Genomic DNA, 57671 nt, shown 5'->3' on the forward strand with positions numbered 1-57671 from the left:
GCCGGTGTAATCGCTGGCCGTCTGGGTGGCGCTGCTGCCGGCGTCGGGGGCCGCCCCGCAACCGGTCAACAGGAGTGCAGCCGCGCCCGCGGTGGCAACACCGGCCATGGAACCGCGCTTGAGGGTGACACGCAGAGAGTTCTTCAATGTTCCTCCAGGAAGAAAGAGTAAGCGCCACGACGGAGCTCAATGAGTGTCTGTTGGCGGTGTTGCCGCTGCAACGCTGTTTTCACTGATGGAATTCGCAGCACTGCGCCGAGGCGCACTGATGCAAGCTACTTTAGTGTCCTGCGCCACGTGCAGATAGCACACCATTGCGCAATTCCCCGGATTGTTGAGAACTTGTTACCAGGCGGTAGCCCCGTGCCGGCCGCGGGCCAGCGGCGCTAGACCCGGACGAGCATCTTGCCGGTGTTGGCGCCGTCGAGCAGGTCAATGAATGCCTGCGGCGCATTCTCCAGCCCGTCCACCACGGTCTCGTCGTACCGGACCGTGCCGTCCGCCAGCCAGGCCGCCATCTGCTGGGCGAATTCAGCGGAATGCTGCCGCTGTCCGCTCACGAGGAAGCCGCGGAGGGTCAGCTGCTTGCCGATGGCGACGGCCAGGTTGCGGGGGGCAGCCGGGGCGACGGTGGCGTTGTACTGCGAAATGGCGCCGCACATGGCCACCCGTCCGCCCACGTTCAGGACCGAGAGCGCCGCCTCGAGGTGATCCCCGCCGACGTTGTCGAAGTAGACGTCGATCCCGTTCTTCCCGGCTGCCTCCTGCAGCAGCTCACGGACCGGGCCGTCGTGGTAGTTGAATGCGGCGTCGAAGCCGAGCTCCAGCAGCCGCGCCACCTTCTCGGCACTGCCGGCGCTGCCGATCACCCGCGCGGCTCCCCTGGCCTTGGCGATCTGGCCCACCAGGGAACCCACGGCCCCGGCTGCTCCGGAGACGAAGACCGCGTCGCCCGGCGTGAACTCGGCGACCTTCAACAACCCGGCGTATGCGGTGAGACCGGTCATGCCGAGGGCTCCGAGGAACGCGGAAGCCGGGGCAAGGTCCGTGCGGGCCGGCGTGGTGGCGGCGGCGTCCACGACGGCGTACTCCCGCCAGCCGAGCTGGTGCACGACAGTGTCCCCCACCGCCCGGACCTCGGCCCGGGAGGCGATAATCTCGCCGACGGCGCCGCCGCTGAGCGCCGCGTCCAGGGCGAACGGCGCGGAATAGGACTTGACGTCGTTCATCCGGCCCCGCATGTACGGGTCGACCGAGATGTAGCGGTTGCGGACCAGCACCTGGCCGTCCTGCAGGGCCGGCAGCGGGGTCTCCGCGAGCCGGAAGTTCTCCGGCACCGGGCGGCCGTGCGGCCGGGACGCCAGCTGGATCTCGCGCGTGGTCGTGGGGAGCTGCGTAGTGGCGAGCTGCGTGGTGGGTACGCCCTGGGTGCTCATGCTGTGACCTCCAGAATGCTGATGTCGACGGTCATGTTTCCGCGGGTGGCGTTGGAGTCCGGGCAGATCCGGTGCGCCCTCGCCACGAGGGCCTCGGCATTGAGTTTGCCGTCCTGGCTGCGGGCGCTGCCGTCACGGTTCTCACCGGAGGCGAGTGCCTCTGCTGTGTAGAGCGTCTTCAAGGGGTTCCGTTCTGTTGGAGGCGAGTGCTAAGCGGGTTCGCCGGAAACCTGCCGAGGCGCCGTAAACTTCCGGCGAATGGGCGCGCTTCCCGCGCTTTCGACGTCGGACACGTCGGCGGGAAGGGGTCAGCGGGAGGCGTGCAGCGCGGCGGTAAGCCGGCCGAGCGTGTCCCGGAGCTGGTCAAGTTCTGCGGGCGAGAGCCCGGCGGCGTCCGCGAGCTGTTGCGGTATGCCGGTGGCCCTGGCGCTCAGGGCCGCGCCGGGGTCGGTCAGGAAGACCTCCACCCGGCGCTCGTCCTCCGCGGACCGGCGCCGTTCCACGAGGCCCAGGGCCTCGAGCCGCTTGAGCAGGGGCGAGAGGGTGCCCGAGTCGAGGCCCAGCTCCGCCCCCAGCTCCCGGACGCTGCGCGGCTGCTCTTCCCAGAGCACCAGCATCACGAGGTACTGCGGGTAGGTCAGCCCGAGCTCCTCGAGCAGGGGCCGGTACACCGCGGTGGCTGCCCGCGACGCAGAGTACATCGCAAAGCAGACCTGCCGGTTGAGGCGGAGGTCGTCGGGTCTCGGGGCGGGGAGGCTCGGCTCGATGGTCACAGCCCAACCGTAGTTCACAATTGAATTGTGCACAACCGAACAGTCACCGACCGAAGAATGCATGACCGAACACTGCATGACCGAACTGGCGGCGCAGCGAACTCCAAATAGCGGAGGAATCGTTCCTAGAGGTCGCGGATGGTTCGCAGCGCCGCGGCGGTGAGGACCTGGATGCCGAGGCCGAGGGCGCGCTCGTCCAGGATGTAGTCGCCGCGGTGGAGGTCGTATTCCTCGCCTCCGGGGGTTTTGGTGCCCAGCCGCATCATGGCGCCGGGGGTTTCTGCGAGGAACCAGGCGAAGTCCTCGCCGCCCATCGACTGCGGCGTCAGGACGACGGCGCCCTCGCCGATCTCGGCGCGGGCCGCGGCCTCGATGAGGGCGGTCTCGTGTTCGGAGTTCACCACCGGGGGCACCCCCCGGGTGTGTTCGAGGTGGACGTCCACGCCGTAGGGCGCCGCGATCTCCTGCACCACCTCGTCGAGGATCTGTCCGGCGCTATGCCAGGCGTCGCGGTCCAGGCAGCGCATGGTGCCCGCCATGTAGCCGCTGGCCGGGATCGCGTTTGGAGCGGAGCCGGCCGAAATATGGCCCCAGACCACGGATACGCCGCTGCGGACATCCACCCGGCGGGACAGCACCGCGGGGACGTTGACCGCGATCTGGGCCAGGGCAAAGACGAGGTCCTCGGTCAGATGCGGGCGGGAGGTGTGGCCGCCGCGCCCGGTCAGTTCGATCTTGATCGTGTCCGAGGCCGAGGTGATGGCGCCGATGCGGGTGCCGATCTTGCCGACGTTGATCCGGGGGTCGCAGTGCAGGGCCAGGATGCGGGGAACGCCCTCCAGCACGCCCTGCTCGATGCAGGCGTGCGCACCGCCGGGCATGGTCTCTTCGGCGGGTTGGAAGATGATCCGGACGGTGCCCCCCAGCGGGGACTCCTCATGCATGCGCTGCAGGATTAGGGCGATGCCGAGCATGGTGGTGGTGTGCACGTCGTGCCCGCAGGCGTGCGTCACGCCGTGGTTCTTGGATGCGAACTCGAGCCCGGTCTCCTCGATGATCGGGAGGGCGTCGATGTCGCCGCGGAGGGCGGTGGCGATGGGCCCCTCGCCGACGTCCACGGTCAGGCCGGTACCCTCCAGGCGACGGGGCTTGAGCCCGGCGGCCTCGAGTCGCTTGGCGAGCTTGTCAGTGGTGCGGAACTCCTTGAAGGACAGTTCCGGGTGCGCATGCAGGTCACGTCGGAAGGCGATCAGCTCCGGCAGGAGGGGCTCCAGCCACGGCTCCACGAGCGTGGTGGGTTCAGCTTCAGTAGTGTAATTGCGCACCCGATAACTCTATCGAGCGGGTAACAATTAGCGGCATTGGGTACGGCGCGTTACGGGTTCCCGAACAATCGTGGCCCCCAGTCCTGGCCCCGCCGCCAGTCCTGGCCGGCCTGCAGCGACTGGCCCGGCGGGCAGCGACTGGCCGGCCGGAAGCTACAGGACGTCGGTGTCGCCGCTGGCTTTGAGGGCGTCGACGGCCTGCTTGACCCGCTGGGAGTGCTCCTTGGTGGTGACCAGCAGGGCATCCGGGGTGTCCACGATCACGACATCCTTGATGCCGATCAGGGCGATCACGCGTTTGGTGTCGGAGACGACGACGCCGCTGGCGTTTTCGGTGAAGACGCGGGCGCCCTCGCCGATCACGGTGACGTCCTTGACTTCCTTGGCGCTGTTGAGCCGCCCCACCGAGGCGAAGTCCCCGACGTCGTCCCAGCGGAAGGCACCGGGCACGACGGCGACGTCACCGGCGGCGGCGGCCGGTTCGGCGACGGCGTAGTCGATGGCGATCTTGGGCAGGGTGGGCCAGACGCGGGCCGTGACCTCGTCCCGCTGCGGGGTGTCCCAGGACTTGGCGATTTCCTGGAGCCCGACGAAGAGTTCGGGCTGGTTGGCCTCGAGGTGCTTGAGCATCAGGGACACGGGGGCCACGAACATGCCGGCGTTCCACACGTACTCGCCGCTGTCCACGTACTCCTGGGCCACCTCTTCGCTGGGCTTCTCGACGAACTCGACGACGGCCTGGGCGGTGGGGGCAGCCGGCACGCCGAGGGCTTCGCCGGCACGGATGTATCCGAACCCGGTGGAGGGATGCGTGGGCTTGATGCCGATCGTGACGATCTTGCCGGCCGCCGCGGTGTGGATGGCCTCTCGGACGGCCGCCTGGAACAGGTTGTCCGGGCTGATCACGTGGTCCGCGGCGAAGGAACCCATGATGGTGTCTGGGTCCCGCTCGTGCAGAATGGCCGCGGCAAGGCCGATCGCAGCGCCTGAATCCTTCGGCTCGCTCTCCAGCACCAGGTCGGCGTCCTGCACCTCCGGCAGCTGGCGGCAGACCGCGGCGCGGTGGGCGGTCCCGGTGACGACGAGCACGCGCTTGCCCGCCAGGGGCTGGAGCCGGTCGTAGGTGGCGCGCAGCAAGGTGCTGCCCGAACCCGTGAGGTCGTGCAGGAATTTCGGGGCTGCCGCCCGCGACAAGGGCCAGAGGCGGGTCCCCACTCCGCCGGCCGGGATCACCGCAATGAAACGGCGCAGTACGGCATCCTGCACTGGGTCCTGGGACGGGTCCTGGCTTGTCACTTTGTCTGTAGTCATCAGGGCTACTTTAGCCGAATACGGTCCCGCCGCCCCGGAGCAGGGCACAGGACACGGCTTGGGGCACGCGCAGGACTCCGCCTTCCGGCCACACCGCCCGCTCCAGCGGCCGGCCGGCAACCGCCCGGCGCCCGGCGGCAAATGTGGCGTTTGTCTCAAAAGGGCCCGAAAACCGCGCCGGGGCCCGTCACCTGCCGGGTGCTGAATTGAATAAGCTGTGAGCGAAGCCTAGATTTAGGCTTGAGCTTACGAGTGCTCTCGCAGCAGGCGTTCCCCCCGCGTGGATCCCATGCCAGCGCCGCTGTGTTGCAGGGAGGTTTATTCAGTGCCGACAAAACCAGCTGGCACCTTGTACCGCGGCCGTGAAGGCATGTGGTCCTGGGTTGGACATCGCATTACCGGTGTAGTGATCTTTTTCTTCTTGTTGGTCCACGTGCTGGACACCTCATTGGTGCGTGTGTCCCCCGAGGCCTACACCGCCGTGATCGGTGCCTACAAGAACCCCCTGATGGCCCTGGGTGAAACGGGCCTTGTCGCAGCGATCGTGTTCCACGCCTTCAACGGCCTGCGGATCATCGCCGTCGACTTCTGGAAGAAGGGCGCCAAGTACCAGCGCCAGATGCTGTGGGCGGTGCTCATTCTCTGGGCCGTCGTCATGGTGGGCTTCTCCATCCGCCACCTTTCCCTCGCCCTTGGAGGTCACTAGCCATGGATGCAACTGAGATTCAAAGCCCACGAGCGGCCAAGATCGGCGCCGGCCGCGTTGCCCCGCAATACAATCGCAGCGGCCCTTCCAAGGGTAACTTCGAGATGTTCGCCTGGCCTCTTCATGCGGCTGTCCGGCGTCGTCCTCGTGGTCCTGATCTTCGGCCACCTGACCGTCAACCTGCTGGTGGGCGAGGGCATCCACGCCATCGACTTCGGCTTCGTGGCCGGCAAGTGGGCCGACCCGTTCTGGCAGACCTGGGACCTGGCCATGCTGTGGCTGGCCATGCTGCACGGCACCAACGGTGTCCGCACCATCATCAACGACTACGCCGAAAAGGACGCCACGCGTTTCTGGCTCAAGCTCGTCCTGTACGCGGCCACCACCGTCATCATCGTCCTGGGCACCCTGGTCATCTTCACCTTTGACCCGTGCCCCGTGGTCAACGGCGTCCAGCTGCCGGGCGGCTTCTGCCCCGCACCGTAGCGGAGGCGCTGCCGTTCCGTGCCGTGCCCTGCGGGCACAGGCTACGGTCCGTCAAGGCAACCCATCCTTGCCTGCCGGGTGCAGGTACGGGATTTCACGAGACTTCACCGGGCAGGCTCCGCCGGCCGGTGGTTGATAGCGAATTTTGAGAGAAAGAGCGTCTGGTATGCAGGTCCATAAGTACGACGTCGTCATCGTCGGTGCCGGTGGCGCCGGGATGCGCGCGGCGATTGAATCAGGTCAGCGCGCCCGAACGGCAGTATTGACCAAGCTGTACCCCACCCGCTCCCACACCGGTGCGGCGCAGGGGGGCATGTGTGCGGCCCTGGCCAACGTCGAGGAAGACAACTGGGAGTGGCACACCTTTGACACCATCAAGGGCGGCGACTACCTCGTTGACCAGGATGCAGCCGAGGTCATGGCGAAGGAAGCGATCGACGCCGTCCTGGACCTCGAAAAGATGGGCCTGCCGTTCAACCGCACGCCCGAGGGCCGCATTGACCAGCGCCGTTTCGGTGGCCACACCCGCGATCACGGCAAGGCTCCGGTCCGCCGCGCCTGCTACGCCGCCGACCGCACCGGCCACATGATCCTGCAGACCCTGTACCAGAACTGCGTCAAGCACAACGTCGAGTTCTACAACGAGTACTACGTGCTGGACCTGCTGACCGTCGAGGAAGACGCGGTCCGCGAGGACGGCACCCCGTACAAGCAGAAGCGCGTTGCCGGCGTCGTCTCCTACGACCTCGCCTCCGGCGAGCTGCACGTCTTCCAGGCCAAGTCCGTGGTGTTCGCCTCCGGCGGCGCCGGCAAGGTCTTCAAGACCACCTCCAACGCCCACACGCTCACCGGTGACGGCATGGGCATCGCGTTCCGCCGCGGCATCCCCCTGGAGGACATGGAGTTCTTCCAGTTCCACCCGACAGGCCTCGCCGGCCTGGGCATCCTGCTGTCCGAGGCCGCCCGCGGCGAAGGCGCGATCCTGCGCAACTCCGAGGGTGAGCGCTTCATGGAGCGTTACGCCCCGACCATCAAGGACCTCGCACCCCGCGACATCGTGGCCCGCTCCATGGCCAACGAGGTGCGTGAGGGACGCGGCTGCGGCCCGAACAAGGACTACGTCCTCCTCGACCTGACCCACCTGGAGCCGGCGCACATCGACGCCAAGCTCCCGGACATCACCGAGTTCGCCCGCACCTACCTCGGCGTGGAACCGTACACGGAGCCGGTTCCGGTCTTCCCGACGGCGCATTACGCCATGGGCGGCATCCCCACCAACATCAGCGCCGAGGTGCTCCAGGACAACGACACCGTGGTCCCGGGCCTCTACGCCGCCGGTGAGGTCGCCTGCGTCTCCGTGCACGGCTCCAACCGCCTCGGCACCAACTCGCTGCTGGACATCAACGTCTTCGGCAAGCGCGCCGGCATTGCCGCCGCGGAATACGCCAGGACCGCGGACTTCGTGGAACTGCCGGCAGATCCCGAGGCCTACACGCTGGACCTGCTGAACCACGTCCGCACGGCTGACGGCACCGAGAAGGTCGCCGCGATCCGCAAGGAACTGCAGGACACCATGGACGCCAACATGCAGGTGTTCCGCACCGCGGAGACGCTGGACCAGGTCCTGCGGGACATCGCGTCCTTCGAGGAGCGCTACCAGCGCATCAGCGTCCAGGACAAGGGCAAGCGCTTCAACCTGGACCTGCTCGAGGCCGTGGAACTGGGCTTCCTGCTGGAGCTCGCCAAGGTCATGACCGTAGCGGCCCTGCACCGCGAGGAATCCCGCGGCGGACACTTCCGCGAGGACTTCCCCGAGCGCGACGACGAAAAATTCATGAAGCACTCGATGGCGTACAAGGATATCCAAGCACCGGCGGACGGGGCTGCGGGGACCGCAAAAACAACAGCCGGCATCCGGCTTGCCACCAAACCGGTGGTCTTTACGCGTTACGAGCCGATGGTGAGGAAGTACTAAGATGACCGCTGAACTTGCTGAGCCAGCCTCCAGGATCGAACTGCCCGCGCACGTCGGCGGCGGCGGGGACATCCCGTCCTTCGACGTCACCCTGCGGGTGCGCCGCTACAATCCCGAGGTCTCCGAGGACGCCACCTGGGATGACTTCAAGGTCACCATGTACGGCACCGACCGCGTCCTTGATGCCCTGCACAAGATCAAGTGGGAAATCGACGGCAGCGTCTCCTTCCGCCGGTCCTGCGCCCACGGCGTCTGCGGTTCCGATGCCATGCGCATCAACGGCCGCAACCGCCTCGCCTGCAAGACCCTGCTGAAGGACCTGGACACGTCCAAGCCCATCACGGTCGAGCCGATCAAGGGCCTGCCGGTGGAGAAGGACCTGATCGTGGACATGGAGCCGTTCTTCCAGTCCTTCCGCGAAGTCATGCCCTTCCTGATCAACCGCGGCCACGAGCCCACCAAGGAACGCCTGCAGTCCGCCGAGGACCGCGAGCGATTCGATGACACCACCAAGTGCATCCTCTGCGCCGCGTGCACCTCGTCCTGCCCGGTGTTCTGGACCGACGGCCAGTACTTCGGCCCGGCCGCGATCGTCAACGCGCACCGCTTCATCTTCGATTCCCGCGATGACGCCGGCGACATGCGCCTGGAGATCCTCAACGACAAGGAAGGCGTGTGGCGCTGCCGCACCACCTTCAACTGCACCGAAGCCTGCCCCCGCGGCATCCAGGTCACGCAGGCAATCGCCGAGGTCAAGCAGGCCATCCTGTCCCGTAAGATCTAGCAACCGCTTTAGCTGCCGACGACGGCGCCGTTTCCCAACAGGGCCCACCGACACAGGGTCCCCTGCCCGAGCTTGCGAGGGTAGGGAAGGTTGGGGGATGGCGCCGTCGTCGTCTATCCACTCAACGAAAGGGTCGCCATGTCCCGCTCTGAAAAAGTCTCGTTCCGGGGTTCCACCGGCGAGCTGCTCTCCGGCATCGTGGACGTCCCGGAGGGGCCGGTGAAGGGCTGGGGCGTGTTCTCGCACGGCTTCACGCTGGGCAAGGACAGTCCCTCCGCGTCGCGGATGTGCAAGGCGCTGGCGGACAACGGCGTGGGCATGCTCCGCTTCGACAACCTGGGGCTCGGCGAATCCGCCGGGCTGTGGTCCGAGGGCTCCTTCAGCCACAAGGTGGCCGACACCGTGAAGGCCGCCGAATTCATGCGGGAAGCAGGCCGGGCCGCCTCCCTGCTCGTGGGCCACTCCTTCGGCGGAGCGGCCGTGCTGGCTGCGGCGGGAGAGATTCCGGAGCTCGACGCCGTCGCAACCGTGGGCGCACCGTTCTCGCCCAAGCACGTGGCCCACGTCTTTGACGCCGCTTTGGACCGGATCCTCAGCGAAGGCAGCGCCGAAGTGGACCTGGGCGGCAAGCGGGTCGAGATCCGCCGGCATTTCGTGGAAGACCTGGAACACGCCGACCTGACGGACTGCATCCGCCGTCTGCACCGTCCGCTGATGGTGCTGCACTCCCCTACGGACAACACCGTCGGGATTGAGAACGCCAGCGCCATCTTCCAGACCGCGCGGCACCCGCGCAGCTTCGTCTCGCTCGAAGGCAGCGACCATCTCCTGACGGGCAAGGGCCAGGCGGCGCGTGCCGCGAAGATTATTTCGGCGTGGGCCGATCAATACCTCGACGCCTGAACCCGACCACAGGCATCCGCCGGTGCGGGGACGGCTCCACCGGAGTCTTCCCCGGCTGCACCTGGCGGGGACCCCAGCCGGTGGTCCTGTTGCCAGGCAAGGCCTTGAGGTCCTCCTCCCGGAGCGCCGCCCAGGCGGCGGCGATCAGGTACACCTGGCTGACCAGGTTGAACCAGATGAGCAGGCCGATGATGATGGCGAAGGGCGCCAGGATGGGGTTCCGCCCCGCACCGGCGAGCAGTTCCGCGCTGAAGATCTGCAGCATGCCGGTGCCCAGCGCGGCCAGGATGGTCCCCTCCAGCAGCGAACGCCGGGCCAGCTTCGCTCCCGCTGCCAGCCGGAACATGATCAGCGCCGTCGCCCAGGCCAGCAGCAGCGGCACGGCGATCTTGACGGAGGTGGTCAGGGGCCCTGCCACCAAGGGATCGAGGCTCAGCTGCTCGGCCACCCAGCCCGCGGCGATACCGAAGACCAGCGACGCGCCGGCGCTGATCACGAGCGCGACGCCCAGCAACAGCAGGGTCCCGACGTCGTGGACTTTGAGCAGGATCGGGTTGATCTTCCGTGGGCCGAGCCCCATGACGCCGCGTATGCCGTCGCGCACGCCACCAATCCAGCCCAGCGAGGTCACCACGGTCACCACGGCCGCAATCGAGGCGGCCCAGCCCAGCCCGTCGGGGTTCAGGAGGTCCTGGGGATCCACCAGCCCCTCGCCGCCGTCGACCTTCAGCAGGCCGGGCGCGCTCGTGGCCACGCTGCTGACCACGCGCTCGAGCAGGGCCGGCTGTCCGCGTAGTGCGAGCCCGGCCAGGGCGAAGCCGGTGGCCAGCAGACCGGTGATGGAGAAGAACATCCGGAAGCCGATGCCGGCACTCATCAACGGGCCGTGCTGGCGCCCGTAGTGCTGGAAGGTGCGGATGGGGCGGAAGGTGCTGAGCCGGGCAAGCAACCACTGCACCATCGGCAGCAGCGATGCCGGTCCCCCGCTGCCGGAGCGGCGCGCCTTGCCCCAGTCGACTTTCTTCCGGAGGACTTCCAACTTCAGCCGGGCCAGATCGGTGGGAGGGGGCGGCTCAGCGGGCGTGTGCTGCGCCGTCCGGGCCTCTGCCGCCGTTCCGTCCGGTCCCAAAGTCAAGCTCTTCCCGTAGCTGCCAAATGCCATTGTCGTCGTGCTCGTAAAGTCCCATGCTAGCCACCGGGAACGTGGCCCGGTAATCCTTGAGCACCGTTTCGGCCTCATCGAGGCTCTCCGGGGCAACGTCGTGGGCGACCGTGACGTGCGGGTGGTAGGCAAACGCCAGTTCGCGTTCCAGGGGGCCGGTCTGGAGCTGCTCGTGCAGGCTGACACACTGGCCGAAGCCGTCGTCGACCTTGAGGAAGACCACCGGAGACACCGGCCGGAAGGATCCGGTGCCGGCGATCGTCACCGTGAACGGCTCCTGCCTGCTCGCGACCTCCCGCACATGGCTGCGCGTCGCCTCCCAGTCCTGGGTCATGGTGGTGGTCACGAGCGTGATGTGGGCCGGGATCACGCCGGCCATGGGGTCACCGAATGAGGCCCGCCAGCGCTGGAGTTCCTCGGCGACCTCCAGCGGGAACCCTAGGATCACTCCGACGCTGATGCCTTCGCTGCTGGACTGTCCGTTGCCGGAGGGGGACCTGCCGGCTTGCGGGGCGTCTGCCGCCGTGACTTTGCTGACGGAGGACATCGGCCTAGCGGACTCCGTTGGTTCCGGCGTAGGGCAGGAAGCCCACCTTGGCGTAAACGTCCCGGAGCGTGACGGCGGCGATCTCACGGGCCTTGTCGGCGCCATGGGCCAGCAGGCGGTCAAGCTCCGCAGGGTCGTTCAGGAGTTCGCTGGCCCGGTCCCGGATCGGGGTGAGGCGCTCTGCGACCACCTCGGCGAGGTCCACCTTGAGGTGGCCGTACATCTTGCCCTGGTATGCGCCGACGAGGGAATCGACGCTCTGCCCGGTGATGCCCGAGTAGATGGTCAGCAGGTTGGAGACCCCGGGCTTGGCCTCGCGGTCGAAGCGGATCTCGGTTTCCGCGTCCGTCACGGCGGACTTGATCCGCTTGGCGATGACCTTGGGGTCGTCCAGCAGGTTGATCAGGCCGGCCGGCGACTCCGCCGACTTGGACATTTTGGCGGTGGGGTTCTGCAGGTCGTAGATCTTGGCCGACTCCCTCTGGATGAAGGGCGCGGGAACGTTGAAGGTCTGGCCGAAGCGGGAGTTGAAGCGCTGGGCCAGGTCGCGGCTGAGTTCCACGTGCTGGCGCTGGTCCTCGCCCACCGGCACGCCGTGCGGCTGGTACAGGAGGATATCCGCGGCCTGCAGGACCGGGTAGGTGAAGAGGCCCACGCTGGCCTGGTCGGAGCCCTGCTTGAGGGCCTTGTCCTTGAACTGGGTCATCCGGGAGGCCTCGCCGAAGCCCGTGATGCAGTTCAGGACCCAGGCCAGCTGCGCGTGCTCCGGGACCTGGGACTGGACGAAGAGCGTGCACTTGTCCACGTCCACGCCGCCGGCGATGTACTGGGCGGCCGTGACACGGGTGCGGTGGGCCAGCTCCGCCGGGTCCTGCGGGACCGTGATGGCGTGCAGGTCCGGGATGAAGAAGATCGCGTCATACTCCTCCTGCATCCGGACCCAGTTCACCAGGGCCCCGAGGTAGTTGCCCAAGTGCAGGGAGTCGGCCGAAGGCTGCATTCCGGAGAGGATCCGGTGCCGGGCACCGGTGGCCGTGGCGGCCGGAGCGGCGGGCACGACGGCGGCGTCGGTGGGAGTTTCGGCGTCGCGCTCGGCGCCGGCAGTCGCGGTGGAAGGAGAGGTCATGTCGGAGAAGCCTTAAGACTAGAGCCGGTAGTCCACTACCAGCGGGGCGTGGTCGGAGAAGCGGGTGTCCCAGGACGGCGCCCGGTCAACAACGGCTGACACTGCGGCAGCAGCGAGATCGGGCGTGGCCATGTGGTAATCAATGCGCCAGCCGGTGTCGTTGTCGAAGGCCTGTCCCCGTTGCGACCACCAAGTGTAGGGGCCGTCGACGTTACCCGCCAGGCCCCTGTGAACATCCTTCCAGCCGATATCCTCGCCGAAGAAGCGGTCGAAGTACGCCCGTTCCTCCGGAAGGAAGCCGGCACGTTTGACGTTGCCCTTCCAGTTTCGGATATCAAGTTCCGTGTGCCCCACGTTGAGGTCCCCGACGACGAGGGCGTGGTCGCTGTGCTTGGCCAGCTCGGGCAACCGGCCGGTCATGACGTCCAGGAACCGGAACTTGTCGTCCTGTTTGGGGGTGCCGGCCTCACCGGAGTGCACGTAGGCGCTGGCCACGGTCAGCCGGGACGCTTCCCCTGCGGCGTTCCGTACCGTGTAGTCGGCCTCGACCCAGCGGCCTGCAGTGGCGAAGTAGTCCTCCCCGATCCCGACCCTGGTGGCGAGGGGCTCGGCGCGGGAGGCGATGGCGACGCCGGCCCGGCCCTTGGCCTCGGCCTCGGCGTGCAGGATGTACCAGCCTTCGCCGAGCAGTTCGTGGACGATCGCGTCAGGGGCGCGGACTTCCTGGAGGCAGAGGATGTCCACTGCGCGGGGCTCAAGCCATTCCGCCATGCCCTTCTTGTAGGCGGCGCGAAGGCCGTTGACGTTGACTGATGCGATGCGAAGGTGGTCCTTCTCCAATGCCGAGCTCACCCGCTCCACTCTAGTCGATGATGGTTCCGCGGACGGGCTCGTCGCTTCCGCCGGAGGACTTGATCATGTCGCGCGCGTTGGTGGCGGTGATCTCGATGGTTTCCAGGGCCCGGCGGATCGTGTCCTGGTCCGACGCGGCGCCCTTGGCGCGCTCCTGCTCCACGACGCGGACCTGCACCTGGACGATCTTGAAGGAGTGGTCCAGTTTCAGGTCGCGCACCTCATCGGCCTGGCGTCGTTCGCCCACGAGGCGGGTGCCGCCGTGGTCAACGCTGCCCGACGACGGCGCCCGGCCGGTCGCTGCGTTGAAGGCGTTCTGCGCTTCGTTGAGTTTCGCGGTGGCCTTCTTCGCGGCTTTCTGGATACTGAAGACGACAAACGATGCCAGGGCAAGCCAGAAGGCGGCGATGATCGCCACGACCCAGCCCACGACGTCGTTCTGGTTCGCCGCAAAGATCACCGCGACGAGGAACGCGATGATGAACACGGTCATGCCCAGACCGCCGATCCGGAACATCGAAAACTTGCCCGTGGCGGCGTTGTACGCGGACGGCTTGGAAGACGCGGAGTTGCCCAGAGATCGCATTCCCCCATTATCGCAAACCCGGGACGCGCCCCGGGCCGCTTCCACCCCGGGCGAACGACCCCCGGCGGGGGCCCATCCCAACTAGCTCGCAGCAGGGGCCGTTTTGGGCGCACTAAGCGGCCCCTGCTGCCAGTCAGTTGGGCGCGGACCGGCTACTTGAGGAACAGCGAGCGCAGCCGTCCGGTGGTGAGCAACACGCCGAGGACGATCATCCCGACGTAGTAGCCGATGTGCAGGACGGTGGCCGGGCTGAACACGCCCACGCTGATTTGGCGGAGCAGTTCCACCCCGTGCCACAGCGGCATGGCCTGGATCAGCCACTGGATGTATTCCGGGTACACGCTGAGCGGGTAGAAGGTGGCGCTGAACAGGAACATCGGCAGCATGACGAAGCTGATCCAGTCCATCTGCTGGAAGGTTTTCAGAAAGCTGGTGATACCCATGCCGAAGCTCGCGAAGCCGAACGCGATCAGCACCGACGCGGGGATCATCAGGATGGCCCACGGGGTGGTGATGAGCCCCATGACACCCATCACGGCGGTGAAGCCGGTGGCATAGAGCAGCCCGCGCAGCAGGGCCAGGAAGATCTCTCCCATGGCGACGTCGAGTGGGCCGAGCGAGGTATAGAGCATGCCCTGGTAGAGCCTGGCGAAGTTCATCTTGAAGAACACGTTCCAGGTGGAGTCGTAGACGGCGCCGTTCATGGCGGACACGGCCAGCAATGCCGGGGCGATGTAGGCGGCGTAGGAGATGTCCTGGCCGCCCGGTCCCTGCACAGAGCCCACGATCGCGCCCAGCCCTACGCCCATCGAGGTCAGGTACAGCACGGGTTCGAAGAACCCCGAGAGCATCACCATCCAGTTGGTGCTCTTGGTCGCCATCAATCCGCGCGCGACGACGGCGCGGACGTTACGGGAGTAAAGCGGCCCGAAGTGCCGGCGGCGGGCGGCTTCGGCGACGCTGTGACCTCCCGGGCTTCCGGGGCCGCCTGGGCCGCCGCCGCCTCCGGTCCCGCCGCGACCGCCGGAGGCCAGGATGCTCATGCGCCCATCCTTCGGACGAACTGCCGCTTGCAAAGGATCCAGCCAAGCACGGCGAGGCCCAGCAGGAAAAGGACGTGGGCGAGGGTGAGCAGGGGGATCTCCTGGTAGCCGTAGCTGAACACCCGGCCCAGCTCGGTGCCGTGCCAGATCGGCGAGATCCAGCCGATCCAGCGCACGGCCAGGGGCAGGGTGTCCAGCGGGAAGAACGTGCCGGAGAACAGGAACAGCGGCATGACGATGAGCCGCATCACCATGGCGAACTGGCCCTTGTCCTCGGTGATCGAGGCCGCGTAGGCCATCAGCGGCAGGCCGAAGGACAGCCCGGCAAGGGTCGCGACAACGATCGAGACCCACCCCCAGCCGCTTGGGGCGGCACCGAACAGCGCCACCACCCCGAAGTAGATGGCGGATTGCAGCACCAGGCGCAGGGTGACCGCGATGATCTGGCCGCCCGCGATCTGCCCCGGCGTCAGCGGTGAGGCGTGCGGGCCGTAATAGACCCGGCGCCATTTGAAGCCGTCCATCACGGGGAAGCTGAACTCGCTCGCCGCCGTCATCACCGCCGCCGAAATCAGCAGCGCCGGGGCGATGAACGCCAGGTAGCTGACGCCGCCAAAGGCCGCCGTGCTGTTCGTGTCCACGAGCGTGGCGAGGCCCACGCCCATCGCGAAGAGGTACGCGACCGGCTGCCCGACGCCGTACAGGACGATGCTCCAGCCGTAGCCCTTCATGACCCGCAGGACCTGCTCGGCGTAGTAGAAGGCGCCCCACTTCCGCGCCCGGGCCGCCGAAACCGCCGGGGAGTGGGCGCGCGCAGGCGTGGCCTCGGTGCCTGCCGGACTGGCTGCTGCCCCGGCAGGGGCCGCCGCAGGCAACGCTTCTTTTTCAGTCAACGAGGCTCCTGCCGGTCAGACGCAGGAAGACGTCCTCCAGCGAGGAGCGGCGCACCAGCGACGTGACGGGCCGCAGTCCCCGCGCCGATACCTGCTCGAGGGCAGCCTCGCCGTCGGCGGCATAGATAAGGACCCGGTCCGGCAGGGTCTCGACCCGCTCCCCGATGCCCGCGAGTTCGGCGCCGATGGTTGAGTTGCGCTCCGAGCCGAAGCGGAGCTCAAGGACCTCGCGCGTGGAGTATTCGCGGATCAGGCTGGCGGGCGAGCCCTCGGCCATGATCTTGCCCTTGTCTACCACTATCAAGCGGTCGCAGAGCTGCTCGGCCTCGTCCATGTAGTGAGTGGTCAGGATGAGGGTGACGCCCTGCTCCTTGAGCCGGAACAACCGGTCCCACAGGATATGACGGGCCTGCGGGTCCAGTCCGGTGGTGGGCTCGTCCAGCAGCAGGATCCTGGGCTCGTTGATGAGCGAACGCGCGATCGTGAGCCGGCGCTTCATCCCGCCGGAGAGCGCGTCCACCTTGGACTTGGCCTTGTCCGTGAGCTGGGCGAACTCCAGCAGCTCGTCGGCCTTGGGCTTCAGGTAGCTCATCGGCAGCCCGAAGTAGCGCCCGTAGACCAGCAGGTTGTCCCTGACCTTGAGCTCTTCGTCGAGGTTGTCCTGCTGCGGGACGACGCCCAGGTGCGCCCGGACCTCCGGGCCGTGCAAGTCGGGGTCCAGGCCCATAATGCTGAGGCTGCCGGAGGTGCGCTGGGACACCGCGCCAATCATCTTCATGGTGGTGGACTTGCCGGCGCCGTTGGGGCCGAGCAGCCCGAACGACTCCCCGGCGGGTACCCGGAAGGAAATTCCGTCGACGGCGGTCACCTCGCCGTAGCGTTTGCTCAGGTTTTCGGCGGTGATCACATAGTGCGGCGCGCCGGTTTTGGAGGCGCTGCCCAAGTCAGCTTCCTTCCGGGCGGAATCTTTCGAGACGAGTTCAGCCACTCGCACCACGCTAGTGGCTGCGTTCCACCCTGAGAAGAGCCGGACCGCAAATTCCGGCCGCCGCCGTTCCGTTGAAGGGCAGAAAAACGGCAGGGCGCCGGCTCCCGAAGGAGACGGCGCCCTGCCTGAGGCTAGGCGCTGGCTTCCGCCAGCTTGCGCTCGGCGGTCTCCACCACGTTGGCGAGCAGCATGGCCCGGGTCATCGGCCCCACTCCGCCGGGGTTCGGCGAGAGCCAGGCGGCGACGTCGGCCGCTGCGGGATCCACGTCTCCGGTGACCACGGCTTTGCCGGAACCGTCGTCGACGCGGCTGACGCCGACGTCGAGCACGATGGCGCCGGGCTTGAGGTCCTCCGCCTTGATCAGGTGCGGCTGGCCGGCCGCGGCGATCACGACGTCGGCCTGCCGGAGTTCGGCGGGCAGGTCCACCGTTCCGGTGTGGGCCAGGATGACGGTGGCGTTGACGTCCTTGCGGGTGAGCAGAAGCCCCACCGGCCGGCCGATGGTGACTCCGCGGCCCACCACCAGCACGCGCTTGCCCTTGAGCTCGATCCCGTGCCGGGTGAGCAGTTCAACGCAGCCCTTCGGGGTGCAGGGCAGCGGCGACTTCATCGGTCCGCTGACGTTGGCGACCAGCCGGCCGAGGTTCGTCGGGTGCAGGCCGTCGGCGTCCTTGTCCGGATCCATCGCCTCGAGGATGACGTCCTGGTCGATGTGCTTGGGCAGCGGCAGCTGGACGATGTAGCCGGTGCATTCCGGGTCCTCGTTGAGCTCCCGGACCACGGCCAGCAGCTCCTCCTGTGTGGTGTCAGCCGGCAGGTCGCGGCGGATCGAGGTGATGCCCACCTCGGCGCAGTCCTTGTGCTTGCCGCCCACGTACCAGGTGCTGCCCGGGTCGGAGCCCACCAGGATGGTGCCGAGCCCCGGGACGATCCCCTTGGCCTTGAGCGCGGCCACGCGCTCGGTCAGTTCGGCCTTGATGGTGGCGGCGGTGGCCTTGCCGTCCAGGATCCGGGCTGTCGTTGCCGCTGTTGGCGCAGTCTCTGCAGAGGTCATAGAGTCACCACTGCTCGTGCTGCGGGTACAGCGGGAAGTCGGCGGCCAGCTTGTCCACGCGGCGCTGCAGGGCCTCCACGTCCGTGGCACTGCCGGACTTGAGCGCGGTGGCGATGATGTCCGCCACTTCGGTGAACTCCTCGGCGCCGAAGCCGCGCGTGGCCAGCGCCGGGGTGCCGATGCGCAGGCCGGAGGTGACCATCGGCGGGCGGGGATCGAACGGCACCGCGTTGCGGTTGACCGTGATGCCCACGGAGTGGAGCACGTCTTCGGCCTGCTGGCCGTCGAGCTGGGAGTTGCGCAGGTCCACCAGGACCAGGTGCACGTCCGTGCCGCCGGTGAGTACCGACACGCCGGCGTCGGACACGTCCGCCTGGCTGAGGCGGTCCGCGATGATCCGGGCGCCTTCCAGGACGCGCTCCTGGCGCTCCTTGAATTCCTCGGTGCCGGCAATCTTGAACGCCACGGCCTTGGCGGCGATCACGTGCATGAGCGGGCCGCCCTGCTGGCCCGGGAAGACGTTGGAGTTGATCTTCTTGGCCCACTCCTGCTTGGCCAGGATCACGCCGGAGCGCGGGCCCGCGAGGGTCTTGTGCACGGTGGAGGTGACGACGTCGGAGTACGGCACCGGGCTCGGGTGCAGGCCGGCGGCGACGAGGCCGGCGAAGTGCGCCATGTCGGTCCAGAGCAGCGCGCCGACCTCATCCGCGATCGAGCGGAACGCCGCGAAGTCGAGGTGGCGGGGGTAGGCGGACCAGCCGGCGATGATGACCTGCGGCTTCTCGGCGATGGCCTGTTCGCGCAGCTTGTCCATGTCGATCCGGAAGTTGTCTTCCTCGACCTGGTAGGCGGCAACGTCGTAGAGCTTGCCGGAGAAGTTCAGCTTCATGCCGTGGGTCAGGTGGCCGCCGTGCGCCAGGGACAGGCCCAGGATCTTTTCGCCCGGCTTGATCATGGCGGAGAGCGCCGCGGCGTTCGCCTGGGCGCCGGAGTGCGGCTGGACGTTGGCGTACTCGGCGCCGAAGAGGTCCTTGACCCGGTCGATCGCGAGCTGCTCGGCTATGTCGACGTATTCGCAGCCGCCGTAGTAGCGGCGTCCCGGGTAGCCCTCGGCGTACTTGTTGGTCAGGACCGAGCCCTGGGCTTCCATCACGGCGCGCGGGGCGAAGTTCTCGGAGGCGATCATCTCCAGGGTGCCGCGCTGGCGGCCGAGTTCCTGGGCGAGGACGGCGGCAATTTCGGGATCGAGGTCGGCCAGCGGCTGGTTGCTCACGGCGGTCGAGGAAAGGTTAACGGAAGTAGTCACGAGGAACTCCTGGCTAGGCAACGGGCTTAAGGTCAGGTTACCGGCTGGCCCGTCGCGGCGCCCCTAGATTACGGCCCGGCAAACCGGGCACGCAGCAAGGACTGGCATCCGGTCAGGGATGCCGACGGCGGGGGCGGCAGCGGGAGCTGCCGACCGGCACAACATGACCCTCGGCCCAGGCGTACGATCCGTGGTCTTCGTGAGTGCCGCTCCCTGGTGGTTAACCACCCAACGCCAGTTGCGACCGTTCAAGCCTACCGCAGCCGGCGCCCCGCACGCAGGTAGGCTGTACGTCGTGACTGACGAGCTGACTGATTCCTACATCCTGACCCTCTCCTGCCCGGACCGGCCCGGCATCGTGCACGCCGTCGCCGGCGCCCTCCTCGTGGCGGGCTGCAATATTACCGACTCGCAGCAGTACGGCAGCCAGGGCACCGGAACGTTCTTCATGCGGGTCGAGGCCACGACGGTGTCCGCCCAGGCCGAGCTGCAGGCCGCGCTGGAGCCGGTGGCGCAGGCCTTCGGCATGCAGTGGAGCCTGAACCCGGCAGGCCGGAAGGTCCGCACCCTGCTGATGGCCAGCACCTCGGCCCACTGCCTTAACGACCTGCTCTTCCTGCAGCGCTCCGGGACCCTGCCGATCGAGATCCCGGCCATCGTCTCCAACCACAAGGACCTGGCGGGCCTGGCCGAGTTCTACGGCATCCCGTTCCACTTCATCCCGGTTACGCGGGACACGAAGGCCCGGGCCGAGGACGAGCTGCGCGCCCTGATGGCGGAGCACGACATCGAACTCACCGTCCTGGCCCGCTACATGCAGATCCTCTCCGATGAGCTCTGCACCGAGCTCACCGGCAAGGCCATCAACATCCACCACTCCTTCCTGCCGTCCTTCAAGGGCGCCAAGCCGTACCACCAGGCCCACGCCCGCGGCGTGAAGCTCATCGGCGCCACCGCGCACTACGTCACGGCGGCCCTGGACGAGGGACCGATCATCGAGCAGGAAGTCATCCGGGTGGACCACCGCCGCACCGCCGAGCAGTTCGTCCAGATGGGCCGGGACGTGGAGGGCCGGACGCTGGCCCAGGCGGTGCAGTGGCACGCCGAACACCGCGTCCTGCTGGACGGCCACCGCACGGTTGTCTTTAACTGACGTCGGTCATTTACTGGAAGCGTGGCAGCTTCGAGGCAGGATCTGCTTTCTGACTTCGTCGCGCTGCTCAAGGCTGAAGGCCGGCGCGGCGTGCTCGGCCTCAACTGCGCCTCCGGTTCGGACGGGCTGCTCTTCGTCCAGTCCGGCATCCATTTCACCGGGGTGGACCCTTCCGAGGAAAACGTCCGCTCCGCACGCGCCCGGGGGCTGGACGTTGCCGTCGCCGCGCCCGCGTCCCTGCCCTTCGCCGCCTCGGCGTTCCCCTCCGTGTGGGCCGCGGACGCCCTGGCGGGCCTGCCGCCGGAGCAGTGGGCCGGCGTCGTCCGCGAACTGGAGCGGGTGACCGCGGCGGGCGCGCCGATCGCCGTCGTGCTCCCCGATCCCGGCCAGGGCTTCACGATCCTCCGCTCCCCCGCCTGATAGCTCAACGGGCCGGCCGGGTGTCCTAGGCTGGGGGCATGGCTCCCCTCTACGCATTCGCCGGCGACACCCCGGCCGTCCACGACTCCGCCTTCATCGCGCCGACGGCCTCGGTGATCGGCAAGGCCACGCTGGCGGAAAACTCCAGCGCCTTCTACGGGGTCTCCGTGCGGGCGGACACCGCCGCCATCACCGTGGGCGCCGGCACCAACCTGCAGGACAACGTGGTGCTGCACGCCGATCCAGGCTTCCCCTGCACCGTCGGAGCGCGGGTCAGCGTCGGCCACAGCGCCGTGGTGCATGGCTGCACGGTGGAGGACGACTGCCTGATCGGGATGAGCGCGACGATCCTCAACGGCGCGGTGATCGGCGCGGGGTCCCTGGTTGCCGCCGGAGCGGTGGTGCTGGAGGGCACCGTCGTGCCGCCCCGCTCGCTCGTCGCCGGGGTGCCGGCCAAGGTCCGCCGCGAACTCACCGAGGAGGAGTTCGCCGGCGTGCAGCACAACGCGGCGCATTACCAGGACCTGGCCCGGGCCCACCGGGAGCTGCACGGCTCCTGACGGCCCGGGTCCCGCGAGGGCCGGTCCCGCGAGGGCCTAGTCCAACGCGATCGGGCCGAACTCTTCCAGCAGCTCCCCCGGCCCGGGATTGCCCGGGGCGGTGCGGCCGCCCAGATGGTTGACGACGCCCCACACCGCGTTCAGCCCGGTGGTGACGGCACCTTCGGCCCAGCCGGCCGTGAAGGAGACGTCGTCGCCGGCCAGGAAGATCCCGCGTTGGTGCTCCGCCAGCTTGTCCTGCTTGAAGTGGGTGAAGAGCCGCTGCTGGTAGCGGTAATGCCCCGGCAGATTCGCCTTGAAGGCGCCCATGAAGTTGGGGTCCGCTTCCCAGGAGACCGTGATGGGCTGGCCCACAATGTGGCTCGCGATATCCACGGTCGGATAGATCTGTTCCAGCGAGTGCAGCATCAGCTCGACCCGCTCGTCGGCATCGAGCGCGAGCCATTTCAGCGCGTCGTCATTCCAGGTGTAGGACAGCAGGATCACCGCCGGCTGGTCCGGGCCGTTGTCCAGCAGGTAGGTGGCCCGGTTCAAGCGGTCCGTCAGCGTCATGGACATCGCTTCGCGTCCGGTGGCGGGGTCGATGTCCTTCCAGAACGGCCGGTCCACCATCACGAAGGTCTTGGACGACTGCATGTAGTGCGAGCGCTCGATCGCGGTCCACAGCTCGGCCGGGAACAGCGCTTCCTCCGTGTGGATGCGGGTGGAGAGCAGCCAGGACTGGCAGGTGGTCACCACGGCCGGGTAGGTGGCCTCGCGACCCCAGCGCTCCCGGATCCGGAGGTCGCCGTCGGGATCGCGGCTGATCTTGCCCACCGCGCCCCGGGGTGAGCCGGAGTGCAGGGAGGCCAGCGACGTTCCGTCCGGCCAGTGGGCCATGCCCGACGGCGCGTGCTGCCAGAGTGCCTCGGGCAGCCGTTGGGCTCCCCCGCTGATGAGCCGGTGCCGATCATCCGCATCGGTGTACACCACCCGGAGGATTTCCAGGATGGAGTTGGGGAAATCCGTGTCCCAGCCGCCGGTGCCGAAGCCCACCTGGCCGAAGGCCTCACGGTGGGCGAAGCCGGCGTCCTTGAACGATTCGCTCCCGGCGATGAACCCATAGAAGGTCTGTTCGTCCATGAGGGGCAGCAGATCGTTCCACAGTTCCTTGATCCGGGCGGTGTCCCGGGCGCGGATGGCTTCCTGCATCTCAAGGAACTTCGCGCCATCGTTTACGGCCGCCTTCCACGCCTCCGCCACTTCGCGGAAGAACGGCGGCAGGTCCTGGGCGGTTTCGGCGTAGTGCTTCTGGCCCGCTAGTTCGATCACAGTGCTGGACGTGACGGGTGCGAGCGGGTTGGGGAAGTCCTGCGTGTCCAGGCCGAGGAGGTCCACGTAGTGGTAAAACGCCTTGCCGGACACGGGAAAGCGCATGCCGCCCAGGTCCGCCACCACGCCCGGAGCCGCGGGGAAGCTCGCGGTACGGAGGCGGCCGCCGATCTGGTCCGCTTCGTAAACCACCGGGCGCAGGCCGAGCTTCATCAGTTCGTAGGCCGTGACCAGCCCGGAGAGACCGGCGCCGACCACTGCCACTTCGGTCCCGTACAGCTCGGCGGGGATCGCCCCCAGGCCGTCGGGGTGCGCCAGGTAGTGGTCGTAGCTGAACGGGAAGTCCGGGTTCAGCATGGTGATCGGCGCCTCGGCGGCGGCGCCGCGTGCCCGCGCGTCCGGGCCGGGGGCGGGCAGTTCGGTGGCGGTCGTCATGAGTGGCTGGCTTTCGTCGGTTCGGGGCTGGACCCAGCTGCGGCGGCGGCTTCTGCGCCGGATAGTTCACCGTATTCCTCCGAGCTCAGGGCCGCCACCCTCGAGTTCCGGCGACCGTAGCCGAAGTAGGCGGCAACACCCACGAGCATCCAGATGCCGAACGTCACCCACGTGTCCGCACCGAGGTTGGCCATCAGGTAGGCACACATGAGGGCTCCCAGGATGGGCGTGAGCGGAAACAGCGGAACGCGGAAGGTGCGCTTGAGTTCCGGCCGTTTGCGGCGCAGATAGATCACGGCGACGTTGACCAGGGCGAAGGCGAAGAGGGTGCCGATGCTGGTGGCGTCCGCCAGGGCGCCGAGCGGAACCAGCCCGGCGGCGACGGCCACCAGGATGCCCACGATCAGGGTGCCGGCGACCGGGGTGCCGGTCCGCGGCGAGACCCGGCCGAAGATTTTGGGGATCATTCCGTCCCGGGCCATGGACAGCAGGATCCGGGTCTGGCCGTAGAGGACGGTCAGCACGATGCTGGCGATGGCCAGGACGGCACCGATGGCGAAGACCAGGGCAATCCAGGGCTGGCCGGTGGTCTCTTCCAGGATTTTCACGAGGGCGGCTTCGGTGCCGTCGAACCAGCCCCACGGCCGGGCCCCGATCGCCGCGACGGCGACGAGCACGTAGATGGTGGTGACGATCAGCATCGAGAGCATAATGGCCCTCGGCAGGTCCCGCTTGGGGTTGCGGGCCTCCTCGCCGGCCGTGGAAGCCGCGTCGAACCCGATGTAGGAGAAGAAAACACTGGAAGCGGCGGCGGAAACACCGGCTGCACCCATGGGCAGGAGCGGCTCGAAGTTGCCGGCGTTGAAGGCCGTGAACGCCACGGCGCAGAAGAAGACCAGAATCCCGACCTTGATCACCACGATGGCGGTGTTGATCCAGGCGCTTTCCTTGGCCCCGCGGACCAGCAGGATCATGGCCAGGAGCACAATGACCATCGCGGGGATATTCATCACACCGCCGTCGCCCGGCGGCTGCGAGATGGCGTCCGGAAGCGCCAAGCCGAAGACGCCCAGGGCCTCGTTGACGTACTGCCCTGCCCCGACGGCGACGGCGGCCACGGAGACGGCGTATTCCAGCACCAGGCACCAGCCGCAGATCCAGGCCATGCCTTCGCCCATGGTCGCGTACGTGTAGGAGTAGCTCGAACCGGCTGCAGGGACCAGCCCGGCCATCTCCGCGTAGGAGACGGCGGAGAGCAGCGCGGCGAATCCGGCGATGGCAAAGGAGATCCAGATCGCCGGGCCGGCCAGCGGCACCGATTCGCCCAGGATCACCAGGATGCCGGTGCCGAGGGTGGCGCCGACGCTGATCATGGTCAGCTGCAGCACGCCGAAGCTGCGGACCAGCCGGGTGCCGCCGTGGCCGGTTTCGGCTTCGCTGACCAGCTGTCCGATCGGTTTCCGGCGAAGCAGTTGCGCCGTCAGGCCGGGACGGCTGGCAGCGGCCGGGGGCCGTTCCCCGGTAAGAGTAGGCACAGTCATCGTTGACGTCCGTTCGTGAGTAGTGGTTGTTGTGTCCCCGGTTCAGCCTAGGGCTGTGAGCCAGCTCTCAGGGCTGTGCAAAATGACCTATAGTGTTCTGGCATGAGATGTATTGCACCACAGCCCCCCGCCCCTTCCCGCTCCGACGGGCCCTCCTCCCGGCCCTCCGCCCCGCGGTCCGCCGGATGGGGCGTGCCGGCCGGAGACCGCCGTGGCTGCTGACGCCGGGGAACGGCTCGGCTTCGTCACCCTGGGGCAGTTCCTCCGGCAGCTGCCGGCTGAACTCACCGTCCTGCACGACGGCGGCAACGGGGCCGGCCGGCTGCGATGGGTGGAGCCGAGCGAACTCGAGGACCCGACGCCTTACCTGCTCGACGGGGAATTCCTGCTGACCGCAGGCCTGCCGTTCCTGGGCGAAGGCGGCGGCCCGGAACGGGTTGAGGCCTACGTGGAGCGCCTGGTCGGGGCCGGGGTCGGCGCGTTGGGGTTCGGCCTGGAACCCTACTTCGACGCCGTGCCCGACGCCGTCGTCGAGGCCTGCCGGCGGCGCAACCTCACGCTCGTCGCCATCCCCCGGACGGTCCCGTTCGCCGCGATCGGGCTCGAATTCTCGCAGCTGCTGGAATCCGAGAACGCCACCACCTTCCGGCAGTTGGCCGACGCTAACCGGCAGCTCATGCGCGCCGTGCTGTCGGCCCGGCCCGAACACGAGCTGCTGGCGGCGCTGGTGCAACGGGTTCCGGTGTGGGCCATCCTCGTCGGGGCGGACGGGCGGATCCGGGCCCGCGGTTCCGCCGGTGCGCACGGCTCCGGCGGTGCGCATGGCTCCGGGCCCGCCCCCGGCCGGGAGCCGGCCGCGCTGCAACCGCTGCTGGCAAAGCTGCTGAGCGGCAGCGGCCCCCGCGTGGAGCTGGACTCTTTCGACGACGCCGGTTCGGCCCTCGTGTTCGGCCACCCCCTGCGCAGCTCCCGCGACGCCAACCTGGGCGCGCTCGTCCTGGGTACGGATGCACCGCTGACGCCGGCGCAAAACAGTGTGGTCTCGGCCGCCGTCGGGCTGCTGGAGCTCCTGGTCCGCCAGCGCACGAGCGGCTCGCTGGCCCCCAGCCAGCTGGCCACGGCCCTGCTCCTGCACCCGGAAAGCCTCAGCACGGGCGGGAGCCAGCACGTCAACGGCCTCAAGGACCTCGTCGCGCAAAGTGTTTCCTCCGCCCGCTCGGGGCAGCTGCGCGTTGTCCAGGGCATCAATCTGACGGCCGCCGTACGCCGCGCCGGCGAGAGCCCGGTCCGCGAGCTGCTGGAGTGGCGCAGGATGTTCGACACCAAGCTGGTGGAGATTACCGACTACGGTTTCGCGGCCATCACCAGGTTGAAGGTCGACGACGCCCGGCTGGCCGAGGTTGAGCGGCTGGGCTGGCGCCTGGTGGTGGGGAGCGCGACCGAATTCACCGGCCTCGCGGAGGCCTACCGGCGGAGCTCCTCGCTCCGCGGCCGGGTGCGGACCAGCGGGCGCAGCGTCCGGGTGGACGACGTGACCTGGTCGCTTACGGGGTTGCTGGGCAGCGAGGCCGGGGCCATGCTGGCCGGGCGGCTGCTCGCTCCCGTCCTCAGCCTGGAGTCCGAGCGACGGGACACCCTGCTCGGGATCCTCCGCGCCTGGCTAAGTGAGAACGGCAGCTGGGATGCCACGGCGAAGGCCACCGGGCTGCACCGCAACAGCGTGCGCCGCCACATCGGGACGCTCGCGGAGGTGCTGGATCTGGATCTCAACCAGGCCCAGGTGCGCGCCGAACTATGGATTGCCCTGCAGTACACGGACGCGCTTCCGGGCAGGCCGGCAGGGACCCCGGCCGCTCCGGACTCCGCCGCCGCTCAGACGTTCCAGGAGCGGTAGATTTCCGGACGGCGGTCCGCCAGATACGCCACGTCGGCTTCCGCGGCTTCCCCGCCTTCCGCGGCTTCCGTGCCTTCGTCGGCTTCCGCGCCTTCGTCGGCAGGCTCCGGCAGCTCGGCGAACAGCAGTTCCGGGCCGGCCCCGGCTGCCGCCAGCAACGACCCGTCCGGAGCTGCGATCACGCTGCCGCCCAGGAAATCGCAGCCGTCCTCCGTGCCCGAGTGGTTGGCGTAGGCCACCGTGACCTGGTTCTCCAGTGCCCTCGCCCGGACCAGCAGCTGGGGAACGGCCTCAAACCCCTCGGACAGGGCGGTCGGGACCAGCACCAGCCGGGCCCCCCGGACGGCGGCGGCGCGGACCGTCTCGGGGAATTCGACGTCGTAGCAGATCACCAGGGAGGTCGGAACTCCACCGAAGTCAACCACCGTAGGAGCGGCGTCGGCCGGAGAGAATGCCTGCCGCTCCTCTGCCCCGAACAACTGGACTTTTGCATAGCTGAGCAATTCGGTGCCCCGCGCGTCCACGAGGGTGGCGGTGATCTGCCAGTCCCCGTCCTCGGTCAGTGCCGGAAGGCTGTAGACCAGGGCGATGCCGTGGCGCGGGCGGCGATCCCGGCAAGGGCCCGGCGGATGGCCGGAAGCGCGGCGGGGTCCAGCTCCGCGCGGATCCTTCGGGGCGCGTAGCCCACGGGAAACAGTTCCGGGGTCAGCAGCACGTGGGCGCCGGCTGCGGCCGCCTTCCGGGCGGCCTCCTCCAACGCGGCGCAGTTCGCCTCCACGTCCAGCACGGCGGCGTTCGCCTGCATCAGGGCCAGCAGCACCATTCCACCTCAGCATCTCCAGTCGTCCGCACCGGGCGGCGGACGATCGTCCCCTTCAGCCTAGCCACGCGGCACCCCCGCGCTACCGGTGCATTTCCACCCGGCGCGGGCCGTTGCGGGGCGGAATGTCCTGCCGATCGGCGGCAGCCCCGACCCGGCCTTGCGTTAACTTCTTGACTACAAGCCCCGGATGCGTCACGCTACATTGCATGCCCTCACCAACGAGCTCAACGAGGAGCCGAACCAAAAACCCCGGGTCGCAATCCGCGCTTCGGCATCTGAACCAGCAGCGGATTATCGAATGCCTCCTGGCGGGGCCTTCCACCCAGGCCGAACTGGCACGGCAGACCGGTCTGTCCACCGCGACGGTGTCCAACATCGTTCGCATCATGCAGGACGCCGGCCTCGCCTCGACCGAGCCGATCACCAGCTCCGGGCGGCGTGCCCTGAACGTCCGGCTCAACAGCAACGGGGCCGTTGCTGTCGGCATCGACTTCGGCCGCCGGCACTTGCGGGTGGTCCTTGCGTCGCTCAGCTACCACGTGATCGCGGAGGAGTCCGTGCTGCTGCCGCTGGGCCACCACGCCGAGGAAGGCATCTCCGCGGCCGTCGCGCTGCTGGACCGGTTGCTGGTGGACGGTGGCGTGGAACGCACCGCCGTCGTCGGGGCCGGCGTCGGCATCCCGGGTCCCATCGACCGCCGCACCGGCACCGTGGCGCAGGGCGCCATCCTCCCGGAATGGGTGGGCATCAATATCCTGCAGCGGCTCGAAGACGCGCTGGACCTGCCGGTATTCGTGGACAATGACGCCAACCTGGGCGCCCTGTCCGAGGTGACCTGGGGGCCGCACGGCGGGATCAGCAACCTGATGTTCCTCAAGATCGGATCGGGCATCGGCGCCGGGCTGATCCTCAACGGCATGCCCTACTACGGCAACGTCGGGATCACCGGCGAAATCGGCCACGCCACGATCCACGAACACGGTCTGGTCTGCCGCTGCGGAAACCGCGGCTGCCTCGAGACCATCGCTTCCACCACCACCATGATCGAGCTCCTGGGCCGCGGCGAGGACAGGCCGCTGGCTCCCGATGACATCGTCCGCAAGGCCCTCGCCCGGGACTCCGCGACCCTGCGCGTGGTAGACGACGCCGGACTCGCCGTCGGCCGTGCCCTGGGCAATGTGGCGAACCTGATCAACCCCGAAGTGATCGTGGTGGGCGGTCCGCTGGCGGGCCTCGGACAGCTTCTGCTGGACCCGATCCGGAGAGGCCTGGTCCGCCATGCGGTGCCCGTGATCGGCGAGACCACCACCCTCACCATGTCCTCGCTGGGCAACCGCGCCGAGGCTCTCGGGGCCACCTCACTGGTCTTCCAACACGCCGGAATCCGGCGGCATTGAGCTTTTCGTTACCGGCCCGTTGCGTTAAAGACTTGACGACAATGCCGGTGATCCAGTTTACTTTTGCATCAGACGGCCCTGCGGTTTGCAGGGGCGGACAACGAAGTCACGCATTGGAGGCGTAAGGGCAGATGACGTCCCTCAACACGCACAGCGATCCGATAATTCTCGAGATGCGCTCCATCACCAAGGAATTCCCTGGCGTTAAAGCATTGTCCGAGGTGACCCTCCGGGTGAAAGCCGGCGAGATCCACGCCATCTGCGGTGAAAACGGCGCCGGCAAGTCCACCCTCATGAAGGTTCTCTCCGGGGTCTACCCCTTCGGCAGCTACACCGGCGACATCGTGTACCAGAACGAGGTCCAGCAGTTCAAGGACATCCGGGCCAGCGAGCACGCCGGCATCGTGATCATCCACCAGGAACTCGCGCTGATCCCCGAACTGTCCATCATGGAGAACATCTTCCTCGGCAACGAGCCCACCAGGCGCGGCGTGATCGACTGGGCCGAGGCCCGGACCCGCTCCACCGAACTGCTGGCCAGGGTGGGCCTGCGCGAGGACCCGGACACCCCCATCAAGGAAATCGGCGTCGGCAAGCAGCAGCTCGTTGAAATCGCGAAGGCGCTGAACAAGTCCGTGAAGCTCCTGATCCTGGACGAGCCCACCGCCGCCCTGAACGAGTCCGATTCCCAGCACCTGCTGGACCTCATGCTCGGCCTGAAGGGCCGCGGCATCACGTCCATCATCATTTCCCACAAGCTCAACGAGATCGAGCAGATCGCGGATTCCATCACCATCATCCGCGACGGCAAGTCGATCGAGACGCTCGACGTCAAGGCCGACGGCGTCGACGAGGACCGCATCATCAAGGGCATGGTGGGCCGGGCCCTGGAGTCCCGCTTCCCGGACCACGAGCCCAAGATCGGCGAGGTCTTCTTCGAGGTCAAGAACTGGAACGTGGGGCACCCGCAGATCCAGGACCGCCTGGTCTGCAAGAGCTCGAACTTCTTCGTCCGCCGCGGCGAGATCGTCGGCTTCGCCGGCCTGATGGGTGCCGGGCGCACCGAGCTCGCCCGCTCCGTCTTCGGCCGTTCCTACGGCCGCTTTATCTCCGGGCAGGTCTACAAGGAGGGCAGGGAGATCCAGCTCAAGAACGTCCGCCAGGCCATCGACTCCGGCCTGGGCTACGTCACCGAGGACCGCAAGTCCCTCGGGCTGAACCTGCTCGATGACATCAAGGCGACCACGGTCTCCGCCAACCTGCGCAAGATCAGCAAGCACAGCGTCGTGGACGCCAACCAGGAATTCACCGTCGCTGAGCAGTACCGCAAGTCGCTGCGCACCAAGGCGCCGTCCGTGGAGGAGGGAGTAGCCAAGCTCTCCGGCGGAAACCAGCAGAAGGTGGTGCTGGCGAAGTGGATGTTCACCGACCCGGACCTGCTGATCCTGGACGAACCCACCCGCGGGATCGACGTCGGCGCCAAGTACGAGATCTACGGCATCATCCAGCAGCTCGCCAACCAGGGGAAGGGCGTCATCGTCATCTCCTCCGAATTGCCCGAGCTGCTTGGCCTCTCGGACCGGATCTACACGATCTTCGAGGGCGCCATCACCGGCGTGCTCGACAAAGACGAAGCCAGCCAGGAAAGCCTCATGAAACTCATGACCTCCGCCCGCAAGACCGCCTGACCCTCTGCGACCATCCAGAACATTCCGGAAAACAAGGACTGAAAAAATGAACGCGCTCAAGAAGCTCTTTGGCGGAAACACCCGCCAATTCGGCATGATCTTCGCCCTGGTTGCGCTGATCGTCTTCTTCCAGATTTTCACAGAGGGCCGCACGCTCACCCCCGGCAACGTCATCAACCTCTTCAACGGCAACTCCTACATCCTGATCCTCGCGATCGGCATGGTCCTGGTGATCATCGCCGGCCACATCGATCTGTCGGTGGGTTCGGTCGCCGCCTTCGTGGGCGTCACCGTGGCGCTCATCATGCGCGACTGGGACACCCCCTGGTACCTGGCCGTCCTGCTGGGGCTGCTGCTCGGAGCCGTGATCGGGGCCTGGCAGGGGTTCTGGACCGCCTACGTCGGCATCCCGGCGTTCATCGTGACACTGGCCGGCATGCTCCTCTTCCGCGGCTTCAACCAGTTCGTCGGCAAGTCCAACACCATCCCGGTCCCCGCGGACTTCCAGTACCTCGGTTCCGGTTACCTGCCGGAGGTCGGCCCCAACACCGGCTTCAACAACCTCACCCTGCTGCTGGGCCTGCTCGCCGTCGCCTTCGTGGTCTTCAGCGAGATCCGCTCCCGCCGCACCGCCAAGGCCCTCGGCGCCGAGGTGCCCGAAGCCTGGGTCTCCATCACCAAGCTGGTCCTGATCTGCGGCGCCATCCTGTACGCGACGTACCTGTTCGCCACCGGCCGGCCGGGCACGTCGTTCCCCATCCCGGGACTCATCCTCGCGGTCCTGGTGATCGTCTACGGCTTCGTCTCCTCGAAGACCATCATCGGCCGTCACGTCTACGCGGTCGGCGGTAACCGGCACGCTGCGGAGCTCTCCGGCGTCCAGTCCAAGAAGGTCAACTTCCTGGTCATGATGAACATGTCGATCCTGGCCGGCCTCGCCGGCATGATCTTCGTGGGCCGCTCCACCGCCTCCGGCCCGTTCGACGGCGTCGGCTGGGAACTGGACGCCATCGCGGCTGTGTTCATCGGCGGCGCCGCCGTGACCGGCGGCGTGGGCACCGTGATCGGCTCGATCGTCGGCGGCCTGGTGATGGCCGTGCTGAACAACGGCCTGCAGCTCCTCGGCGTCGGCGCCGACCTGACCCAGATCATCAAGGGCCTCGTGCTACTGATCGCCGTCGCGTTCGACGTCTACAACAAGAGCCAGGGCAAGAAGTCGATCATCGGCATGATGATGAAGAACTTCAACCGCAGCAGCACCGAGCTCCAGCCCGACGAAACCACCTCCACCAAAGAGGTCATCTCGAAGGGTGCCTGAGCGGCTCCTGGTCCGAGATCCCCTGATTCTCCGCACACCATCTATAGAAAGCGAACCAAGCAATGCAACTGATTGGTAAAGCAGGAAAGGCAGCAGCAATCGCTGCTATTGCGGCACTGGCGCTGACAGCCTGCGGCCGTTCCGAAACAGCGACCGGCGGTTCCACCGCCGGCGGCGAGGCGTTCCCGAAAGACTCCTCGATCGGCGTCGCGCTCCCCCAGAAGACCTCGGAAAACTGGGTCCTGGCGGAGAAGCTGTTCAACGACGGCCTCAACGGTGCCGGTTTCAAGGCAGACGTGCAGTTCGCCAATGGCGGCGTTTCGGAGCAGCAGAACCAGATCAGCGCCATGGTCACCAAGGGTGCCAAGGTCATCATCGTCGGTGCTATCGACGGTGCGCAGCTGGGCACCCAGCTCAAGCAGGCCAAGGACTCCGGCGCCACGATCATCGCGTATGACCGCCTGCTCCTGAACACCGAGAACGTGGACTACTACGTGGCGTACGACAACTTCAAGGTCGGCGTCCTCCAGGGCGAGGCCCTGCTCGAGGGCATGCAGGCGAAGAAGGCGGCCGGTCCGTACAACATCGAGCTGTTCGCCGGTTCCCCGGATGACGCCAACGCGAAGGTCTTCTTCGACGGCGCCATGAGCGTCCTGAAGCCGAAGATCGACGACGGCACCCTCAAGGTGCTGTCCGGCCAGAACTCGTTCGAGCAGGCTGTCACCCAGGGCTGGAAGGCTGAGAACGCCCAGCGTCGGGCCGACACGCTCCTGAGCGGCACCTACGGCAGCGCCTCGCTGGACGGCGTGCTGTCCCCGAACGACACGCTGGCCCGCGCGGTACTGACCTCGGTCAAGGCCGCCGGCAAGCCGCTTCCGGTCATCACGGGCCAGGACTCCGAGGTTGAGTCCGTCAAGTCCATCCTCGCCGGCGAGCAGTACTCCACCATCAACAAGGACACCCGCAAGCTCGTTGAGCACGCGATCACCATGGTCAAGGACATCCAGGCAGGCAAGACGCCCGAGATCAACGATGACAGGTCCTACAACAACACGGTCAAGGTTGTTCCGGCATACCTGCTGGAGCCGGTCATCGTAACGAGCGAAAACGTCAAGACGGCCTACGCCGACGATCCGGTACTCGGCCCGCTGACGAAGTAGTTCCGGCTTTAGGCGCCCCTGCTCGTAGGGCGCTGAGCCTCAGGCAACACCAGGGCCCCGGCTCCCCCGCAAGGGAGGGCCGGGGCTTTTTGCGTGCCCCAGCCGGACCCTGCGGGCGTCTTCCGGACGCCTTCACAGCCCATCCATAGCTTGGCTGTGATCTCCGCACAGCAGCCCGTACCACTGTGGGAGCAGCCGCCGGCGATCCGAGCCGGCCTGATCCTAGGAGTCCCGTGAGCGTCCTTGCCCGGAGTGTAGGCAACGCCTTCAGAAACAAGGTTCGGACCGCGGCGGTGGTGGCCGTGCTGGCCGTAGCCATCGGCCTCGCCCTTGCCATGCTCGTCGCCAACCAGGCCGTCGCGGCGAAGGTCGCCGAGCTCAATGCCTCGGTCGGCACGGTGCTCACCGTCAACCCGGCCGGCGGCCAGGGCTTCGAGGGCGGCGGCGAGCCGCTCACCGCGGAGCAGGCCGCGACGGCGGCCGCGGTACCGAACGTTAGCGCCGTCATTGGCACCAAGGCGCTCCGCCTGCGGAACGCCGACGCCGCCGCCCAGAGTGCCCAGACGGGCCAGGGCGGTCCCGGTGGCGGCGGTCCTGGCGGGCAGTCGGCCACCACCGTGACCACGAGCCTCACGGCCGCCGTCGACGCCGGCACGCTCGGCTCCCGCAATGAGGCATCCAGCGGGAGCACCGGCACCGCGACGACGCAGGCAGCGCCCGCGTTCTCGCTGCCCGTCACGGCCACTGGCATCGGCGCCGCAGTCGATGCGACCGGCAAGGCCCTGCAGCTGAGCGGCGGCACCGGCCTCGGCGACTACAACGCAGCTTCCACCGGGGCTTTGCTGGGAACCACGCTGGCCGAGAAAAACGGCTTGGCGGTGGGCTCCACCTTCACCATCAAGGACCAGACCTTCACCGTGGCCGGCCTGTTCGACGCGGGCACCGCCTTCGGCAACAACTCCCTCTATCTCACGCTCCCGACGGCCCAGAGCCTAGCGGAACTGCCCGGGGAACTGTCCACGATGATCGTCACCGTGAACAGCATGGAAAACGTCGACGCCGCGAAGACCGCCCTGGAGGACGCGCTGGGCACCGACGCCGCCGACGTCAGCCAGGGCCAGCGCAACCTGGAGACCGCCGTGAGCTCGCTCGGCAGCGTCAAGAACATCTCGTTCACCGCCTTCGTCGCGGCCCTGGCGACCGCCGGGCTGATCATCCTGCTGATCATGGTCATGCTGGTCCGCGAACGCCGGCGGGAAATCGGCGTGCTGAAGGCCATCGGCGCCCCCAACCGCACGATCGGGCTGCAATTCGTGCTGGAGGCGCTGGTCCTCGTGGCGCTGGGCAGCGTGCTCGGTGCCGCCGTCGCGTCCCTGGCCAGCGGCGGCATCGCCTCGGCGCTGATCAGTTCCAACAGCACCACCGCGGCAACCGGCGCGGCCGGCCAACGCGGACTCCCCGGCCTCCCCGGCGGCATTGCCGGCAGTGCGGGCCTTCCCGGCGGCGGACCGTTCGGCGGCGGAGCGTCGCAGCTGCTGACGTCGGTGACGGCGAGCGCCTCCCCCGGCGTGATCGGCGCCGGCCTCGCCGCGGTGTTCGGCGTCGCCATCATCGGCGCCCTGGTTCCCGCCCTGCTGACCGCCCGCATCCGTCCCATCGAAGTCCTCCGAGGAGAGTAGCCATGCTCGAAGTCAAGAACCTGGTCCGCACATTCAAGTCCGGCGACCGCACCATCAAACCCGTCAACGATGTCAGTCTCCGGCTCGAGCAGGGCACGCTCGCCTCCATCGTGGGCAAGAGCGGCAGCGGCAAAAGCACGCTGCTGGCCCTGCTGGGCGCCCTGGACAAACCCACCAGCGGCGACGTGCTGGTCAACGGCGTGAGCCTGGCCGGCATGCCGGACGGGAAGCTGACCGAGTACCGCAGGCGGGACATCGGTTTCGTGTTCCAGCAGTTCAACCTGATCCCCAACCTCTCCGCCGTGGACAACGTGATGCTGCCGATGGAGTTCGCCGGGATCCGGAAAGCCGCCCGGCGGGAGCGCGCCCGGGAGCTGCTCGAGCAGGTGCAGCTGGATCCGGAGAAACACGTCCGCTGCGTCAACCGGCTCTCCGGCGGCGAGCAGCAGCGGGTGGCGATCGCCCGGGCCCTCGCCAACAAGCCCAAGCTGATCCTGGCCGACGAGCCCACCGGCAACCTGGACGAACAAACCGGCGAACACATCATCGAGCTGCTCAGCTCGCTGAGCCGGGACCGCAACACCACCATCCTCGTGGTGACCCATGACCGGTCGCTGGCCAACAAGACGGACCGGCGCTTCCGGCTCCAGCAGGGCCGGCTCACCGAGGAAGCCGCGCGCAGCCGGGCCACGGCCGACGTGGCGGGGTAGGCGGGTCTCCCCCACCAGGGTGAGAGGATGGCACCATGACTGCCCTCATCGCGAAGCCCTGGCTGTCCGGCCAGCCGGACCAGGACCCCCGAACAGCCACTGGCGCCAGATTGCGCTGGGGCGTCATCGCCACCGGCGGCATCGCCGCGGCGGTCACCCGGGACCTGGAGCTCCTGCCGGACGCAGGGCTCTACGCCGTGAGTTCACGCACCCAGGCGGCAGCGGATGCGTTCGCCGCCGATTACGGCTTTGCCCGGGCCTACGGGGACGACGGCGGGCAGACCGGCTACGAGCGGCTGCTCGCCGATGATGCTGTTGATATCGTCTACGTGGCGACGCCGCACGCCCATCACCACGAGATCGCCCTGGCGGCCCTGAACGCCGGCAAGCACGTGCTATGCGAGAAGGCCCTGACCGTGAACGCACGCGAGGCGGGTGAGCTGGTGGCCCTGGCCCGGGCCAAGGGGCTGTTCCTGATGGAGGCCATGTGGAGCCGCTTCCTGCCCAGCATGCAGCGGGCCTTCGAGATCGCCGCCTCGGGCGAAATCGGCGAGATCAAATGGGTGGGGGCCGATCTCGGCTTCCCCGCGCCGTATTCACCCACCTCCCGGCTGTGGGCTCCCCGGGACGGCGGCGGTGCCCTGCTGGACATCACGGTCTATCCGCTGCTGTGGGCGCTCGGCACGCTGGGGTTCCCGCAGACCGTCAGTGCCACCGGCTGGGTCAACGACGACGGTGTGGACGCCCAGAATGCCCTCACGCTCGGCTACCACCATGGCGCGCAGGCGCAGCTGACCTCCTCATTGCTGGCGCACGGACCCCGCACCGCCACCGTGGCCGGCAGCGCCGGATTCCTGCAGGCGATCGGCTCGATCAACAACCCCAAGGAGCTCCATGTCCGGGTCGGCTTCGACGACGTGCGCAGCGAACGGTTCGACGTCGTCGGGAGGGGCTACAGCTATGAGCTCCGCGAAGTGACCCGCTGCATCCAACACGGTCTGACGGAGAGCCCGGTCATGCCGCTGGAGGACTCGCTGAACACGATGCGGCTCTTCGACGGGGTGCGCGCGCAGCTCGGCGTCAGCTACGCGAACGACGCCCGCTGACAGCGCCATTCGCTGGCGTGAATCCGGCGTTTTACGTCGGGAATCCGGGGCTGTTTTCCACGCACTCTGGACTGACCCGGGCGGCCGGACTTACCCTGTAGGCAATCGTCGGGCTCTCGGGGAAATGGGGTGTGTGCAGTGGACCCAGCATCGGCCCTGTTGCGCGCACGCCGCCCAATCCGGCGGGTGATTCTGGCCGGCGTCGCCGGAGTCGCCTGGCTGGCGCTTTCTGCGACAGCTGCCAACGCCGACGACGCCGCCACTTCAGTCGGGATGACCGGCACCGGGACGTCGGTCTCGATGGCTCTTGCGGTCCCGTCCGACATCCTCGGGATGTTGGAGGCAGGGTACCTTGCGGCCGACACGCCAGGGACCCCGGCTCCGCTTCCAGCGCCGGCCCTGCAGCCCGTTCAGGTGCCGGCGGTACCTGCGGATGCCGCGGCCGTTTCAGTTCCGGGCCCCGCAGCATCTGTTCCGGATGTCGGGCATGCAGTGACCCCGGTGCACCCCGCGCCGAGCGCAGCCCTGGTGCCCCCTGCGTCGGTCCCTCCCCCGCCCGACCCGGGACCGTCAGACCAGCCGTCGGCAATCCCGGCGCCGGCTCCGTCACGGTCCGCAGCCGCCCCCAAGGCCTCGGTAGCGCCGGCCGTTCCGGACCCGGGCGTACCGGCCAAGCGTCCCGAATCTCCGGCTCCGGCCCCGACTGCGTCTACCGTGCCGGTTGCCGATCCGGCCGAGGACCCGGCCAAGCCTACGCCCGCTGACCCGGTCTCTGATCCGGCCAAGCCCGCGCCCGGTGATCCGGCGAAGCCCGCGCCCGTTGCGGACCCGGCCAAGCCTGTTCCTGGGCCGGCCAAGCCTGCGCCCGAACCTGACCCGGCCAAGCCTGACCGGGATTCGGATTCTGACCCCGCCAAGCCAGCGCCCGAACCTGACTCATCAAAGCCTGCTCCTGGGCCGGCCCCGGACTCTGACCCGACCAAGCCAGCGCCTGACCGGGATTCGGATACTGACCCCGCCAAGCCCGCGCCCGAACCTACCGAACCTGCGGCTGACCCGGACGCTGACTCGGATTCTGAACCGGCCCGCGACTCCGACTGGGCCAAGCCCGCGCCTGACCGGGATTCGGATACTGATCCGGCCAAGCCCGCGCCCGACCGGGATTCGGATACTGATCCGGCCAAGCCCGCGCCCGACCGGGATTCGGATACTGATCCGGCCAAGCCAGCGCCTGGTCCTACCAAGCCTGCGACTGACCCGGATTCTGAGCCGGTCCCGGACTCTGACCCGACCAAGCCCGCGCCTGCGCCACGGCCTGGCTCGGACTCCGACTCGGACGCGGTCCCTGACTCCGACACTGACCCGATCAAGCCCGCGCCCGATCCAGCCAAGCCCACCCCCGATCCGAGCCACCCGGCCACACCAGCCCCGGGGGGTAAGCCGCCAGTTGCGGACCCAACGGATCCAGGCCCGGCCAACCCCGTTCCCGGCGCCCCTGTGGCGGACCCCGCACTGCCGGATTCCGTGGTCCCCGGACCTTCGGAGCCACTGACGCCCGTTGCGGACGCCGTCGCCGTGGCCGAGCCTGCACCTGCGTTGCCTGCCGCAGACGACACCCGGGCCAATTGCGATGCCCAGGCACAAGCCGGGCCCCCTCCGCCGGAAGTGATGACGGCCAGCGCCGAGCCCGCCCGTGCCATCCGGATCGCCTCCGTCCCGCCGCGAGTCTCCGATACTGCCCCTGCTCCTCAGCCTCCTTCCGGTGCACCGGCAGCACCCGCTACGGCTCCTCCCGCCGCCCCCGCTGACCCGGGCCCCTCCGGCGAGCGCGGACCCAGCCCGTGGCCCGGCGGCCCTGGACTACCCGCACCTGACGCCCTTCCTGCTGGCCCCGGTTCCGGCTCGGGCAACGCCCACACGTCCAACGGTCCTGCCGGCGCTGCTGCCTGGTTGCCGAACCTGTACTTGTTCATCCCCACGGCCAATGCCGACCCAATTCGAGGTCCGCTGCAAAACGAGCACTCAGCAGTCGCAGCTGACCCCGGTTCATCTCCTGACTAGTTAGCCGTCTCTGCCCTCCACAGAGCACGGCCAATCGGGCTGCCATGAGGCGCCCGCCACCAGTCATTCAGGAGATTCCCAATGGACGCCCTCGTCCCCGCCCGGACTTCCGGCACCCCTTTTTCCACCGTCCCACGTTTTGGCGCCCCTCGTTCGGCCAGAGCCCCCGTCTCGCGGCGACCGGCGTCAGTTCCGCAGCGGCTCAGGCCGGCGGCCGTCCAGAAGCCCCGATGGTCCTGCACCGCCCGTCAGCTGGCGCGCCGAAAACCGTCCCGCCGGCAGGGCGAACATCCGCCCTAGTAAGCCAACCATCCCGTTGTGGTCCCGTGACCGCCGGAGCGAGGGTCGTTGGGTCCGCTGGGGGACTCAACGGCATTCAAAGACTCCGGCGGAGTACCCGCCCCGCACCGTGGCCGCATCACACGGCCACGGTGTGAGTGCGGCGCAAACCAGTCCCCGTACTATTCTTTAGGGGCGCCACCGGGGCGCATAGGGAAAGGACGGGATCGTGGACAGTTCGCCCAACAGCGTCGCCGTTGATCTCGTGAGCGGCCGCTACCGGCTGGGCGAAGTCATCGGCCGGGGCGGCATGGCCTCCGTCCATACCGCCAAGGACCTGAACCTGGGCCGGGATGTGGCGCTCAAGCTCTTTGCCCCACAGTCGGCCGACCCTGACGAACTCAGGCGGCAGGAGGCCGAGATCGAACTCTTGGCGACCCTGAACCACCCGAACCTGGTAACGCTCTTCGACGCCGGGATCGACGGGCGGATTCCCGACGAGCCCCGGCCCTTCCTGACCATGGAGTTGGTGGACGGCCAGGACCTCCGGACCCGGATCCTGCGGAGTCCCCTCTCCCTGAACGAACTGGCCGTCGTCGGTGCCGGTGTGGCAGACGCGCTGGCTTATGTCCACGCGCTTGGCATCATCCACCGGGACATCAAGCCGGCCAACATCCTGCTGGTGCCGGGACGTCCCGGTGAACCGCTGCGGCCAAAGCTTACGGACTTCGGGATCGCCCGGATAATAGACGGCACCCGGCTCACGGCGACAGGCACCATGGTGGGCACCGCCGCCTATCTGAGCCCGGAACAGGCCCGGGGCGCGGATCTCGGACCCGCGAGCGACATCTACTCGCTCGGCCTCGTGATGCTCGAATGCCTCAAAGGCGAGGTCGAATTCCCGGGCAGCGCGGTTGAATCGGCCGTCGCACGACTACACCGGGCCCCGTCCGTCCCGGACACTGTCCCTGCTGACTGGGCACAACTGTTCCGGGCCATGACCGCCCTGGATCCGAGGGACCGTCCGGCAGCCGCCGATCTGGAAAGCGCTCTACGCCAGGCCCTCATCTCGCCCCAGTCGCTGCCCGGCCTGCTGGCCGAGGAACGTACCCGGGTACTGCCGGCTCCGCCCGCCCGACCTCCGCGGCTGCCGCTGCCGCCTGAGTACAAGGCCGGAACGCGCCCCCTTCCCCGACTGGACCCGGATGCCCCGTCGCAACCCACCGGCACAGTTAATTCCGCAACGGAAACAGCCTCCCTCGCAATCCGGACGGTAGCCCGCTTCCGGCACTCGGGCAGGCGCACTCGGATCGCGCTACTCATGGCGGTGCTTGCATTGCTGGCGGTGGCCGCGTCCGCGGTTCCCGCGCTCACGGCGCCGGAGGCACCCGCCGTCGTCCCCTATCCGTCCGTGACCGGCAGCCTGGGCGAACACCTGGTGGAGCTGCAGAAAAGTGTGCAGCCATGATCCGGCGCGGGCCCGTGCAGGGTGCCGGGATCCTCAGCGCCGGTCGGCTGCCGGCGGGTGGCTTGCTGGCAGCTGCCGTCCTGGCGGCAGCGCTGGCCGGCTGCTCCGCCCCGCCGGCGGACCTTGGACCCGATGCGGCCAAGCAGCTTCAGTCCCAGGTCCTGGCCGTCACCGAGGCGGCCGCGGCCAATGACCTTGCAGGCTCCCAGAAGCTCCTGGATGAACTCGTGGTCCGGCTGGACGACGCCGCGACCCGGGGTGAGGTGTCGTTCAAGCGCCACCAGAGCATCAGGACGTCCATCGAAGCTGTCCGTGCCGACGTCACTGCGCAGCAGGCCGCCGCAGCCGCGGCGGCCGAACAGGAAGCGGCTGCGCAGGCAGCCGCGAAGGCAGCAGCCGAGGCCGCGGCTGCAGCGGCTGCCACCCCGCCGGTCGTGACCGCGCCCGTCCAGGAGAATGCCGGAAAGGGCGGTAAGGCCAAGGGAAAGGACGAGGACGACTGAGGTCCTGGTCCTTCCAACAGGAATGACAGCCAAGGGAGGAGCCAACCGGCTCCTCCCTTCGGGCATGCGTCGGCTCCTCGGGGTTGGCAGCCTTGGCCCGGCCAGACGGTAGCTACGGGCGAACCCCGCCGACCGACACCAAGCTTGCCTAGCACCAGGTCTGGGAGTGCCGCCGCTCACAACTTTTCTCCTCGGGGCACGTCGTCGCTCGCCGGCAGCTTTCATCAGCAAGCTTACTGTTGGGCACAAACCGCGCTAGCGTTGACACGTGGCGTGAACCGCCACGGCAATCAGAAACGCGGACTGCGGTCCGTCAACTGAAGGAGTGATAACGGGTGGCAACTGTCAGGCAATCCATTGAGGTAAACGTCCCGCCCAGCCAGGCGTACAACCAGTGGACACAGTTCGAGGACTTTCCCCGGTTCATGAGCGGGGTCGACGCCGTCCGACAGCTCGACGACAGCACGGTCCACTTCGAAACGAGCATCCGCGGGGTCAAGCGCGAATACGACGCGCGGATTACCGGCCAGGAACCGGATCAGCGTGTTTCCTGGGAAAGCCTGGATGAGCCCCGCAACGCCGGCACGGTACGATTCGAGCCCCTTGAAGCCAACCGGACGAAGGTCAGCGTGGAGCTCACCTGGGAGCCCGAATCGGCCGCCGAGAAGGCCGGGGCTGCCGTTGGCCTGGACTCCCGGCAGGTCGCCTCCGACCTCAAGCGCTTCAAGAAGTTCATCGAAGAGCGCGACGTCGAGTCGGGCGCCTGGCGCGGTCGCGTCGACGACGCCACCACCGGAGGCGCTCCCGCCGGAGCGGTAGGCGCTCCTGCCGGGGCGGCGGGCGCTCCTGCCGGGGCGGGCTCGGTGGAGTCGGACGGCACGACGGCGGTACCGCTTCAGGAAGAGGCGGGCTCCGGGGACCTTCCTACCACGCAGCATGTGAATGCTGATCCAGACCTCGCACCCGACCCGCCGTTCGGCAACGACCGCGAAAGCTAAGTGAGTGGCAGCGAAAGCGCCCCGCGTCCCAATCGGGAGGCGGGGCGCTTCGCGTTACTGCCGTGGCTACTACCCCAGCATGGACAGCACTTCGCTGAACTTCGCCGAGGGGCGCATGACGGCGGAGACCTTGGTCTCGTCCGGGCGGTAGTAGCCGCCGATGTCGGCCGGGGAGCCCTGGACGGCGAGGAGCTCGCCGGTGATGGTCTCCTCGTTGGACGTCAGCGCACCCGAGACGGCGGCGAACGCGTCTGCCAGCTCGGCGTCGTCGCTCTGGCGTGAAAGCTCTTCCGCCCAGAACTTGGCCAGGTAGAAGTGGCTTCCGCGGTTATCCAGCTCGCCGGCCTTGCGCTTCGGGGACTTGTCCTCAAGCAGGAACGTGCCGGTGGCGCGGTCCAGCGTGTCGGCCAGGATCTGGGCGCGGGCATTGTTGGTGGTGGTGGCGAGGTGTTCGAAGCTCACGGCCAGGGCCAGGAACTCGCCCAGGCTGTCCCAGCGCAGGTGGTTTTCCTTCAGCAGCTGCTGGACGTGCTTCGGGGCGGAACCGCCGGCACCGGTCTCGAAGAGGCCGCCGCCGTTGATCAGCGGAACGATGGAAAGCATCTTGGCGCTGGTGCCGAGTTCCAGGATCGGGAACAGGTCCGTGAGGTAGTCGCGGAGCACGTTGCCGGTGACGGAGATGGTGTCCTCGCCCTTGCGGATGCGCTCCAGGGTGAAGGCCGTGGCTTCTGCCGGGGACATGATCTCGAGCTGCAGGCCCTCGGTGTCGTGGTCCTTGAGGTATTCCTCGACCTTGGCGATCATGTTCGCGTCGTGCGCGCGGCCCTTGTCCAGCCAGAAGACGGCCGGCATGGCGGAGGCACGGGCGCGGCTGACGGCGAGCTTGACCCAGTCGCGGATCGGCACATCCTTGGTCTGGCAGGCGCGCCAGATGTCCCCGGGGGCGACCTGGTGCTCGATCAGCACGGTGCCCGCGTCGTCGACGATCTGGACGGTGCCGGCGGACTGGATCTCGAAGGTCTTGTCATGGCTGCCGTATTCCTCGGCTGCCTGGGCCATCAGGCCCACATTCGGGACGGTGCCCATGGTGGTCGGGTCGAAGGCGCCGTGGGCGCGGCAGTCATCGATGACCACCTGGTAGATACCGGCGTAGCTGCTGTCCGGGAGGACTGCGAGGGTGTCGGCTTCCTGGCCGTCCCGGCCCCACATGTGGCCGGAGCTGCGGATCATGGCCGGCATGGAGGCGTCGACGATCACGTCGGACGGCACGTGCAGGTTGGTGATGCCCTTGTCGGAATCGACCATGGCCAGCTCCGGACCGTCGTTCAGGCCCTTCTGGATGGCCGCTTCGACGTCGCCGCGGATCTCCTCGGGCAGGTCCTCGAGGCCGTTGAGGATGGAGGCGAGGCCGTTGTTCGGGCTCAGGCCCGCGGCGGCAATCTGGGCGCCGTAGGTGTCGAACACCTCGGCGAAGTAGGCCTTGACGATGTGGCCGAAGATGATCGGGTCGGAGACCTTCATCATGGTGGCCTTCAGGTGCGCGGAGAAGAGCACGCCTTCATTCTTGGCCCGGGCCACCTGGGCGGTGAGGAATTCGTCCAGGGCGGCGGCACGCATCACGGTGCCGTCGATGACCTCGCCGGCGAGCACGGGGAAGGCCCGCCTGAGGACCTTGACCGTGCCGTCTTCCTTGACCAGCTGGATCTTGATGTTCGTGTCCGAGCCGATGACGACGGACTTTTCATTGTAGCGGAAGTCATCGGCGTCCATGTGCGCGACGTTGGTCTTCGACTCGGGGCTCCAGGCGCCCATGCTGTGCGGGTTCTGGCGTGCGTAATTCTTGACCGAGAGCGGGGCGCGGCGGTCGGAGTTGCCTTCGCGCAGCACCGGGTTGACGGCAGAGCCCTTGAGCTTGTCGAAACGGGACCGGATGTCGGTCTCCTCATCGGAGCTGGGGTTGTCCGGGTAGTCGGGCAGCGCGTAGCCCTGGCCCTGGAGCTCGGCGATCGCGGCCTTCAGCTGCGGCACGGAGGCGCTGATGTTGGGCAGCTTGATGATGTTGGCTTCGGGCGTCTTGGCGAGGGCACCGAGTTCGGCAAGGGCATCGCTGACCCGCTGCTCCTCGGTGAGGTAGTCGCCGAACGCGGCGATGATGCGGCCGGCCAGCGAAATGTCGCGGGTCTCCACTTCCACACCGGCCGTGGAAGCAAAGGCCTCAACAATCGGCAAGAACGAATAGGTGGCCAGCATCGGCGCTTCGTCGGTGTGGGTATAGATAATCTTTGCCATTGCTCGGGCGTCTCCCTGAAGGTCTGCGGATATCCGGAATCGGGTCTTATCTCGACAGTCCTAACTTACCCGAGGTGGCCGGATTGCCCTCTACCGGCGCCTGTGGACGGGTTTCCATGGCTCCCCGGGCGCCCGCCGCTGCTGCACCCCGCCAGCCCGCTGGACCTTCCTCGCCACCGCTGGACATGTCCCCCGCCCGGGGCCGCGCCTGGACATGCCCTCCGCTCCACCCCCTCGCCAATGGACATGCCCTCCGCTCCGGGCCAGGACTGGACATATTCCCAATATGCCCACTCCTTGGCGCGAAGAATGAGCAAGTCCCGCCGGGGCCGGGCCGGGTGCGCGCCCGCTCCCACGGTCGCCACAAATGGACATGTCCTCCGCTCCGGGCCGGGACTGGACATATTCCCAATGTGCCCACTCCTGGGCCCGAAGAATGAGCATGTCCCCCGGCCGGGTGTGCGCCCGCCCCCGAGCCACCAGTGGACATGTCCTCCGCTGGATGCGGGGCTTGGACATAAGCCCGATATGCCCGGTCGTGGGCACGAAAAATGGACATGCCCTCCGCGACGGGAGGGCATGTCCATTCCTGGGTGAAGCGCGAAGCCCCTAGTGGAAGAAGTGGCGGGCTCCGGTGAAGTACATCGTGATGCCGGCGGCGTTGGCTGCGGCAATGACTTCCTCGTCCCGGACGGACCCGCCGGGCTGGACCACGGCGCGGACGCCGGCGTCGATCAGGATCTGCAGTCCGTCGGCGAACGGGAAGAACGCGTCCGACGCCGCGACGGCACCGCGGGCGCGCTCGGGGGCCCCGTTCGCGTCGGCGCCGGAAGCGCCGCCGGCGGCATCGACGTCGGACGTCACCGTGACGCCCAGGGAGTTGGCGCGCTCCACGGCCAGCTTGCAGGAGTCGAGCCGGTTGACCTGGCCCATGCCGATGCCGACCGCGGCCCCGTCGGCGGCGAGCAGGATGGCGTTGGACTTGGCCGCGCGGCAGGCGGTCCAGGCGAAGGCCAGGTCGGCCAGGGTGGCGGGATCGGCGGCCTCACCGGCGGCGAGGGTCCAGTTGGCCGGGTTGTCACCCTCGGCGTCGACCTTGTCTGCCACCTGCACCAGCACGCCGCCGGAGACCTGGCGGATCTCGGACGGGTAGCGGCCGTAGCCCTCGGGCAGCGCGAGCAGTCGGATGTTCTTCTTCTTGGACAGGATCTCCACGGCCTCGTCCTCGAAGCCGGGGGCGATGACGACCTCGGTGAAGATGTCCGTCACGGTCCTGGCCATCCCGGCGGTGACGGTGCGGTTGGCAGCGATCACGCCGCCGAACGCGGAGACCGGGTCGCAGGCGTGCGCCTTCGCATGGGCGTCGGCGATCGGGTCGGCTGCCGAAGCGGAGCCCACAGCCACGCCGCAGGGGTTGGCGTGCTTGATGATGGCCACGGCCGGTTCGGCGAAGTCGAAGGCGGCGCGCAGGGCCGCGTCGGCGTCGACGAAGTTGTTGTAGCTCATGGCCTTGCCGTGCAGCTGGTCCGCCTGGGCGATGCCGGCCGGGGCCGCCCTATCCACGTAGAGCGCCGCCTGCTGGTGCGGGTTTTCGCCGTAGCGCAGCACCTCGGAGCGCTCCAGCGAGAGGCCGGCGTAGGCGGGCCAGTCGATCACGCCGTCGCCGTCCTCATCGAGGAACTGGCTCGCGGTCCAGGTCGCCACGGCGTTGTCGTAGGCAGCGGTGTGCGCGAAGGCCTTCGCGGCGAGCCGGCGTCGGGTCTTCAGGTCAAAACCGCCGGACGCGGCGGCAGCAACGACGTCGTGGTAGGACGACGGATCCACCACGACCGCGACGGCGGCGTGGTTCTTCGCGGCCGAGCGCACCATCGCGGGGCCGCCGATGTCGATCTGCTCGACGACGTCGTCCTGCGCGGCGCCGGACTTCACCGTGTCGACGAAGGGGTAGAGGTTCACGACGACGAGGTCGAACGGCTCGATGTCCATGGACTGCAGGGTTTCCATGTGCGCCGGGACGCGGCGGTCCGCGAGGATGCCGCCGTGCACGCGCGGGTGCAGCGTCTTGACGCGGCCGTCCAGCATTTCCGGCGAGCCGGTGACTTCCTCGACCTCCTGCACCGGGATCCCCGCGGCGGCGATCTTCTTGGCGGTGGAGCCGGTGGAAACGATCTTGACGCCGGCGGCGTGCAGGCCCTGGGCGAGCTCCTCCAGACCGGTCTTGTCGTAGACCGAGATGAGGGCCCGGCGGATGGGAACACGGTCGATGGATTCACGGTCAAGCTGCGTAAAGCTCACAAAAGTCTCCGTCTTAGATCGCGGCGCGGCCGCGGGTGGTGGGGATGCGGCCAGTTTATCGCGTCCCGGCTCCGGGGCTTCCCGCGGCCCGGAGTGTGAAGCGCACACCGCGGATCCGCGACGCAACGTAGAGTTTTCACAGGAGGCTGAGATGAACACATACACCACGGTGCCGAGCGGCGAACAGGTGGTCCAGGAACTGCCCTGGCGCTGGAAGGTGCAGGGACGGATCTTCCTGATCGGCGGCCTCGGCTTCATGTTCGACGCCTGGGACGTGACGCTCAACGGCATCCTCATCCCGCTGCTGTCTACACACTGGCAGCTCAGCCCGGGCGAGGCCGCCTGGATCGGCGCGTCCAACCTGATCGGGATGGCCATGGGCGCCTTCATCTGGGGCACCATCGCGGACACCATCGGGCGCAAGAAGGCGTTCACCGCGACCTTGCTGATCTTCTCGCTCTTCACCGTCCTCGGCGCCTTCTCCCCCGACTTCCTCTGGTTCTGCATGTTCCGGTTTCTGGCCGGCTTCGGCCTCGGCGGCTGCATCCCGGTCGATTACGCGCTGGTGGGCGAGTTCACGCCCCGCAGGCAGCGCGGCCGGGTCCTCACGGCGATGGACGGCTGGTGGCCGATCGGCGCCGCCCTGTGCGGCTTCGTCTCCGCCGGCCTCATCGCGGCCTTCGCGGACTGGCGGCTGACCATGATCGTGATGGTGCTGCCTGCCCTGCTCGTGTTCTGGGTCCGGCGCAGCGTCCCGGAGTCGCCGCTGTTCCTGATCCGGAAGGGCCGCCGCGAGGAGGCCGCCAAGGTGATCGACGACCTGGTCGACGCCACCGGCGCCGAGCCGCGCGCCTACAGCCTGCCGGAGGCCCAGGACGCCCCGCGGCTGTCCGCAGGCAGTGCGTGGACGCAGCTGAGCCTGCTGTGGAAGTTCAACTGGAAAATCACGACGGCGGCCTGGGCCCTGTTCTTCAGCATCCTGCTGGTCTACTACCTGTCCCTGACCTGGATGCCGCGGATCCTGATCGGCGCCGGCTTCGAGGAGTACAGGGCCTTCCTCACCACCGCCTCGATGGCCGCCGTCGGGCTCCTCGGCGTCGTGGTGGCCGCACTGCTGGTGGAGCGGGTGGGCCGGAAGTGGATCCTGGCGATCACCGGCCCGCTGTCCGCGCTGACCCTGGTGATCGTGGCGATCGTGGTGGACATCCCGACGGCGGCCGTGTTCTGGCTGCTGGTGTTCGGCTTCGTGGTGCAGGTGGCCATCCCCGTGCTCTACGCCTACGTGTCCGAGCTGTACCCGACGGAGCTGCGCGGTTCGGGCTTCGGCTGGGCCTCGACCTTCTCCCGGCTCGGCGCCGGCTTCGGGCCGCTGGTCTTCGCGGCGTTCCTGTGGCCGGAGCTGGGACTGGCGACGTCGTTCGCCCTGGCCGGCGGGCTGGTGCTGGTCTCGGTGCTGTGGATGGCCTTCTTCTCCCCCGAGACCAAGCAGCGCCGGCTCGAGTAACGCCGGCGGCCTGCCCCGGCGGAACGTACGACGGCGCCCCTCAGGTTCGTTGCTGAGGGGCGCCGTCGCCATGATGCAGGTCACGAAGACCGTCAGCGGAGACGGCGTCCTGGTCTGAATGACGGCCCAGCCGACGGGCTGCCCCGCGGTGTTGAGAACCGGCTGACTGGAGGCCGCCTGGTTGCCCCCGGTGGGGCTGTAGTTGAAGCCGCCGCCCATTGCCAGGCGTCCGCTCGGGCAGCTGGCCGTCACCAAAGAGGTGCTGCCACCATTCGACACAACCGAGACACTCGTCGAAGCGGCCGCACCGGTCGCCCCGGTGGCGCCGGTATCCCCTGTTGCACCAGTTGCACCGGTGTCGCCGGCATCCCCCTTGTCACCCTTTTCGCCCTGAGCGCCTTGGGCCCCCACAGCACCGGTGTCGCCGGTATCCCCCTTGTCGCCCTTTTCGCCCTGAGCGCCTTGGGCCCCCACAGCACCGGTCTCGCCGGTATCGCCCTTCTCGCCCTGGATGCCCTGCGGACCCATGGCACCAATCGCCCCGTCTGCTCCCGCCGGACCCATGGCACCAATCGCCCCGTCTGCTCCCGCCGGACCCATGGCACCAATCGCACCGTCTGCTCCCGCCGGACCTATGGCACCAATCGCCCCGGTCTCACCTGTGAGCCCCGGGATGCCTTGCGCTCCGTCAGCGCCGGCAGGCCCCGTCGCGCCCGTCGGACCTATGGCGCCGGCCGCGCCGGTGTCGCCTGTTACGCCCGGCAGGCCCTGAATGCCCTGGCTGTTCCAGGAGATCGGAGTCTCCTTCTTCAAGTCGCAGGAAGCCCCCGCAGCAAGCACCCTGAGCTCACCGCCGTTGTTGTTGTTGTAGCATCCTTTGATCTCGCTGCCGGCAGTCGGAGTCGTCCCCGCCGCGTAGACAGCCGAAACTGCCCCGGTCCCGAGGACTAGAGCAGCGGTAAGACACAGGACTTTTGGACTGATTTTGGCAAGGCTGAATTTGAGACACGGAAATCTCCCGGGGATTGCAAACGGTAAAGGCGACGGCGTCAGAATATGTCCCAAATCACATCGCAACCATCGGTTTTCCGCCGATCCCACTACCTGTCCTTGCGCAGGATGTACTCGTCTTTTACGGCGCAGTACCTGCTTCGGGGCAAGCGCCTGCTCCAGCAAATGTCCTTCCCCCTCGATGCGCTATCACTCGTGGGCGTTCTGCCCGCTGAGCGCCACCACACGTGATAGCGCGTCGAGGAGATCAGGCGGGCGCGGACTCCTTCTGCGCGGCGGCGAGCGAGGCCAGGACGGAGACGAGCAGCCGGCGCTCCACCACCTTGATGCGCTCGTGCAGTGACTCCTCGGTCTCGCCGTCGCTGACCGTCACGGCCTCCTGCGCGATGATGGGGCCGGTGTCCACACCGGCGTCGGCCCAGTGCACGGTGCAGCCGGTGACTTTCACGCCGTAGGCGAGGGCATCGCGCACCCCGTGGGCGCCGGGGAAGGACGGCAGCAATGCCGGGTGGGTGTTGAGGTATTTGCCGCCGAAGGCATCGATGAAGTCCGCGCTGACAATCCGCATGAAGCCCGAGGAAACGACGACGTCCGGCTGGTACGCGGCCACGGCGTCGGTGAGCGCGGCGTTCCAGGCCGCCCGGTCCGGGTAGGCCTTGAAGTCCACCACGAAGGTCGGAATGCCGGCCGCGGCCGAGCGCTCCACCCCGTAGGTCCCCGGCCGGTCCGCACCCACTGCGGCGATCTCGACGTCGAGCCTGCCCTCTTTCACGGCGTCAATGACGGACTGGAGGTTGGAGCCGGTGCCGGAAACGAGGACTACGATGCGCATTGTCCTAGCTTATGGGGCTGCTCGCGTAGGCTGGAAAACATGAATCCCCAGAACGACCCCGCCGGCAGCCAGGGCAGTCAGCGGAGCCAGCACCCGCCTAGCGACGCGGCGAAATCCTCGCTGCTGAAGACGCACAATCTGTTCCGCACCTTCATCGTGGTGGTCCTCGGATCGTTCTTCGTGTACCAGCTGGACATCGACTACCTCTGGCTGAGCGCGGCCCTGACCGCGGCCGCCATCGGGCTCGGCATCATGGTGCTGGTCCGGGCCGTGAAACTCAAGGAGTCCCGGCTCGTGCTGATCGGCGCGATCTGCGGTCTGGTGGTCGCGGCTGTACAGGTGCTGCTGGTCGTGTCCTCGGCGCTGTTCTTCAGCCAGGTCCGGGACTACCAGCAGTGCGCCCGCCAGGCCCTCACCCAGCAGGCCGCCTCCCAGTGCCGGATACAGCTGGAAAACTCGATGCCGGTTCAGCTGCGTTAAGCGCCCCGGCGCCGCCCATCCACCCTCAGTTCGCGGCGGCTTCCAGATCCGCTTCGCGCAGTTTCTGCTGGCGTTCCAGCCAGGGTCCCGCCGCATAACCGATAACGACGCCGATCCCCACCTCCGCGGCCACGAACAGCGCCAACCGCACCGGGTCCGGGCCGATCTCGGTCAGCCGCCCAATGCCGGCGGAGCCCCGGGCCAGCCAGGCCAGTCCCGCGGCGAGCAGTCCGGCAACGCTGCCGATGATGGCGCCCAGGACGAGGGTCGAGACCGTGGCGGTGAACCAGCGGACGTGGATCTTGATCGACAACCATTCGTCGAAGTGGTTTTCGCCCTCGCGCAGGAACCACCAGCCGGCCAGGGTCCCGGCGAGCACCGGCACCACGAGCGCAGCGAAGCCGTAGTCCAACGAACCGGCGGGCAGGGCCGCGAACACCGGAATGGAGGGCAGCGGACCGATGGCGGTGCCGAGCGCGCCCGCCTGCGAACCCACCCCCAGCGCGAACCCGGCGCCGGAGATCCACGCCAGCGCGAACACCACGAGGTTGGGCAGGAAGCCGAGCTGCGCGATGGTGAGAACTCCTCCTCCCATGGCGCCGGCGTCGAGCCCTTCATAGACCGCGACGATCAGGTTCCAATGGATGAACAGGTCGACGGCGAGCAGCACCGCGGACATCGCCAGGCCCGCCATCAGTGCCACGTAGCCGGCTTTGATCGCGGAGCCGAGGTAGGACCCGGCCCAGCGTGAGTGCTGGCTGGTCCGGGAGAGCCAGGCCACCGCGTCGACGCCGATCAGCCGGGTCCAGGAACCGGCCTCCCGGCGGGCGCCGACCACCATGCCGAGCGCGAACGGGACCAGCGGGGCCAGGGCAGCGGACCAGAGGCTGATGCCGACGTCGGAGGTGCGGCAAACGAAGCCCGTGGTCAGGCCGAAGCCGGCGTAGACGAGCCAGGAACCCAGCAGCGCCTGCCAGAGCTGATCCGTGTACGAAGCCCGGGCCAGACGGCGGCCCGCACGCCAGGCCAGCAGGAACGGGATGAGCGTCAACCCCAGCGGGATCAGCGCGAGGACGCCGGATTCCGGATGCGCCGCGGCACCGGATCCCACGGTGTCCAACAGCAGCGGAACGCCGTGGATCAGCAGCCAGGCCTGGCCGGCAAGCCGGGCGAGGACGTCTGCGCCGCCGTTCTGGAAACCGGCGGTGGCCCACACCGCGATAATCGGAGCGACCACCACGAGGGCCGAGATGACCGCCGCCTGGGCGGACTCGAGGGCTCCCTGAAGCCACAAGGGCATCGGAAGTCCACGTTCTCCGGTCTGATCAGCGCGCAGTTTCATCGTGTTCCATGGTGCCACGGGAGGGCGTCCGGGACCGTTGCGACAGGCTCAAGCGGCGGAACGCCCCGCGACGTGGGACCTTAGCGGTGCTTTTTCCGGAGGGCCGCCGTAAAATTGTAATGTCCGCAATCAGTGGTTGGAGGCAGAAATGACAACCGCATCTCCACATGCACACGGCGTTCACTTCGGACGGACAGATGTTCAGAATGTCGGCATGGGTGTGGGTATTGTCCTGATAGTCGTGGGCATCCTGGGGTTCATCCCCGGCATCACCACGCAGTACAGCGCATTGAGGTTCTTCGGGCCTGAATCCCAGGCCATGTTCCTGAACCTGTTCCAGGTGTCGATGTTGCTGAACATCGTTCAGCTGGCAATCGGCGCCACCGGCGTGGCCATGTCCCGGAACGCCATGGGCGCCAGGAATTTCCTCATGGGCTTCGGCCTGCTGTACATCGTCCTTAGCATTTACGGGCTTATCGTCGGTGTGGGGTCGGCGGCCAACTTCCTGTCGCTGAACACCATGGACAACTGGGCCCTGATGGTGCTGGGCGTAGTAATGGTTGGCGCCGGTTGGCTGATGTCGAGGCATTTGGCTGACGACGCAAGGACCCGGTAATGCAAACAACCGGGATAAAGGGAGCCGCGAATGAGTAACGTTTCATAGCAATCTGAAAATTCGTACTACCTGCTGGTGTAGGCGTCACGCGGAAACGCAGCGGCTGCACCAGCTTCCTTGCGCCCGGGATTCCAGGTTGACGCTGCGGGTTCACGACGGCAGGTACGACGGCGGTTGGCGGCTTGGCGCGCTACGGCCAGCCGGTCCACGCAACGACGGCGGGGCAGCGGCCATTTGCCGATAACGGTCGCTCCGCGCCTCGCATAGCGGCCATTTGTGGCAAATCAACCACCTGCGCCGCGGCTGGCTCCGCACGGACCGTCCCGGTGGACGTCCCAGGAATCCGGGAGCCATGGCGTACCGCTGGCGCACGTGGCTGCGCGACAGGAGCCCACGGGTGTCAGGCGAGCGAAAGGATGAACGACAGCACAAACCCGGCCGCGGTGCTCAGGGCCACCGCGGGCCCGCCGTGCTCGAAGGCCTCCGGCATCAGCGTGTCGGCAAGGGAGGCGATAACGGCCCCGGCGGCAAACGCCAGCGGAAGGGAGATGGTTTCCGGGTCGCTTCCGGACAGTGGGCCGGCGCCCACGACGACGGCGATCACCAGCAGTGCGGCACAGGCGGTCCACAGGCCCAGGATGGCTCCCCCGGATTTGCCCTGGCTGCGCATCGACGAGGCTCCCACCAGCGCTTCCGGCAGGTTCGACACGAAAATCGCGGCAAGCAGGGCCAGTCCGCCGGTCCCCTCGCCCAGGGAGACTCCCAGTGCGATGTTCTCCGGGACGCCGTCGAGAGTCACGGCCGCCAGCAGTGCAAACCCGGCCGCGCCGCGGGTGGAAGCGGTAGTCGGCGGCCGGTCGGAAGCTGCGGCGTCGGTGTCCAGCTTGGCGCTGCCCTGGACCTTGTCGGCCGGGACTGTCTGCGAACGGGGTTGCGCCCAGCGGTCCAGGAATGCGCTGAGCACGGTGAACACGATGGCGCCAACCATGAAAGCGATCGCGGCCCGCACGATCCCGCCGCGCTCGTAGGCGTCCTCGAACAGCTCAAAGGTTAGGGCGGTGATCAGGGCACCGGCGGCAAAGGACAGCAGCATCGCCAGCACGCGTTTCGGCAGCTCGAATTTCGCACCGATGAGCGCCCCCAGTACCAGGGCGCTGGAGGCCACTGCACCGAAAACCCATGCTGTCCCCACGCGGTCAGTATAGGAAGCAGCCCTGTCCGCGGGAAGAGGTCAACGTAAGGTGGTCAGCCGGAAGAGGCCCCGGCAATGCGGGTCAGAAACGCAGGAGCGAATACGGCAGGCTGGGGAGGTTTCCCGCCATCCAGGGCCGTTCCGATTTTTCCGCTGGAATCTGGCCACGGCCGTCGCGGATGACAACCACCACTGTGCCAATGACGGCGAGCAGAGCGACCGCTGCCATGATGATCAGAAGGACTGCAATGGATCCAGTCATGTCCAACACCTCTAAATTGATTTTACTGCCGTTCACTCCTGCGAGAATGGCCAGATGAGCGCCATCATCCTCGGGTGGAACCCGGAAGACTGGGACCGCTGGAACTACCCGGCAGCGGTAGCCCAGGTCCGGGCGTCCGGCCTGGTCGTGGAGCGCTGGGGCGTGGGCCGGCACCAGAACATTCCAGCCGGAGCCGACGCCTGGCTGGTCCTCCAGGGTGGCCACGCCGGCGGGCTGATCGGACACGGCGTCGTCGTCTCGGAACACCCCGAACCCGCGCAACGAACCGAGCCCGCATCGGAGCAGCCGGCACCAAAGCCCGTACCGGAACAGCCGGAACACGGGCCCTCATCAGAGCGGGCTGACCTCGCCGGACGGCCGGGGCAGCAGGGGCAGCCGGAGCCGGCGGGGCAGCCGCGGCACGGAACCCGGGAGCTGACCGTGCTGGTTGCCTTCGACGCACTCCTCCCCCTCGGCGAGCAGGTTCCCGTTCACCTTCTCCATGACGCCGCCCCCGGGATTCCCTGGGACGGCCTTCCGGGCTCCGGGCTGCACGTCAAGCCGTCAGAGGAAACAAGCATCCGCGGCCTCTGGGGCGAGTCCGGACCCCAACCCGGCCCGGACCCCACCCGGCCCGTCCCGGGCACTTACCCGCAGGACGCCGTCGCCCGGGTCCTCGTGAACCGCTACGAGGAGGACGAGGAAGCACGGCGGGCCTGCCTTGCGCGCCATGGCACCAGTTGCGCGGCTTGCGGGTTCTCGTTCGAGCTGAAGTACGGCGACGCCGGCATCGACTTCAGCCAGGTCCACCACATCGTGCCGGTGGCCCAGCTCGGCAGCGGTTACCAGCTGGATCCGATCACGGACCTCGTGCCGCTCTGCGCCAACTGCCACGCCATGGCGCACCTGGGCGTCGGCACCCCCCGGACGGTGGCGGAGCTGCGCCGGATCATCGAGGAGGCCGGCTACCTGCGCGGCAGCACTGTCTCCCCCGAGGAACTCGAAGCCCAGCGCGAGGCCCGGCGGATCCTGGGGACATAGCGGGCGCCGGCAATGGCAGTAAGTCCCGGAGCAAGTCCCCGCGCCGGAAATGGCGCCGGCACGGCAGCAAATCCCGGAGCAAGTCCCGCAGCACGCCCGCGAGAACCCTGCGAGAACCCGCAGCCAACCCGCAGCACGCCGGCGGCAACCCCGGCACGCCCCCCCGCCGCCGCAGACCAGAGATTCCCTCGCCCCGCTATGGACTTCCCGACAAATACGCACCCAGACTGTCTACAACAGCTGACTTGGCGGCCCCGCATTCCGCATTCAAGTCCGGCCCGGTTCCATCGTGGCATCGTTGGGGGCTTTGTCGCAGACCTTTTCCAGCATCGTGAAAGGACCTGGTTATGCCGGATGTGTCAGCATTTCTGCCGCTTATCACCACGCTCATCGGAGCGATCCTCGTTATCGCCGCTATCTGGATTGCCACAAAGCTGATGTGGAAAGTGGCCGAACCCAATGAGGCGCTCATCATTTCGGGGCTGACGCGGGGCACGCTGGACACCCGGGCGGGCATGGATTTCAAGATCGTCACTGGCAAGGGCGCGCTCGTCCTGCCAGGGCTGCAGACAGTCCGAACCTTGTCTCTGACCCTCAATGAAACCGAACTCAAAGTTTCCTGCGTAACGTCCCAGGGTATCCAGGTGATCGTCGAGGGCGTGGTCATTTACAAGATCGGAGATGCCCCGCCCTTCATTGCCAACGCCGCACGCCGGTTCCTCGGCCAGCAGCCCAAAATGGAAAGCCAGGTCTACAACGTCTTCGAGGGGCACCTGCGCTCGATCATCGGCAGCATGACCGTGGAGGAGATCATCCGCGAGCGCGACAAGCTCGCCTCGCAGGTCCGCAGTGCCAGCGGAGTCGAAATGGAAAAGCTCGGCCTCGTGGTGGATTCCCTGCAGATCAAGGACCTGCAGGATCCCACCGGCTACATCCAGAACATCGCCAAGCCGCATATTGCCCAGGTCAAGATGGAAGCCCGCATCGCCGAGGCCACCAGGAACCGGGAAGCGGCGGAAAAGGAAGCCGAGGCAGAGGCGATGATCGCCGACGCCAGGAGCATCTCGGCAATCCGTCAATCCGTGGCGCAGGCCAACGCCGAGCGGGCCAAGGCCAACGCCGCGCAGGCCGGCCCCCTCGCCGACGCAACAGCCCGTCAGCAGGTGGTGGTCCAGGAGACGGAAGTGGCCAAGCTTGAGGCGGACCGGGAGGAACAGAAACTGCAGACCAGCATCCGCAAGCCCGCCGATGCGAAGGCCTATGCCAAGCGGACCGACGCCGAAGGCCAGAAGTCGGCCGACATCAGCGCCGCCGAAGCGCTGGCCCGGCGCACGGAACTCGAAGCGCAGGTCAACGCGCGGCGGACCGAACTGCAGGCCCAGGCCAACGCGACGGCGGCTGCCGCGGCAGCCGGAGCCACGAAGGTTACCGGCGAAGCGGAGGCTGCGGCCACGAAGGCGCGCGGCGATGCTGCCGCCTCCGCCATCAAAGCCAAGGCCCTGGCCGAGGCGGACGGTATCAAGGCCCGCGCCGAAGCCCTGGGAACCAATCAGGACGCGGTGATTTCCCAGCAGCTGGCCGAAAACATGCCGTCCATCATCGCGGCAGCAGCGGAGCCCTTCGCCCATGTCGGGCAGCTCACCGTCCTCAACGGCGGCGAGGGGATCAACCGCATGATCGGCGGCATCCTGACCCAAGTGGGCGACTACCTCCCGGCCCTCAGATCAGCTCTCCGGAACGGCAGGGAGGATTCCAGGCGACCGCAGAAAGCTCCTGATGCATAGGGACGCTGACCGGAGCCTCACCGGCAAGATCGCACGGGTTACCGGGCGCATCGGACCGGGCACCATCGGCGAAGTCATGTTGCCGTTCCGGGGGGGCACCAGCGCGTTCCACGCCCATCCCTTCGACAGGACCAGTGTCTACACCGTGGGCGAGGAGGTACTGGTCATCTACTACGAGCCACCGCAAACCGTCTACGTCGATGAACTCCCGGACGTCCTCAAGAAGGACTGGAAGGACTAGGACTAGCCGTCGCTGACCTGCGCCGTTGCTCTTCTCGTCCCGCAGCGCCGTCGCCTGGCGCCATTGCACAGCGCCGTTGCATGGCGTCGTTGCACAGCACGGTCGCAGGTGGCCCCTATGATTTCATCTGGGGAGGAACGTCAATGGAATATCGGTCTCAAATACACGCTCAGGTTCTCGCGTGACCTCGGCACAGCGCCAGACGGCGCACGATGCCACGGCGTTCGCGCGCGACGCCGGAGGTGCCAGTCCGGCGACCGGGCCCGCGCCGTCCTCCCAGGCCGTGCTCGAGTCCTGCCCGGACGCGCTCGTGGTGGTCGCCGAAGACGGCACCATCAGCATGGTCAACGCCGCCACGGAGCGCATGTTCGGCTACACGCGCGAGGAACTCGTCGGCCAGGACCACCGCATGCTGCTGGCGGAAGGCTTCCGCAGCGGTTTCCAGCGGTTGTACTTCGCCCTCCGCCAGGACGCCGACGGCGCCGCCCTCCCGCCGGTCGAAGCCTACGGTCTGCGTCGGGACGGCTCAGAGTTCCAGGGTGAAATCACCTGCTCGCTCGTGTCCCCCGCCGCACGCCCCGGCCCCGAGGCCGGCCCCAAGACGGGCCCCGACAGCGCCGCCCATGACGGCGCCCACGGCCGCACGAACGCATACCCCGGCACCGCCCCGAAACCACCCGCCCAGCCCGATGCCGGCGCCTGCATGGCCGTTCTGATCCGGGGTACCTCGCACCGGCTGGAAGCGGACACGGAGTTGCGCGCCGCGATGTCGCTGCTGACGGCCACGCTCGAATCCACCGCGGACGGCATCCTGGTGGTCGGCGGCGAAGGGCAGATCGCGGGCGTCAACAACCAGTTCACCTCCATGTGGGGTATTCCCCGGGAGCTGCTGGCCAGCCGGGACGACGAAGCCGTGATGGCCTTCGTCCAGGATCAGCTGGCGGATCCCGCCCAGTTCGTCGAAAAGATCACGGCGCTCTACGCCGACCCCGCGCAGGAAAGCCGAGACGTCCTGGTCTTC

At 67.9% G+C, this 57671-nt stretch carries 49 protein-coding genes and 2 pseudogenes (2 of these 51 cut by a window edge); 26 read left to right on the forward strand and 25 right to left on the reverse strand.

Features of this window, described 5'->3' with window-relative positions; all coding sequences use genetic code 11:
* The 6 genes from QFZ69_RS15175 to QFZ69_RS15200 form a co-directional block, all read right to left on the reverse strand.
* Positions 1 to 108 carry the beginning of a BMP family protein gene (locus QFZ69_RS15175; RefSeq protein ID WP_306919714.1) on the reverse strand. 963 nt of this gene lie to the left of the window's left edge, so the window shows 108 of its 1071 coding nt (coding positions 1-108); its start codon is at positions 106 to 108; its stop codon lies off the left edge, out of view.
* A gap of 278 nt (positions 109 to 386) precedes the next feature.
* A complete protein-coding gene (locus QFZ69_RS15180; RefSeq protein WP_306919406.1) occupies positions 387 to 1436 on the reverse strand; it encodes an NADP-dependent oxidoreductase in 1050 nt (349 codons plus the stop codon).
* On the reverse strand, positions 1433 to 1618 hold the full coding sequence (locus tag QFZ69_RS15185; protein WP_307000219.1) for a hypothetical protein: 186 nt from the start codon (positions 1616 to 1618) through the stop codon (positions 1433 to 1435). Before QFZ69_RS15185 ends, QFZ69_RS15180 begins: the two co-directional genes overlap by 4 nt.
* A 126-nt stretch (positions 1619 to 1744) precedes the next feature.
* Positions 1745 to 2137, reverse strand: a complete 393-nt coding sequence (locus QFZ69_RS15190; RefSeq protein ID WP_306919715.1) for a MarR family winged helix-turn-helix transcriptional regulator — start codon at positions 2135 to 2137, stop codon at positions 1745 to 1747.
* A 197-nt stretch (positions 2138 to 2334) separates the two neighbouring features.
* Positions 2335 to 3534 carry an amidohydrolase gene (locus QFZ69_RS15195; RefSeq protein ID WP_306919410.1) on the reverse strand — a complete coding sequence of 400 codons (1200 nt, stop codon included), beginning with the start codon at positions 3532 to 3534 and terminating at the stop codon, positions 2335 to 2337.
* A gap of 153 nt (positions 3535 to 3687) precedes the next feature.
* Entirely contained in the window at positions 3688 to 4845 is a 1158-nt protein-coding gene (locus QFZ69_RS15200) for a mannose-1-phosphate guanylyltransferase (protein WP_306919412.1), read from the reverse strand.
* 325 nt (positions 4846 to 5170) lie between these two features.
* Here QFZ69_RS15200 and sdhC point away from each other — a divergent pair, with 325 nt between their 5' ends.
* The 5 genes and pseudogenes from sdhC to QFZ69_RS15225 all read left to right on the forward strand — a co-directional run bounded on the left by sdhC (position 5171) and on the right by QFZ69_RS15225 (position 9699).
* Positions 5171 to 5551: a succinate dehydrogenase, cytochrome b556 subunit gene (gene sdhC / locus QFZ69_RS15205; protein ID WP_144674233.1), complete on the forward strand. Its 381-nt coding sequence runs from the start codon at positions 5171 to 5173 to the stop codon at positions 5549 to 5551.
* Between the two features lie 2 nt (positions 5552 to 5553).
* Positions 5554 to 6037: pseudogene (locus QFZ69_RS15210) on the forward strand (succinate dehydrogenase hydrophobic membrane anchor subunit).
* 166 nt (positions 6038 to 6203) lie between these two features.
* Positions 6204 to 8012 carry a succinate dehydrogenase flavoprotein subunit gene (gene sdhA, locus QFZ69_RS15215; protein WP_306919416.1) on the forward strand — a complete coding sequence of 603 codons (1809 nt, stop codon included), beginning with the start codon at positions 6204 to 6206 and terminating at the stop codon, positions 8010 to 8012.
* Between the two features lies 1 nt (position 8013).
* The gene (locus tag QFZ69_RS15220; protein ID WP_306919418.1) at positions 8014 to 8796 is read left to right on the forward strand and encodes a succinate dehydrogenase iron-sulfur subunit; all 783 of its coding nucleotides are present in this window, start codon (positions 8014 to 8016) and stop codon (positions 8794 to 8796) included.
* 138 nt (positions 8797 to 8934) lie between these two features.
* A complete protein-coding gene (locus tag QFZ69_RS15225; protein ID WP_306919420.1) occupies positions 8935 to 9699 on the forward strand; it encodes a S9 family peptidase in 765 nt (254 codons plus the stop codon).
* On the opposite strand, the gene QFZ69_RS15230 is transcribed toward QFZ69_RS15225, so the two are convergent.
* The 10 genes from QFZ69_RS15230 to glyA form a co-directional block, all read right to left on the reverse strand.
* On the reverse strand, positions 9662 to 10660 hold the full coding sequence (locus QFZ69_RS15230) for a YihY/virulence factor BrkB family protein (RefSeq protein ID WP_306919716.1): 999 nt from the start codon (positions 10658 to 10660) through the stop codon (positions 9662 to 9664). The genes QFZ69_RS15225 and QFZ69_RS15230 overlap by 38 nt on opposite strands.
* Before the next feature lie 112 nt (positions 10661 to 10772).
* Positions 10773 to 11408 carry a 2'-5' RNA ligase family protein gene (locus QFZ69_RS15235; protein WP_306919421.1) on the reverse strand — a complete coding sequence of 212 codons (636 nt, stop codon included), beginning with the start codon at positions 11406 to 11408 and terminating at the stop codon, positions 10773 to 10775.
* 4 nt (positions 11409 to 11412) lie between these two features.
* The gene (gene trpS / locus QFZ69_RS15240; protein WP_306919423.1) at positions 11413 to 12534 is read right to left on the reverse strand and encodes a tryptophan--tRNA ligase; all 1122 of its coding nucleotides are present in this window, start codon (positions 12532 to 12534) and stop codon (positions 11413 to 11415) included.
* Positions 12535 to 12552: 18 nt separating this feature from the next.
* Positions 12553 to 13386, reverse strand: a complete 834-nt coding sequence (locus tag QFZ69_RS15245) for an exodeoxyribonuclease III (protein WP_306919426.1) — start codon at positions 13384 to 13386, stop codon at positions 12553 to 12555.
* Between the two features lie 10 nt (positions 13387 to 13396).
* Positions 13397 to 13972 (reverse strand): hypothetical protein, encoded by a 576-nt coding sequence (locus QFZ69_RS15250; RefSeq protein ID WP_306919428.1) that lies wholly within the window; start codon positions 13970 to 13972, stop codon positions 13397 to 13399.
* Between the two features lie 152 nt (positions 13973 to 14124).
* Positions 14125 to 15015, reverse strand: a complete 891-nt coding sequence (locus QFZ69_RS15255) for an ABC transporter permease (protein ID WP_306919429.1) — start codon at positions 15013 to 15015, stop codon at positions 14125 to 14127.
* Complete coding sequence (locus tag QFZ69_RS15260) at positions 15012 to 15890, reverse strand: ABC transporter permease (protein ID WP_373461945.1); 879 nt, start codon at positions 15888 to 15890, stop codon at positions 15012 to 15014. Before QFZ69_RS15260 ends, QFZ69_RS15255 begins: the two co-directional genes overlap by 4 nt.
* Positions 15891 to 15900: 10 nt before the next feature.
* Positions 15901 to 16851: an ABC transporter ATP-binding protein gene (locus tag QFZ69_RS15265; RefSeq protein WP_306919717.1), complete on the reverse strand. Its 951-nt coding sequence runs from the start codon at positions 16849 to 16851 to the stop codon at positions 15901 to 15903.
* A 176-nt stretch (positions 16852 to 17027) separates the two neighbouring features.
* Positions 17028 to 17951 carry a bifunctional methylenetetrahydrofolate dehydrogenase/methenyltetrahydrofolate cyclohydrolase gene (locus tag QFZ69_RS15270; RefSeq protein ID WP_306919432.1) on the reverse strand — a complete coding sequence of 308 codons (924 nt, stop codon included), beginning with the start codon at positions 17949 to 17951 and terminating at the stop codon, positions 17028 to 17030.
* A gap of 4 nt (positions 17952 to 17955) precedes the next feature.
* Positions 17956 to 19257, reverse strand: coding sequence for a serine hydroxymethyltransferase (gene glyA / locus QFZ69_RS15275; protein ID WP_306919434.1), 1302 nt, complete (start codon positions 19255 to 19257; stop codon positions 17956 to 17958).
* 295 nt (positions 19258 to 19552) lie between these two features.
* Here glyA and purU point away from each other — a divergent pair, with 295 nt between their 5' ends.
* From purU to QFZ69_RS15290, 3 genes are read left to right on the forward strand one after another with little or no spacing between them, the layout of a single operon-like run.
* On the forward strand, positions 19553 to 20410 hold the full coding sequence (gene purU / locus QFZ69_RS15280) for a formyltetrahydrofolate deformylase (protein WP_373461904.1): 858 nt from the start codon (positions 19553 to 19555) through the stop codon (positions 20408 to 20410).
* A 21-nt stretch (positions 20411 to 20431) separates the two neighbouring features.
* On the forward strand, positions 20432 to 20830 hold the full coding sequence (locus QFZ69_RS15285; RefSeq protein WP_306919435.1) for a class I SAM-dependent methyltransferase: 399 nt from the start codon (positions 20432 to 20434) through the stop codon (positions 20828 to 20830).
* A gap of 38 nt (positions 20831 to 20868) precedes the next feature.
* Complete coding sequence (locus QFZ69_RS15290) at positions 20869 to 21390, forward strand: gamma carbonic anhydrase family protein (protein ID WP_306919437.1); 522 nt, start codon at positions 20869 to 20871, stop codon at positions 21388 to 21390.
* Positions 21391 to 21426: 36 nt separating this feature from the next.
* On the opposite strand, the gene QFZ69_RS15295 is transcribed toward QFZ69_RS15290, so the two are convergent.
* Positions 21427 to 23136 carry an NAD(P)/FAD-dependent oxidoreductase gene (locus tag QFZ69_RS15295; RefSeq protein ID WP_306919439.1) on the reverse strand — a complete coding sequence of 570 codons (1710 nt, stop codon included), beginning with the start codon at positions 23134 to 23136 and terminating at the stop codon, positions 21427 to 21429.
* On the reverse strand, positions 23133 to 24677 hold the full coding sequence (locus QFZ69_RS15300; protein ID WP_306919441.1) for an amino acid permease: 1545 nt from the start codon (positions 24675 to 24677) through the stop codon (positions 23133 to 23135). The genes QFZ69_RS15295 and QFZ69_RS15300 overlap by 4 nt, the downstream gene beginning before the upstream one ends.
* A gap of 211 nt (positions 24678 to 24888) precedes the next feature.
* Here QFZ69_RS15300 and QFZ69_RS15305 point away from each other — a divergent pair, with 211 nt between their 5' ends.
* Positions 24889 to 26571: a PucR family transcriptional regulator gene (locus tag QFZ69_RS15305; RefSeq protein WP_306919443.1), complete on the forward strand. Its 1683-nt coding sequence runs from the start codon at positions 24889 to 24891 to the stop codon at positions 26569 to 26571.
* Here QFZ69_RS15305 and QFZ69_RS15310 read toward each other — a convergent pair.
* A pseudogene (locus tag QFZ69_RS15310) lies at positions 26550 to 27394 on the reverse strand (nitrilase-related carbon-nitrogen hydrolase). The gene QFZ69_RS15305 and the pseudogene QFZ69_RS15310 sit on opposite strands and share 22 nt — an antisense overlap.
* A gap of 206 nt (positions 27395 to 27600) precedes the next feature.
* On the opposite strand from QFZ69_RS15310, the gene QFZ69_RS15315 reads away from it, so the two are divergent.
* The 10 genes from QFZ69_RS15315 to QFZ69_RS15360 all read left to right on the forward strand — a co-directional run bounded on the left by QFZ69_RS15315 (position 27601) and on the right by QFZ69_RS15360 (position 41761).
* The gene (locus tag QFZ69_RS15315) at positions 27601 to 28791 is read left to right on the forward strand and encodes an ROK family transcriptional regulator (protein WP_306919445.1); all 1191 of its coding nucleotides are present in this window, start codon (positions 27601 to 27603) and stop codon (positions 28789 to 28791) included.
* Between the two features lie 131 nt (positions 28792 to 28922).
* Positions 28923 to 30479, forward strand: coding sequence for a multiple monosaccharide ABC transporter ATP-binding protein (gene mmsA, locus QFZ69_RS15320; RefSeq protein ID WP_306919446.1), 1557 nt, complete (start codon positions 28923 to 28925; stop codon positions 30477 to 30479).
* 46 nt (positions 30480 to 30525) lie between these two features.
* Positions 30526 to 31797 carry a multiple monosaccharide ABC transporter permease gene (gene mmsB, locus QFZ69_RS15325; RefSeq protein ID WP_306919447.1) on the forward strand — a complete coding sequence of 424 codons (1272 nt, stop codon included), beginning with the start codon at positions 30526 to 30528 and terminating at the stop codon, positions 31795 to 31797.
* 62 nt (positions 31798 to 31859) lie between these two features.
* A complete protein-coding gene (locus QFZ69_RS15330) occupies positions 31860 to 32957 on the forward strand; it encodes a sugar-binding protein (RefSeq protein WP_306919448.1) in 1098 nt (365 codons plus the stop codon).
* A 233-nt stretch (positions 32958 to 33190) separates the two neighbouring features.
* Positions 33191 to 34636, forward strand: coding sequence for an ABC transporter permease (locus QFZ69_RS15335; protein ID WP_306919449.1), 1446 nt, complete (start codon positions 33191 to 33193; stop codon positions 34634 to 34636).
* Between the two features lie 2 nt (positions 34637 to 34638).
* Positions 34639 to 35346: an ABC transporter ATP-binding protein gene (locus tag QFZ69_RS15340; protein ID WP_306919450.1), complete on the forward strand. Its 708-nt coding sequence runs from the start codon at positions 34639 to 34641 to the stop codon at positions 35344 to 35346.
* 35 nt (positions 35347 to 35381) lie between these two features.
* Positions 35382 to 36452 (forward strand): Gfo/Idh/MocA family protein, encoded by a 1071-nt coding sequence (locus QFZ69_RS15345; RefSeq protein WP_306919451.1) that lies wholly within the window; start codon positions 35382 to 35384, stop codon positions 36450 to 36452.
* Between the two features lie 2566 nt (positions 36453 to 39018).
* Entirely contained in the window at positions 39019 to 40260 is a 1242-nt protein-coding gene (locus QFZ69_RS15350) for a serine/threonine-protein kinase (protein ID WP_306919719.1), read from the forward strand.
* Entirely contained in the window at positions 40257 to 40763 is a 507-nt protein-coding gene (locus QFZ69_RS15355; protein ID WP_306919452.1) for a mucin-associated surface protein, read from the forward strand. The genes QFZ69_RS15350 and QFZ69_RS15355 overlap by 4 nt, the downstream gene beginning before the upstream one ends.
* Positions 40764 to 41098: 335 nt before the next feature.
* Positions 41099 to 41761 (forward strand): SRPBCC family protein, encoded by a 663-nt coding sequence (locus QFZ69_RS15360; protein ID WP_306919453.1) that lies wholly within the window; start codon positions 41099 to 41101, stop codon positions 41759 to 41761.
* Between the two features lie 69 nt (positions 41762 to 41830).
* Here the strand turns inward: QFZ69_RS15360 and QFZ69_RS15365 are convergent, their stop codons facing one another.
* Positions 41831 to 44050 (reverse strand): NADP-dependent isocitrate dehydrogenase, encoded by a 2220-nt coding sequence (locus QFZ69_RS15365; protein WP_306919454.1) that lies wholly within the window; start codon positions 44048 to 44050, stop codon positions 41831 to 41833.
* A gap of 609 nt (positions 44051 to 44659) precedes the next feature.
* Complete coding sequence (gene purH, locus QFZ69_RS15370) at positions 44660 to 46345, reverse strand: bifunctional phosphoribosylaminoimidazolecarboxamide formyltransferase/IMP cyclohydrolase (protein WP_306919455.1); 1686 nt, start codon at positions 46343 to 46345, stop codon at positions 44660 to 44662.
* A 151-nt stretch (positions 46346 to 46496) separates the two neighbouring features.
* Between purH and QFZ69_RS15375 the strand changes: the two genes are divergently transcribed.
* A complete protein-coding gene (locus QFZ69_RS15375) occupies positions 46497 to 47849 on the forward strand; it encodes an MFS transporter (protein ID WP_306919456.1) in 1353 nt (450 codons plus the stop codon).
* 1258 nt (positions 47850 to 49107) lie between these two features.
* Here QFZ69_RS15375 and purN read toward each other — a convergent pair.
* Positions 49108 to 49692 carry a phosphoribosylglycinamide formyltransferase gene (gene purN / locus QFZ69_RS15380; protein WP_306919457.1) on the reverse strand — a complete coding sequence of 195 codons (585 nt, stop codon included), beginning with the start codon at positions 49690 to 49692 and terminating at the stop codon, positions 49108 to 49110.
* A 39-nt stretch (positions 49693 to 49731) separates the two neighbouring features.
* Between purN and QFZ69_RS15385 the strand changes: the two genes are divergently transcribed.
* The gene (locus QFZ69_RS15385; protein WP_306919458.1) at positions 49732 to 50172 is read left to right on the forward strand and encodes a hypothetical protein; all 441 of its coding nucleotides are present in this window, start codon (positions 49732 to 49734) and stop codon (positions 50170 to 50172) included.
* A gap of 25 nt (positions 50173 to 50197) precedes the next feature.
* Here the strand turns inward: QFZ69_RS15385 and QFZ69_RS15390 are convergent, their stop codons facing one another.
* Positions 50198 to 51514 (reverse strand): DUF6350 family protein, encoded by a 1317-nt coding sequence (locus QFZ69_RS15390; RefSeq protein WP_306919459.1) that lies wholly within the window; start codon positions 51512 to 51514, stop codon positions 50198 to 50200.
* Between the two features lie 148 nt (positions 51515 to 51662).
* Here QFZ69_RS15390 and QFZ69_RS15395 point away from each other — a divergent pair, with 148 nt between their 5' ends.
* On the forward strand, positions 51663 to 52130 hold the full coding sequence (locus QFZ69_RS15395; protein WP_306919460.1) for a DUF4383 domain-containing protein: 468 nt from the start codon (positions 51663 to 51665) through the stop codon (positions 52128 to 52130).
* 400 nt (positions 52131 to 52530) lie between these two features.
* On the opposite strand, the gene QFZ69_RS15400 is transcribed toward QFZ69_RS15395, so the two are convergent.
* Both QFZ69_RS15400 and QFZ69_RS15405 read right to left on the reverse strand, forming a co-directional pair.
* On the reverse strand, positions 52531 to 53322 hold the full coding sequence (locus QFZ69_RS15400) for a ZIP family metal transporter (RefSeq protein ID WP_306919461.1): 792 nt from the start codon (positions 53320 to 53322) through the stop codon (positions 52531 to 52533).
* An 82-nt stretch (positions 53323 to 53404) separates the two neighbouring features.
* Entirely contained in the window at positions 53405 to 53584 is a 180-nt protein-coding gene (locus QFZ69_RS15405; protein WP_306919462.1) for a hypothetical protein, read from the reverse strand.
* A gap of 54 nt (positions 53585 to 53638) precedes the next feature.
* Between QFZ69_RS15405 and QFZ69_RS15410 the strand changes: the two genes are divergently transcribed.
* From QFZ69_RS15410 to QFZ69_RS15425, 4 genes are all read left to right on the forward strand, one after another.
* Entirely contained in the window at positions 53639 to 54625 is a 987-nt protein-coding gene (locus QFZ69_RS15410; protein WP_306919463.1) for an HNH endonuclease, read from the forward strand.
* 347 nt (positions 54626 to 54972) lie between these two features.
* The gene (locus tag QFZ69_RS15415) at positions 54973 to 56409 is read left to right on the forward strand and encodes a flotillin family protein (RefSeq protein ID WP_306919464.1); all 1437 of its coding nucleotides are present in this window, start codon (positions 54973 to 54975) and stop codon (positions 56407 to 56409) included.
* Positions 56402 to 56650: a hypothetical protein gene (locus tag QFZ69_RS15420; RefSeq protein WP_306919465.1), complete on the forward strand. Its 249-nt coding sequence runs from the start codon at positions 56402 to 56404 to the stop codon at positions 56648 to 56650. Before QFZ69_RS15415 ends, QFZ69_RS15420 begins: the two co-directional genes overlap by 8 nt.
* A 181-nt stretch (positions 56651 to 56831) precedes the next feature.
* Positions 56832 to 57671, forward strand: partial view of an EAL domain-containing protein gene (locus QFZ69_RS15425; protein ID WP_307000222.1) — the 5' portion only. 1476 nt of this gene lie beyond the right edge of the window; the window shows 840 of its 2316 coding nt (coding positions 1-840); it begins with the start codon at positions 56832 to 56834; its stop codon lies beyond the right edge, outside the window.

This window comes from Arthrobacter sp. V1I7 (genome assembly GCF_030817015.1).
In the GTDB taxonomy this organism is placed as follows: Bacteria; Actinomycetota; Actinomycetes; order Actinomycetales; family Micrococcaceae; genus Arthrobacter.

Coding starts and splice junctions, on each gene's coding strand:
- QFZ69_RS15415 (WP_306919464.1), top strand. CDS start 54,973: ATGCCGGATGTGTCAGCATTTCTGCCGCTTATCACCACGCTCATCGGA.
- QFZ69_RS15330 (WP_306919448.1), top strand. CDS start 31,860: ATGCAACTGATTGGTAAAGCAGGAAAGGCAGCAGCAATCGCTGCTATT.
- QFZ69_RS15385 (WP_306919458.1), top strand. CDS start 49,732: ATGAATCCCCAGAACGACCCCGCCGGCAGCCAGGGCAGTCAGCGGAGC.
- QFZ69_RS15355 (WP_306919452.1), top strand. CDS start 40,257: ATGATCCGGCGCGGGCCCGTGCAGGGTGCCGGGATCCTCAGCGCCGGT.
- QFZ69_RS15420 (WP_306919465.1), top strand. CDS start 56,402: ATGCATAGGGACGCTGACCGGAGCCTCACCGGCAAGATCGCACGGGTT.
- QFZ69_RS15410 (WP_306919463.1), top strand. CDS start 53,639: ATGAGCGCCATCATCCTCGGGTGGAACCCGGAAGACTGGGACCGCTGG.
- QFZ69_RS15230 (WP_306919716.1), bottom strand. CDS start 10,660: ATGGTGCAGTGGTTGCTTGCCCGGCTCAGCACCTTCCGCCCCATCCGC.
- QFZ69_RS15315 (WP_306919445.1), top strand. CDS start 27,601: ATGCCCTCACCAACGAGCTCAACGAGGAGCCGAACCAAAAACCCCGGG.
- purN (WP_306919457.1), bottom strand. CDS start 49,692: ATGCGCATCGTAGTCCTCGTTTCCGGCACCGGCTCCAACCTCCAGTCC.
- QFZ69_RS15345 (WP_306919451.1), top strand. CDS start 35,382: ATGACTGCCCTCATCGCGAAGCCCTGGCTGTCCGGCCAGCCGGACCAG.
- QFZ69_RS15395 (WP_306919460.1), top strand. CDS start 51,663: ATGACAACCGCATCTCCACATGCACACGGCGTTCACTTCGGACGGACA.
- QFZ69_RS15295 (WP_306919439.1), bottom strand. CDS start 23,136: ATGACGACCGCCACCGAACTGCCCGCCCCCGGCCCGGACGCGCGGGCA.
- QFZ69_RS15300 (WP_306919441.1), bottom strand. CDS start 24,677: ATGACTGTGCCTACTCTTACCGGGGAACGGCCCCCGGCCGCTGCCAGC.
- QFZ69_RS15405 (WP_306919462.1), bottom strand. CDS start 53,584: ATGACTGGATCCATTGCAGTCCTTCTGATCATCATGGCAGCGGTCGCT.
- mmsB (WP_306919447.1), top strand. CDS start 30,526: ATGAACGCGCTCAAGAAGCTCTTTGGCGGAAACACCCGCCAATTCGGC.
- QFZ69_RS15290 (WP_306919437.1), top strand. CDS start 20,869: ATGGCTCCCCTCTACGCATTCGCCGGCGACACCCCGGCCGTCCACGAC.
- QFZ69_RS15200 (WP_306919412.1), bottom strand. CDS start 4,845: ATGACTACAGACAAAGTGACAAGCCAGGACCCGTCCCAGGACCCAGTG.
- QFZ69_RS15340 (WP_306919450.1), top strand. CDS start 34,639: ATGCTCGAAGTCAAGAACCTGGTCCGCACATTCAAGTCCGGCGACCGC.
- QFZ69_RS15190 (WP_306919715.1), bottom strand. CDS start 2,137: ATGTACTCTGCGTCGCGGGCAGCCACCGCGGTGTACCGGCCCCTGCTC.
- mmsA (WP_306919446.1), top strand. CDS start 28,923: ATGACGTCCCTCAACACGCACAGCGATCCGATAATTCTCGAGATGCGC.
- QFZ69_RS15180 (WP_306919406.1), bottom strand. CDS start 1,436: ATGAGCACCCAGGGCGTACCCACCACGCAGCTCGCCACTACGCAGCTC.
- QFZ69_RS15220 (WP_306919418.1), top strand. CDS start 8,014: ATGACCGCTGAACTTGCTGAGCCAGCCTCCAGGATCGAACTGCCCGCG.
- QFZ69_RS15250 (WP_306919428.1), bottom strand. CDS start 13,972: ATGCGATCTCTGGGCAACTCCGCGTCTTCCAAGCCGTCCGCGTACAAC.
- trpS (WP_306919423.1), bottom strand. CDS start 12,534: ATGACCTCTCCTTCCACCGCGACTGCCGGCGCCGAGCGCGACGCCGAA.
- QFZ69_RS15365 (WP_306919454.1), bottom strand. CDS start 44,050: ATGGCAAAGATTATCTATACCCACACCGACGAAGCGCCGATGCTGGCC.
- QFZ69_RS15225 (WP_306919420.1), top strand. CDS start 8,935: ATGTCCCGCTCTGAAAAAGTCTCGTTCCGGGGTTCCACCGGCGAGCTG.
- QFZ69_RS15235 (WP_306919421.1), bottom strand. CDS start 11,408: ATGTCCTCCGTCAGCAAAGTCACGGCGGCAGACGCCCCGCAAGCCGGC.
- QFZ69_RS15255 (WP_306919429.1), bottom strand. CDS start 15,015: ATGAGCATCCTGGCCTCCGGCGGTCGCGGCGGGACCGGAGGCGGCGGC.
- sdhA (WP_306919416.1), top strand. CDS start 6,204: ATGCAGGTCCATAAGTACGACGTCGTCATCGTCGGTGCCGGTGGCGCC.
- QFZ69_RS15270 (WP_306919432.1), bottom strand. CDS start 17,951: ATGACCTCTGCAGAGACTGCGCCAACAGCGGCAACGACAGCCCGGATC.
- QFZ69_RS15375 (WP_306919456.1), top strand. CDS start 46,497: ATGAACACATACACCACGGTGCCGAGCGGCGAACAGGTGGTCCAGGAA.
- QFZ69_RS15390 (WP_306919459.1), bottom strand. CDS start 51,514: ATGAAACTGCGCGCTGATCAGACCGGAGAACGTGGACTTCCGATGCCC.